The 46,004-nt window shown below is 67.5% G+C and carries 42 protein-coding genes and 1 pseudogene; 23 read left to right on the top strand and 20 right to left on the bottom strand.

Annotation, left to right across the window (positions count from 1 at the left end):
- Nucleotides 1-166: 166 nt before the first annotated feature.
- From proC to ACFRAH_RS22185, 5 genes are all read right to left on the bottom strand, one after another.
- Complete coding sequence (gene proC, locus ACFRAH_RS22165; protein WP_377993061.1) at nucleotides 167-1,000, bottom strand: pyrroline-5-carboxylate reductase; 834 nt, start codon at nucleotides 998-1,000, stop codon at nucleotides 167-169.
- 453 nt (nucleotides 1,001-1,453) lie between these two features.
- Nucleotides 1,454-2,449, bottom strand: coding sequence for a Ppx/GppA phosphatase family protein (locus tag ACFRAH_RS22170; RefSeq protein WP_377993062.1), 996 nt, complete (start codon nucleotides 2,447-2,449; stop codon nucleotides 1,454-1,456).
- A gap of 118 nt (nucleotides 2,450-2,567) precedes the next feature.
- Nucleotides 2,568-3,017: an SseB family protein gene (locus ACFRAH_RS22175; protein ID WP_377993063.1), complete on the bottom strand. Its 450-nt coding sequence runs from the start codon at nucleotides 3,015-3,017 to the stop codon at nucleotides 2,568-2,570.
- 56 nt (nucleotides 3,018-3,073) lie between these two features.
- Entirely contained in the window at nucleotides 3,074-5,797 is a 2,724-nt protein-coding gene (gene topA / locus ACFRAH_RS22180) for a type I DNA topoisomerase (protein ID WP_377993064.1), read from the bottom strand.
- A 105-nt stretch (nucleotides 5,798-5,902) separates the two neighbouring features.
- Entirely contained in the window at nucleotides 5,903-6,619 is a 717-nt protein-coding gene (locus ACFRAH_RS22185) for an ArsR/SmtB family transcription factor (protein ID WP_377993065.1), read from the bottom strand.
- 185 nt (nucleotides 6,620-6,804) lie between these two features.
- On the opposite strand from ACFRAH_RS22185, the gene ACFRAH_RS22190 reads away from it, so the two are divergent.
- Complete coding sequence (locus ACFRAH_RS22190; RefSeq protein ID WP_377993066.1) at nucleotides 6,805-7,116, top strand: hypothetical protein; 312 nt, start codon at nucleotides 6,805-6,807, stop codon at nucleotides 7,114-7,116.
- A 138-nt stretch (nucleotides 7,117-7,254) separates the two neighbouring features.
- On the opposite strand, the gene ACFRAH_RS22195 is transcribed toward ACFRAH_RS22190, so the two are convergent.
- Complete coding sequence (locus ACFRAH_RS22195) at nucleotides 7,255-8,874, bottom strand: methyltransferase (protein ID WP_377993067.1); 1,620 nt, start codon at nucleotides 8,872-8,874, stop codon at nucleotides 7,255-7,257.
- Between the two features lie 86 nt (nucleotides 8,875-8,960).
- On the opposite strand from ACFRAH_RS22195, the gene ACFRAH_RS22200 reads away from it, so the two are divergent.
- The 3 genes from ACFRAH_RS22200 to ACFRAH_RS22210 are packed head-to-tail and all read left to right on the top strand — an operon-like array spanning nucleotide 8,961 to nucleotide 10,634.
- Nucleotides 8,961-9,548 carry a hypothetical protein gene (locus ACFRAH_RS22200; RefSeq protein WP_377993068.1) on the top strand — a complete coding sequence of 196 codons (588 nt, stop codon included), beginning with the start codon at nucleotides 8,961-8,963 and terminating at the stop codon, nucleotides 9,546-9,548.
- Between the two features lie 10 nt (nucleotides 9,549-9,558).
- The gene (locus ACFRAH_RS22205) at nucleotides 9,559-10,017 is read left to right on the top strand and encodes a hypothetical protein (protein ID WP_377993069.1); all 459 of its coding nucleotides are present in this window, start codon (nucleotides 9,559-9,561) and stop codon (nucleotides 10,015-10,017) included.
- 53 nt (nucleotides 10,018-10,070) lie between these two features.
- A complete protein-coding gene (locus tag ACFRAH_RS22210; protein ID WP_377993070.1) occupies nucleotides 10,071-10,634 on the top strand; it encodes a hypothetical protein in 564 nt (187 codons plus the stop codon).
- A 65-nt stretch (nucleotides 10,635-10,699) separates the two neighbouring features.
- On the opposite strand, the gene ACFRAH_RS22215 is transcribed toward ACFRAH_RS22210, so the two are convergent.
- Entirely contained in the window at nucleotides 10,700-11,593 is an 894-nt protein-coding gene (locus ACFRAH_RS22215) for a rhodanese-related sulfurtransferase (RefSeq protein WP_377993071.1), read from the bottom strand.
- A 125-nt stretch (nucleotides 11,594-11,718) separates the two neighbouring features.
- Here ACFRAH_RS22215 and ACFRAH_RS22220 point away from each other — a divergent pair, with 125 nt between their 5' ends.
- A complete protein-coding gene (locus tag ACFRAH_RS22220; protein WP_377993072.1) occupies nucleotides 11,719-12,411 on the top strand; it encodes a GNAT family N-acetyltransferase in 693 nt (230 codons plus the stop codon).
- A gap of 172 nt (nucleotides 12,412-12,583) precedes the next feature.
- Nucleotides 12,584-14,977, top strand: a complete 2,394-nt coding sequence (locus ACFRAH_RS22225; protein ID WP_377993073.1) for a DEAD/DEAH box helicase — start codon at nucleotides 12,584-12,586, stop codon at nucleotides 14,975-14,977.
- Between the two features lie 43 nt (nucleotides 14,978-15,020).
- Here the strand turns inward: ACFRAH_RS22225 and ACFRAH_RS22230 are convergent, their stop codons facing one another.
- From ACFRAH_RS22230 to ssd, 7 genes are all read right to left on the bottom strand, one after another.
- Nucleotides 15,021-15,416, bottom strand: a complete 396-nt coding sequence (locus ACFRAH_RS22230) for an Rv3654c family TadE-like protein (RefSeq protein WP_377993074.1) — start codon at nucleotides 15,414-15,416, stop codon at nucleotides 15,021-15,023.
- Complete coding sequence (locus tag ACFRAH_RS22235) at nucleotides 15,413-15,955, bottom strand: TadE family type IV pilus minor pilin (RefSeq protein ID WP_377993075.1); 543 nt, start codon at nucleotides 15,953-15,955, stop codon at nucleotides 15,413-15,415. Before ACFRAH_RS22235 ends, ACFRAH_RS22230 begins: the two co-directional genes overlap by 4 nt.
- Nucleotides 15,952-16,239: a DUF4244 domain-containing protein gene (locus tag ACFRAH_RS22240; protein WP_377993076.1), complete on the bottom strand. Its 288-nt coding sequence runs from the start codon at nucleotides 16,237-16,239 to the stop codon at nucleotides 15,952-15,954. Before ACFRAH_RS22240 ends, ACFRAH_RS22235 begins: the two co-directional genes overlap by 4 nt.
- 378 nt (nucleotides 16,240-16,617) lie before the next feature.
- Nucleotides 16,618-17,247 (bottom strand): type II secretion system F family protein, encoded by a 630-nt coding sequence (locus ACFRAH_RS22245; RefSeq protein ID WP_377993077.1) that lies wholly within the window; start codon nucleotides 17,245-17,247, stop codon nucleotides 16,618-16,620.
- Nucleotides 17,248-17,308: 61 nt separating this feature from the next.
- A complete protein-coding gene (locus ACFRAH_RS22250; RefSeq protein ID WP_377993078.1) occupies nucleotides 17,309-18,112 on the bottom strand; it encodes a hypothetical protein in 804 nt (267 codons plus the stop codon).
- Nucleotides 18,109-19,284 carry a TadA family conjugal transfer-associated ATPase gene (locus ACFRAH_RS22255; protein WP_377993097.1) on the bottom strand — a complete coding sequence of 392 codons (1,176 nt, stop codon included), beginning with the start codon at nucleotides 19,282-19,284 and terminating at the stop codon, nucleotides 18,109-18,111. The genes ACFRAH_RS22250 and ACFRAH_RS22255 overlap by 4 nt, the downstream gene beginning before the upstream one ends.
- A gap of 173 nt (nucleotides 19,285-19,457) precedes the next feature.
- Nucleotides 19,458-20,654, bottom strand: coding sequence for a septum site-determining protein Ssd (gene ssd / locus ACFRAH_RS22260; protein ID WP_377993079.1), 1,197 nt, complete (start codon nucleotides 20,652-20,654; stop codon nucleotides 19,458-19,460).
- A 159-nt stretch (nucleotides 20,655-20,813) separates the two neighbouring features.
- On the opposite strand from ssd, the gene ACFRAH_RS22265 reads away from it, so the two are divergent.
- The gene (locus ACFRAH_RS22265; RefSeq protein ID WP_377993080.1) at nucleotides 20,814-22,565 is read left to right on the top strand and encodes a bifunctional 3'-5' exonuclease/DNA polymerase; all 1,752 of its coding nucleotides are present in this window, start codon (nucleotides 20,814-20,816) and stop codon (nucleotides 22,563-22,565) included.
- A gap of 309 nt (nucleotides 22,566-22,874) precedes the next feature.
- A complete protein-coding gene (locus ACFRAH_RS22270; RefSeq protein ID WP_377993081.1) occupies nucleotides 22,875-23,066 on the top strand; it encodes a YegP family protein in 192 nt (63 codons plus the stop codon).
- A gap of 31 nt (nucleotides 23,067-23,097) precedes the next feature.
- On the opposite strand, the gene ACFRAH_RS22275 is transcribed toward ACFRAH_RS22270, so the two are convergent.
- The 3 genes from ACFRAH_RS22275 to ACFRAH_RS22285 all read right to left on the bottom strand — a co-directional run bounded on the left by ACFRAH_RS22275 (nucleotide 23,098) and on the right by ACFRAH_RS22285 (nucleotide 26,284).
- Nucleotides 23,098-23,775: an NUDIX hydrolase gene (locus ACFRAH_RS22275; protein WP_377993082.1), complete on the bottom strand. Its 678-nt coding sequence runs from the start codon at nucleotides 23,773-23,775 to the stop codon at nucleotides 23,098-23,100.
- A complete protein-coding gene (gene nth, locus ACFRAH_RS22280; protein ID WP_377993098.1) occupies nucleotides 23,772-24,539 on the bottom strand; it encodes an endonuclease III in 768 nt (255 codons plus the stop codon). The genes ACFRAH_RS22275 and nth overlap by 4 nt, the downstream gene beginning before the upstream one ends.
- 161 nt (nucleotides 24,540-24,700) lie before the next feature.
- Nucleotides 24,701-26,284 carry a hypothetical protein gene (locus tag ACFRAH_RS22285; RefSeq protein WP_377993083.1) on the bottom strand — a complete coding sequence of 528 codons (1,584 nt, stop codon included), beginning with the start codon at nucleotides 26,282-26,284 and terminating at the stop codon, nucleotides 24,701-24,703.
- Between the two features lie 416 nt (nucleotides 26,285-26,700).
- Between ACFRAH_RS22285 and acs the strand changes: the two genes are divergently transcribed.
- The 5 genes from acs (at nucleotide 26,701) to ACFRAH_RS22310 (ending at nucleotide 32,927) form a co-directional block, all read left to right on the top strand.
- A complete protein-coding gene (gene acs / locus ACFRAH_RS22290; RefSeq protein ID WP_377993099.1) occupies nucleotides 26,701-28,698 on the top strand; it encodes an acetate--CoA ligase in 1,998 nt (665 codons plus the stop codon).
- A 196-nt stretch (nucleotides 28,699-28,894) separates the two neighbouring features.
- Entirely contained in the window at nucleotides 28,895-30,205 is a 1,311-nt protein-coding gene (locus ACFRAH_RS22295) for an ABC transporter substrate-binding protein (RefSeq protein ID WP_377993084.1), read from the top strand.
- Between the two features lie 15 nt (nucleotides 30,206-30,220).
- Entirely contained in the window at nucleotides 30,221-31,192 is a 972-nt protein-coding gene (locus ACFRAH_RS22300) for a carbohydrate ABC transporter permease (RefSeq protein ID WP_377993085.1), read from the top strand.
- Nucleotides 31,189-32,100: a carbohydrate ABC transporter permease gene (locus tag ACFRAH_RS22305; RefSeq protein WP_377993086.1), complete on the top strand. Its 912-nt coding sequence runs from the start codon at nucleotides 31,189-31,191 to the stop codon at nucleotides 32,098-32,100. Before ACFRAH_RS22300 ends, ACFRAH_RS22305 begins: the two co-directional genes overlap by 4 nt.
- A gap of 44 nt (nucleotides 32,101-32,144) precedes the next feature.
- Nucleotides 32,145-32,927 carry a DeoR/GlpR family DNA-binding transcription regulator gene (locus ACFRAH_RS22310; RefSeq protein ID WP_377993087.1) on the top strand — a complete coding sequence of 261 codons (783 nt, stop codon included), beginning with the start codon at nucleotides 32,145-32,147 and terminating at the stop codon, nucleotides 32,925-32,927.
- Nucleotides 32,928-32,934: 7 nt separating this feature from the next.
- Here ACFRAH_RS22310 and ACFRAH_RS22315 read toward each other — a convergent pair whose 3' ends face one another.
- Together ACFRAH_RS22315 and ACFRAH_RS22320 are read right to left on the bottom strand one after the other, a co-directional pair.
- Entirely contained in the window at nucleotides 32,935-33,954 is a 1,020-nt protein-coding gene (locus tag ACFRAH_RS22315) for a LacI family DNA-binding transcriptional regulator (RefSeq protein WP_377993088.1), read from the bottom strand.
- A gap of 26 nt (nucleotides 33,955-33,980) precedes the next feature.
- Entirely contained in the window at nucleotides 33,981-35,183 is a 1,203-nt protein-coding gene (locus tag ACFRAH_RS22320) for a Gfo/Idh/MocA family protein (RefSeq protein WP_377993089.1), read from the bottom strand.
- A 214-nt stretch (nucleotides 35,184-35,397) separates the two neighbouring features.
- On the opposite strand from ACFRAH_RS22320, the gene ACFRAH_RS22325 reads away from it, so the two are divergent.
- From ACFRAH_RS22325 to ACFRAH_RS22365, 9 genes and pseudogenes are all read left to right on the top strand, one after another.
- Nucleotides 35,398-36,345, top strand: a complete 948-nt coding sequence (locus ACFRAH_RS22325) for a carbohydrate ABC transporter permease (RefSeq protein ID WP_377993100.1) — start codon at nucleotides 35,398-35,400, stop codon at nucleotides 36,343-36,345.
- Nucleotides 36,346-36,357: 12 nt separating this feature from the next.
- A complete protein-coding gene (locus ACFRAH_RS22330) occupies nucleotides 36,358-37,287 on the top strand; it encodes a carbohydrate ABC transporter permease (RefSeq protein WP_377993090.1) in 930 nt (309 codons plus the stop codon).
- A gap of 46 nt (nucleotides 37,288-37,333) precedes the next feature.
- The gene (locus tag ACFRAH_RS22335) at nucleotides 37,334-38,674 is read left to right on the top strand and encodes an ABC transporter substrate-binding protein (protein WP_377993091.1); all 1,341 of its coding nucleotides are present in this window, start codon (nucleotides 37,334-37,336) and stop codon (nucleotides 38,672-38,674) included.
- Nucleotides 38,675-38,809: 135 nt separating this feature from the next.
- On the top strand, nucleotides 38,810-40,999 hold the full coding sequence (locus ACFRAH_RS22340; protein WP_377993092.1) for an alpha-galactosidase: 2,190 nt from the start codon (nucleotides 38,810-38,812) through the stop codon (nucleotides 40,997-40,999).
- Between the two features lie 26 nt (nucleotides 41,000-41,025).
- Nucleotides 41,026-42,039, top strand: a complete 1,014-nt coding sequence (gene galE / locus ACFRAH_RS22345; protein WP_377993093.1) for a UDP-glucose 4-epimerase GalE — start codon at nucleotides 41,026-41,028, stop codon at nucleotides 42,037-42,039.
- Between the two features lie 15 nt (nucleotides 42,040-42,054).
- A pseudogene (locus ACFRAH_RS22350) lies at nucleotides 42,055-42,243 on the top strand (LacI family DNA-binding transcriptional regulator); the annotation flags it as partial.
- 132 nt (nucleotides 42,244-42,375) lie between these two features.
- Nucleotides 42,376-42,852, top strand: coding sequence for a type II 3-dehydroquinate dehydratase (gene aroQ / locus ACFRAH_RS22355; RefSeq protein WP_377993101.1), 477 nt, complete (start codon nucleotides 42,376-42,378; stop codon nucleotides 42,850-42,852).
- Between the two features lie 190 nt (nucleotides 42,853-43,042).
- Nucleotides 43,043-43,357, top strand: a complete 315-nt coding sequence (locus ACFRAH_RS22360) for a DUF2332 family protein (protein WP_377993094.1) — start codon at nucleotides 43,043-43,045, stop codon at nucleotides 43,355-43,357.
- Nucleotides 43,276-43,638 (top strand): DUF2332 family protein, encoded by a 363-nt coding sequence (locus ACFRAH_RS22365; protein WP_377993095.1) that lies wholly within the window; start codon nucleotides 43,276-43,278, stop codon nucleotides 43,636-43,638. The genes ACFRAH_RS22360 and ACFRAH_RS22365 overlap by 82 nt, the downstream gene beginning before the upstream one ends.
- A gap of 55 nt (nucleotides 43,639-43,693) precedes the next feature.
- Here the strand turns inward: ACFRAH_RS22365 and ACFRAH_RS22370 are convergent, their stop codons facing one another.
- Nucleotides 43,694-44,878, bottom strand: a complete 1,185-nt coding sequence (locus ACFRAH_RS22370; RefSeq protein WP_377993096.1) for a MarP family serine protease — start codon at nucleotides 44,876-44,878, stop codon at nucleotides 43,694-43,696.
- A 193-nt stretch (nucleotides 44,879-45,071) separates the two neighbouring features.
- On the opposite strand from ACFRAH_RS22370, the gene ACFRAH_RS22375 reads away from it, so the two are divergent.
- Nucleotides 45,072-45,749 (top strand): Crp/Fnr family transcriptional regulator, encoded by a 678-nt coding sequence (locus ACFRAH_RS22375; RefSeq protein WP_003797871.1) that lies wholly within the window; start codon nucleotides 45,072-45,074, stop codon nucleotides 45,747-45,749.
- The last annotated feature ends 255 nt before the right edge of the window (nucleotides 45,750-46,004 follow it).

Raw genomic sequence — 46,004 nt, forward strand, 5'->3', positions numbered from 1 at the left:
GGCCAACCCTCAACCTAGACACCCCAGCCAACCGACTCACCCAGCTGCTACAAGCGGCATAAACCCACGCGTTGCACGCACCCATTGAATTTGCCCCCTTGGAAGTCGCGATATCTGTACAAAAACTCCAGTCCGGCGCGGGTGGTGGGCCGGGCGCGGGTGGGGATTAGCCGAGCTGCTTGGTGATCTCGGCGGCGCGGTCGGCCGCTGCGCGTGCGCCCGCGGCAATGATGGCCGGCATGCCGCGGTCATCGAACGTTGCGATGGCCCGCTCGGTGGTGCCGTTCGGGCTTGTCACGGCTTTGCGCAGGGCGGCCGGTTCGGCGCCGGGTTCGGCCAGCATGAAGCCCGCACCGGCCACGGTTTCGCGTGCCAACAGGAGCGCCAGCTCCTCGTCAAGGCCGAGCTCGACGCCGGCGGCGGCCATGGCCTCGGCCAGGTAGAACGCGTAGGCGGGGCCGGAACCGCTGATGGCGCCCAGCGCGTCCACCTGCTCCTCGGGAATTTCGACGACGGTTCCCACCGCACCGAGGATGTCTTTCGCCCGCTGGAGCTGCTCGGGCGAGCAGCTGGTGCCGGCAGACACGGAGACCACGCCGCGGCCCAGCTTCGCCGGGGTGTTGGGCATCGTCCGGATCACCGGCTGGCCTGCGGGCAGGGCGGCCTCGAGCTGGGCGATGGAGACCGCGGCGGCCACGCTGATGACAATCGCATCCGGGGAAAGGGAGCCGCTGATTTCCCGGGCCAGCTCGGCGATGCCAACCGGCTTCACGCCGAGAATCACGACTCCGGCAGCCTTGGCCGCCTGCTTGTTGTTGTCAGGCTCCTCGCTGCCGGCGATGGCCGTGATGCCGGCGTGGCGTTCGGCCAGCTCAGCCGCCCGCTCCGCACGCCGGACGGTGGCCACGATCTCCGTGGGGTCCGTGCCGCTCTCAAGGAGTCCGCCCAGAATGGCCTCGTTCATTGATCCACAGCCAAGGAATGCGATTCGGTTGCTCATTGGTCCATCATTGCAGTTCGTCGCTCCGGATGCAGACCGCGTCCATTCACAGGAAGCTCACATGTTGGCCGAAGCCTCCACACACCTTCGGCCCCTAACTTAGGTAGTACCTCATTGAGGGTGCGAGTGATGAAGCAAGCATGGGGATGCTTGTCAGGCACCGACGGTCTGCAGTGGTTTTGCCCATTTTTCTGCAGCAGGCCGTCGGTGTCTCTTGCTTTAAGCCCCGTTTCCGGCGGTTGACGGATTCCCAGCCGGTTTTCAGGTAAATCCCGCAGAACGCCCATACTCCCTCGCTAGAGTCGTAGACACCTCACAGGTGCGAGTGATGGAACCGGTCCTTCGGGACCGGAGCGGCGCCGGTCGGTTGCAGAAGTGATCCCCCCAGCTTCTTCTGCGTAACCGGCCGGCGCTTACTCGTTTAACGCGGGTGTGGCCGAACGGCAGCCAGGCCTAGCGGGCAGGCAGCGCCGAGGCCTGCTGGACGACGCCCACGTGCGGCGCGGGTTCCAGTGGGCCGTCGAACACCAGCTGGTCGAGCCGCCGGAGGATGAGGCCCTCGCGCAGGGCCCATGGGCAGATCTTGATTTTCTTGTACTCAAAAAGTTCCAGGGCAGCCTCGGCCACCAGCGCACCGGCGAGGAGCTGGTGGGCCCGGGCCTCGGAGACGCCCGGCAGGTGCAGCCGGTCCTCGGACTTCATCGCGGAAATCCGCTGCGCCCAGATGCCCAGGTCGGCGCGGTTCAGGTCGCGCTTAACGTACGGTCCTGCGGCGCTGGGGGCTGCCCCGGCGATCCTTGCGAGGGACCGGAAGGTCTTGGAGGTGCCGGCCAAGACGTTCGCCCTGCCCACCTCGTTGAAATTGCGGACCACCGGCTTGAGGGTGGCCCGGATGTAGCGGCGCAGTTCCTTGACGCTCTTCGCGGACGGCGGATCCTCATGCAGCCAGTCCCGGGTCAGCCGGCTCGCACCAAGCGGCACGGAGGTGGCCAGTTCGGGCAGTTCGTCCTGCCCCAGGGCCATTTCAAACGAGCCGCCGCCGATGTCGAAGTTCAGGACGGTACCGGCGCCCCAGCCATACCAGCGGCGGACGGCGAAGAACGTCATGGACGCTTCCTCGCTGCCCGTGAGCTCCTGCAGCGTCACAGTGGTTTCGTGCTTCACCCGCGCCAGCACCGCGGGGCCGTTGGTGGCCTCGCGGATGGCCGACGTACAGAAGGCCAGCAGGTCGTCTGCCTTGTGCCGTGCCGCAAATTCCCAGGCCTCCAGCACGAACTCCGTGAGCTCATGCTGGCCTTCGTCCGTAATATTGCCGTCCGCATCGAGGTACTGCACCAGCGACAGAGGCCGCTTGTGTGAGGCAAAGGGCACAGGCCGAGCGCCGGGGTGGGCATCCACCAGCAGGAGGTGGACGGTGTTGGAACCGATGTCGAGGACGCCTAGCCGCATCCTGCCATTATTCCTCCCGCCGGCGCGGCGGACGCAACCCGCCGCTTACATTGCGGGCGGTGCGGGGCTCGGCGCGCGGTCCCGCGCTGACCGCCAGACTGCGGACAGCCGCGCGAAGTTACTCGCCCTCGAGCCCGGCGGGGTTCGGGTCCACCTCGTCAGCGCGCTTGAAGTCGCGCTTGATGTTGGCGATGCCCTCGGGGTTGATCTCGAAGCCATACGCCGCACCGGGGTTGATGACCATGCCCAGCTCATCGCCGATGTTGGCGATGATCGCCGCGCCCTGCGTGCCCAGCACGTTCGGGGCGGCCTCAAGGTACTGTTCGTCCACGCGGCTGGGGTGCGAGAACACAGCGAGGACGGGCTGGCCGTCCGCATTGCCCAGCACGAGCGGCTCAACCTGGGAGTCCTCACCCTCGAGCGCGTCGGAGCTGATGATGTAGACCTCGTTGTTGAGGAACGACAGGATGACGTCCACCGGATCTGCGTCGGGCTGGCCGCCCCGGGCCAGCTTCTCCTCAAGGTCGTTCAGCGGCGTGGTGTCTGCAGGTTCCGGCTGTTCAGTCATGCATCTACTCGACCACGTTGCCGGGCGCGAAGCAATTCCGGCCCGGCCGTACCCGCTTACTTCTTCGCGGCAGCCTTCTTTGCCGGGGCCTTGCGCGTGGTGGTGCGCTTGACCGGACCCTTGGCCCGTTTTTCGGCAAGAAGTTCGACGGCGCGTTCCCGGGTCAGTTCCTCCAGCGAGGTGCTGCGGGGCACGGTGATGTTGGTGATCCCGTCGGTGATGTAGGGACCGAAGCGGCCCTCCTTCACCACGATGTTCTTCTCCGACACGGGGTCCGGACCGAATTCGGCCAGCGGGGGCACGGCCGCGCGGGCGCCGCGCTGCTTGGGCTGGGAGTAGATCTCCAGCGCCTGCTCCAGCGTGATGGTGAAGATTTCCTCTTCCGAGCCGATGGACCGCGAGTCCGTGCCCTTCTTCAGGTACGGGCCGAAGCGGCCGTTCTGCACCGTGATCGGGTTGCCCTCCGCGTCCTCGCCGAGCACCCGGGGAAGGCTCATGAGCTGCAGTGCCTCATCCAGGGAGACGGATTCCACGGTCATGGACTTGAACAGCGAGCCCGTGCGCGGCTTGGCCTTGACGGGCTTCTTCGGCGGCTTGGGCTTGCCGTTCTTGTAGTACTCCACGGGCAGGTTGGCCAACTGCTCCTCGGTCATCTCCGGGATGATCTCGGTGACGTAGGCGCCATACCGGCCGTTCTTGGCAACCACGGTGTGTCCGGTGTGCGGATCGGCACCCAGCACCCGTTCCTCGGGAGCCGCGGTTTCCATAAGCTCCACGGCTTTCGCGGCGGTGAGCTCGTCCGGGGCAAGGTCCTCCGGGACGTTGGCGCGGGCGGACTCCACCACTTCGCCGGTCTTGGGGTCCACCGTGGGCAGGGAACTCTCCAGGTACGGCCCGAACTTGCCGACGCGCAGCGTGATGCCGTCGGCGATGGGCACGGAGTTGATCTCGCGGGCGTCGATCTCACCCAGGTTGTTCACAATGCTCAGCAGGCCCGGATCGGAGTCCTCGCCGTAGTAGAAGTGCTTGAGCCAGGCGGCGCCCGCGGCCTGGCCGTTGGCGATCTTGTCCAGGTCGCCTTCCATGTCGGCCGTGAACTCGTAGTCCACATAGTCCGTGAAGTGCTGTTCGAGGAGCCGCACCACCGAGAAGGCGATCCAGCTCGGCACCAGGGCCGAGCCCTGCTTCCGCACGTAGCCGCGGTCCTGGATGGTGGAGATCGTGGAGGCGTAGGTGGACGGGCGTCCGATGCCCTTCTTTTCCAGTTCGGCCGTCAGGGACGCTTCCGTGTAGCGCGGCGGCGGCGAGGTCTCGTGGCCGACGGCGATGATGTCAGAGGCGGTCAGGCCGTCACCCTTCGCGACGTTCGGCAGGCGGCGGCCTTCGTCGGAGTCGTCGTCGCCGCGGCTTTCGTCCTTGCCTTCCTCGTAGGCGGCCAGGAAGCCGGGGAACGTGATGACCGTGCCGGAGGCGGAGAATTCGGCGTCGCGGCCGTCGGAGGCCACCGCGCCCAGGCGGATGGTGGCCGTGGAGCCCTTGGCGTCGCCCATCTGGGAGGCGACGGTGCGCTTCCAGATCAGTTCGTACAGGCGGAACTCGTCGCCGCTGAGCTGCTTGGCAACCTGCGCCGGGGTGCGGAAGGAGTCACCGGCGGGGCGGATGGCCTCGTGGGCCTCCTGCGCGTTGGCGGCCTTGCTGGTGTAGACGCGCGGCGACTGCGGCACGTATTCGGGGCCGTACAGCTCGGAGGCCTGGCGGCGGGCGGCCGTGACGGCCTCGTCGCTCAGCGCCGAGGAGTCCGTACGCATATAGGTGATGTAGCCGTTCTCGTACAGCCGCTGGGCGATCTGCATGGTGCTCTTGGACGAGAACCGCAGCTTGCGGCCGGCCTCCTGCTGCAGCGTGGAGGTGGTGAACGGCGCGGCGGGCCGGCGGGTGTACGGCTTGGTGTCCACCGAGCGGACGCGGAAATCGGCGTCCTGCAGGGCGGCGGCCAGGGAGGTGGCGAGTTCCTCGTTCAGGTGCGCCACATTGCGCGAGGTGAGTTCGCCGTCGTCGTTAAAATCCCGGCCGGTGGCGACCTTGTTGCCGTCAACGGCGGCAAGCTTGGCCTTGAAGGAGCCGGCGTCGGCGCCGAACTGCCCGGTCAGGTCCCAGTAGGAAGCGGACTTGAAGGCCATGCGCTCCCGTTCGCGGTCCACCACCATGCGGGTGACCACGGACTGCACGCGGCCGGCGGACAGTCCGCGCGCCACCTTGCGCCACAGCACCGGGGAGATTTCGTAGCCGTACAGGCGGTCCAGGATCCGGCGGGTTTCCTGGGCGTCCACCAGGGCGGCGTCGACGTCGCGCAGGTTGTCCATGGCCCGGTGGATGGCTTCCTTGGTGATTTCGCCGAACGTCATCCGGTACACGGGGACTTTCGGCTTCAGGACCTCCAGGAGGTGCCACGCGATGGCTTCGCCCTCGCGGTCCCCATCGGTTGCGAGATAGAGAGCGTCGGCGTCTTTGAGCTGGGCCTTGAGCTCGGCCACCTTTTTCTTCTTGTCCGGGGAGACGACGTAGTAGGGCTTGAAGTCATTTTCGACGTCGACGGCGAACTTGCCCAGGGAGGTTTTCTTCAGGTCCGCGGGGAGCTCGGACGGCTGCGGCAGGTCGCGGATGTGACCGATGGAGGCCTCAACGATGAAGCCCTCGCCCAGGTACTTGGCGATGGTCTTGCTCTTGGCCGGAGACTCCACAATCACGAGTTTCTTGCCGGTTTTGGCCTTGCTTGGCACAGTGCTCCTACAGAAAAAGGTTGCTCGGGCAGATCAGCCCATATTGGCCTAGTTCACCATATTTTGCAGAATTCTGCGCTGTCATGTGGAAAACGGTGGCCCCCGTCACGGCTCCGGCAGCGGGCGGTCGTCCGGAATCATGGACCACATGGTGGCGATCCGTTCGGCACCCGGCGGAATGCTGCCGGGATCCTCCAGTTCGTAGGTCCGGAGCAGCTCAAAGACCCTTTCCGTCAGCTCGCCGCGCTGCTCGGCCGTGAGGTAGAGGAGGTTGCTGGCGAGCAGCACAGCAGGCAGCGGCTCCGCGGACTCACCGCGTTGGCGTTGTTCGTCCCGGGCCCGGGCGTACGCGCTGGCGCGGCGGCGGAACGCATCCAGTTCTATGTCGATCACGGCAAAGTCCGGGCCGGCCACCGCACCGCCGGAGTTGATCGCAAAGTCCGTGCCGGCCGCCTTCCACCGGCGTTCCCGGGCATCGGCAGAGGCCTCGGCCGGGACCACGATGCCCCACTTCTGCAGCGCCCGCAGGTGATAGCTCATGGCGCTGGGGGTGAGCCCGGTCTGCTGCGCGAGTTCGGTCGCCGTCCGGCTGGACTGCGTGGAGTACAGCTCGGAGATGACCTCCAGGCGGGCGGCATGGGCCAGGGCACGGATCGCCTTGGGGTCGGTGATTTCCACCTTCTTTTCCGGCCGGGTCCGGCGCCGTGGCACGGGCCCGGCTTCGGGCCCCGGCGCGGCCGCCGATTCCGCCCCCGGCGCAGCCGTCCCAGCGCCGGCCGCAGGGGTTCCCGGCGGCTCCTGCGACGGCGTGTCAGTAGTCATTTCCTCAGTGTACGCAGCACGCGGAGGCTCTGAAAGAAATGCTTGATATCCACTTCTCCGGGCCGGCTGGCTTGCCCCGGAAATACTAAGCATGCTTTGCTTGCTTCCGTAAACAGACCTCCCGCAAGCAGTTCGCGGCGGGGCCGCCGGTGTTGGCGGTCCCGTGAAAAGCCCAAAGGACGACCATGATTACCCTCGACGAAGACGCTTTGATCCCGGCAGCGCAGCCCGCCGGCCTGCCGACGGACACGAGCCCGGAAACGGGCGCAGCCGACGCCTCGCTGCTGGCGACAACCGGCGCTCCACGGCACTGCCGCCGGCCCATGAAGCGGCTGGACCAGGAGTTCTCCCTGGAAATGGCCATCAGGGTGGACGGCCAGCGCCTGATCCGCTCCGTGAAGGCCGTCGGTGCCGCCGACGCCGTGACCTTCCGCTGCATGTGCGGCTTCACCATCGACGTTCCTGCTCCCGGGATGAACCGCGCCCTGGTTAACTAACTCCCTGACTGGCAGCGCTTCCTTCTTAACTGACAGCATCCCCGCGTTCCCAGCGCGAACGTACAGTTGTGGCCCCGGATCCGCAGGGATTTGGGGCCACAACTGTACGTTCGCGCTCCGCGTTCGGGTCGGTCCCGATCAGTCCGGAGAAACCGGCAGCAGGAATCCGTCCCGGACCAGGTTGGCCACTTCGGCGAGCAGTCCGCTGCGGAAGGCGTCGCCGTCGAACCCGTCCGCCCCGCCCAGCAGTGCCTCAAGGGCGCCGATGATCTGCCCGGCGGTCAGGTCGCCGTCGCACGCGGAGACAAAGCCGGCAAGTTCGGTGCTCAGCAGGTTGGTGCGGCGCAGACCGGCGCCCTGGCGCAGCAAAATGACGCCGGGGTGTTCCGCGCCCGGGCGCTGGTGGCGCTCCTCGGTGACGTCCTCGGCCACGAGCAGGTGCGCGGCGGAGACGTCGTGGTCCGCCAGCCAGTCGGTCCGTTCAACGGCTGCCCCCAGGTGCGGGCCCACAGGCTGCTCGATCGGGTACGTGATCTCCTCGAACCGGTGGATCCGCCGCTCACCCACGGGCCGCCGCAGGAAAACCATGCCGAAGCCGATCCCGCCGACATTCCGCGACGCGAAGTCGGCCAGGTACGCGGCGTAGGCCTCCTGGTAGTGGCGGCGGTCCCGGGTTTCGGAGGCATCCTGCAGCCAGGTCTCGGCGTACTGTTCCGGCCCCACCTGTTCGCGCTGGATAAACCACGCGTCGGTGTCCGGACCGGTCCAGCTTTGCGGCCGCCCGTCCCAGGCCGAGCCCTCCGGGATCTCCCAGTTGCCCAGAAGCTGGGCTGTTCCGCCCGGGGCGAGCGCACCAGGCAGCGCACGGATGAGCGACGCGACGATTTCGTCCCCCGGCAGGCCGCCGTCGCGGTAGGTGAACTGGTCGGCTGCGGCCTCACCGGCGGTGCGCGGCGTAATGACGAAGGGCGGATTGGACACCACAAGGTCGAACGCCTCACCGGCAACAGGCTCCAGGAGCGATCCCAGCCGCAGGCTCACCCGCTCGTCAGGTTGCGCCGGATCAATGTCCAGCGCCGCGGCATTGAGCAGGAGGTTGAAGCGCGTGAAGGCGAGGGCCCGCTCCGAGATGTCCGTGGCGGTGACGTGGCTTGCGTGCTGCAGAAGGTGGAAGGTCTGGATGCCGCAGCCGGTGCCCAAGTCCAGCGCTTTTCCGGCAGGCCGGCGGATGGTGCACTGGACGAGCGTGGTGGACGCCTGCCCGATCCCGAGCACATGGTCGTGCCGGAGCACGCCGGGCCGCTGGTGCGCGGCGAGGTCGCTGGCCACCCAGATTTCAACGCCGCCGTCCCCGCTGGAGTCCCAGCCGTAGGGCCGCAGGTCCGCTTCGGCGGCCACCTGGGTGCCCGCAATTTTCGCCAGTCCAAGAGCCACCAGGCCTTCCGCACGGGTCTGCGGCAGGGCGGCGTCGAGCACGTCCGCTTCCTGCGGAACGGCCAAAAGCCAGAAACGCACGACGGCGGCCAGCGCCGCGGTGCGCGGCTCACCGGCGGCTGCCGCTTCAGTCACGATCAGAGCAGGGATGAGCTGGTCCCGGCTCAGCGCAGCGTACGCCGAGTCCCCCAGCAGTTCCGCCACGCCCTCCAGGGTGTAGCCCACCTCGCGGAGGTCCGCGCCCAGCGCCCGCAGGAGCTCGGGCTGGTCGCTGCGCGGTGCGTCGGGAGTGTTGCCGGTGGTGAAGTGCGTTGGTTCGGTCACCGGCCAAGTCTATTTCCCAGCCGAGCCGCTGTGCCGCAGTAGTGTGGCGCCTCCTTACTGTCAGCGCCTGCAGCTACAGTTGGGCCATGCTCGGAACCCAGGCTGTGGCGGCCGATCCGGATTGGCTGCGGTACGCGGCGGCGTTCGCCCCGCTGCTGGCGGCCGTCATTGCCGGGTGGATCGCCTGGCGCACGCTCGCCCAGCGGCGTCAGGCGGACCGGCGGGACCAGTGGTGGAAGCGGACGCAGTGGGCCATCGACCTTGCCATGGACCGCGACTTCAGCAGGGCAGTTGTGGGGCTGGTCGCGCTGAAGCACCTGGCGGCCAGCGATCTGTGCACGGACGAGGACTACGAGTTGCTGGACAAGATCGGCGGCGCCAAAATCGATGCCCTGACCCTGTCCGGGGAGAGCGCCCGGCGCGCCGCTCCGGAACCGCAGCTCCAGGACCACAAGACCGTCGGACCGGGCGCCCCACAGACAGCCGTGCCGCCTGGCGCGGCGGCACGGGCCACGGCCATTCCCGTCACTCTGGAGTCACGCGGCGAGCGCGTGCTGGCGGCCTCCGCAGGCATGGCCAGGGTACTGACCGAGGCAGACAGACTTGCCTCTTTCGTGGTGTGGCAGCGGAGCAGGAGGAGGGGAATGGAATCCGGCAGCACCCCAAACGGGTAAGTTTGAAGTCATGGCTGAACGTTGTCCCTTGATCTCCCGTGCCCCGGTGGTTTCCCGTGCCCTGGGAGCGGCGGCGTCCGCCGCCATGATTGTGGCAGTCACTGCCTGCTCCCCCGTGGTTTCGGTCGAAAATGCCGATGTCCCCCACTGGCGGTCCACCGCGCTGCCCTCCGACAACCAGGCGGTGCTGCAGGACGCCGGCAAGATCCTCAACCGGAACAGGATCGTCCAGGCGGCGGCCAGCGTCCCGGCTGGCGCCTACACACTCACCATCACCTGCGACGGCGGGGGCAAGGCGTTCTTCGCGGTGACGCTCGCCGGCAAGGAACTGACGGAGGCCGGGGCGGCCTGCAACGGCAGCCGCGAAACCGCGAGGATCACCGTACCGAAGGCTGGACGGATGGAGATCAGCGCCTCCAGCGTGGACGCCCCGCTCCTCTACGCCTACCACCTGGTTCCCGAGCGCTAAATCGGCCGGGTTGCCATCTGTACCGGCGCCCCCGGCAGGCTTAAAGTCGGGGTATGCCCACGGTGCGGATGGCCTCCGTTCATCGTTACTTGGGGCGGGCGCGACGCACGCTTTGGCTGCGGGCGCCGGCAGCCGCCGTCGTACTTTTCCTTGTGCTGGTTGCCGCCGTCCTGGGCGGCTGTGAATACAGCTACGACGACGGAAGGGGCGAACTTCCTGACGCCGCCCCGGTGGTAACGGATCCCGTGCTGCCGCGCGACCCGCTGGAGAACGTGCCGGTGTCAGGCGAGGAGCTGACCGAATGGGCGAAGGAAGTCCTGCCCGACGCTGAGGGACAGGTCTTCCACACAAGCTACGGAACCGTGTCCAGGGGCCGCACCAAGACCGAATCCACGAAGCAGCTGCCGGGCGGCACGTACTCCCTCACCCTCGCCTGCCGGAGTGAGCGCCGGGTGGCATTCACCATCCGCGACGCCGAGTTCGCCCTGGTGGACCTGAGTCTCCGGTGCGGCACGTCCCGCGTCAACGTGGTGCACGTGTCCAAGGACTCCGTGCTGCGGGTGACGGTCGAGGCGCGCGCAGACGCCAATTTCGCCTACCGGATCAGCCGGATCTGACGTGGGGTGCTGACGCGTCCGGGACCAGCCGCCCCTTATTCAGGCGGCGCGGCCGTCCGTCGCGCTCATGCGGCGCAGCCGTCCGGGCAGCGCAGGGTCTCGGGGCGGGACGCGCACTCTGCGCAGTACAGGGTGAGCGTGCGGCAGCTGGGGTTCGAGCAGTTCTCGAACTTGCTCGTAGGCGCCTGGCACCGGACGCATTCGCCGATGGTTTTGGCGTCCTCGCTGAATTCGAGGTGCATGCGCTTGTCGAAGACGTACAGGGATCCTTCCCAGAGGCCCCGGTCCTTGAACTTTTCCCCGTAGCGGACGATGCCGCCGTCCAGCTGGTACACCTCTTTGAAGCCGCGGTTCACCATGAGGCTGGACAGCACTTCGCAGCGGATGCCGCCTGTGCAGTAGGTGACCACCGGCTGGTCCTTGAGGTGGTCGTACTTGCCGGAGTCGAGTTCCGTGATGAAGTCGTGGGTAGTGGCGACGTCAGGGACAACCGCGTCCTTGAACTTGCCGATCTGTGCTTCGAACGCGTTGCGGCCGTCGAAGAACACGACGTCCTGGCCGCTGGCCTTCCTGGCGTCGACGAGTTCGTGCAGTTCCTCGGGCAGCAGGTGCGTTCCGCCCCCCACGACGCCGTTCTGGTCCACCTTCAGCTCGCCGGGAGCGCCGAACGAAACAATCTCATCGCGGACCTTGACGCTCAGGCGTGGGAAGTCCTCCGCCCCGCCGTCGGACCATTTGACGTCGATGCCGTGGAAGCCCTTGTATTCACGGGTGGTTTTCACGTACTGCTTGACGGCCCCGATCTCGCCGCCGACGGTCGCGTTGATGCCGTCCTTGGAGATGAGGATGCGCCCGGTCAGGCCCAGCTTTTCGCACAGGGCGCGCTGCCAGAGCCGGACAGCGTCCGGGTCTGCGATGGGAGTAAAGCCGTAAAAGAGCACGATTCGGTTCAAAGCCACGTATTTAAGGGTACTGGCTGGCCGCCGCGGAAGGGGTCGGGGCCGGGGAAGAGCCCCCTATCACGATTGCATAAGCAAGACCCAAAGCTCTGTTGCTTATGACAGCGCTGGAATACCCTCATCACATGACGCCAGAAGCCATGGTTGGAGACATCACTCATCTGCTTGAAGTCTGGGTGGCCGGTTGGGCTGGTTGCCGCGGCTATGAGACGCGAACCGAGGGACGGTTCCCGGCCGCCCTGCGCGCGGACACGACCGGGGACTGGGAATACTTTGCGTCCGATCCCACGGACGCCGAGTTCGCTGCCCTGGCGGCAAAGACTGCCGAGGCGCCCAAACGGGTCCTGACCATACTGACCAATGATGTGGGACGCTACAAGCTCTTGGCCGAGCAGCACAACCTGAACACCACCTCAGCGTCCCAGACGATGATGGTCGTGGACATGGAGACCCAGGACTCTGAGGACCCGTGGCTATCCGATGACGACCTGTCCCTGAAAACGTGGGAGTCCGATGGAGTCCATTTCGCCGAGGTGCGCTCGGGCGACACCCTGGCAGTGAGCGGCCGCGTGATCGTCATTAATGGCACCGCGGTGTTCGACAAGATCGTGACCGAGCCCTCCTTCCAGCGCCGGGGCCTGGGCAGCTTCATCATGAAGGCGCTGGCGGCGCAGGCGTTTTCGCATGATGTGGAAGACGGCCTCCTGCTGGCCTCCCTGGACGGACAGAAGCTGTATTCACACCTGGGCTGGTCCTCGGTGTGCCACGTGCTGATGCTCTCCGCCTCCGATGAGGGCGCGGACCTGTCCGTGGTCTGACCCGTCCGCGCCTTCCTTTCGGGTCCGGGCCCCCGGCCGGCTGTTCTGGACTGTTCGTCATTCTGTGCTGTTCCCTGTCGCTGTCCTGCACTGTTCGCTGTCCTGTCCCTGTCGCTGTCCGGGCGATTTTGCGCTGTGCCGGCGATTTTTGCCCGGATGAAAGAATGTTGGGGTGAACCCCCATGACTCGCTGATTCCGTTGCTGGGCCGTGGCCCGGACCCGGAGCAGCTCCGGCATGTGCGGACCATCCCGGCGCGCCAAGCAGTGCACGAGCCGTGGCCGTCCTGGGCCCACCCGGACCTGGTCTCGGCCTACGGCAAGCTCGGCATCCATCAGCCCTACCGGCACCAGATCCGGGCAGCCGACATCGCCCACGGCGGCGGGCACGTGGTGATCGCCACCGGCACGGCGTCTGGTAAGTCCCTTGCCTACCAGCTGCCGGCGCTGGACGCGATTCACAGGTCCGAACTGCGTGTCCTGTCCGAGCCCGGAAAAATTCACGACGACGGCGCGGTAACGCTGTATCTCTCCCCCACCAAGGCGCTGGCGGCGGACCAGCTCGCGGCGATCCGGTCCTTGAACCTGCCGACCGTCCGTGCTGAAACGTACGACGGCGACACCGACCAGGCCTCCCGCCGCTGGATCCGCGACCACGCGAACTTCATCCTGGCCAACCCCGACATGCTGCACTTCGGCATCCTGCCGAACCATGCCTGGTGGGCGGGCTTCTTCCGGCGCTTGCGCTACGTGATCGTGGACGAGGCGCACAGCTACCGCGGCGTCTTCGGCTCCCACGTGGCCAACCTGATGCGCCGGCTGCGGCGCATCTGCGCCTACTACGCGGCCGATGGCAGCTCCGCCGGTCCGGTGTTCATCGCAGCGTCCGCCACGGCGTCCGAGCCGGAGAAGTCCTTTGGCCGGCTTATTGGCGCGCCGGTCCAGGGAGTCGCGGAAGATTCCTCTCCGCACGGGTCCACGACAGTAGCGTTCTGGGAACCTGCGCTCACCGAGGTGCGCGGCGAGAACGGGGCCAAGGAACGCAGGACGGCGGTGGCCGAGACAGCCGATCTTCTCGCGAACCTTGTTTCATCACGGATCCGGACCATCGCGTTCATCAAATCCAGGCGCGGCGCCGAAACCATCTCCTCGATCACCAAGCGGCTCCTGGACGAAGTCGACCCCAGCCTGCCGCAACGCGTGGCCGCATACCGCTCCGGATACCTCCCGGAGGAACGCCGTGCCTTGGAAAGGGCGCTGCGGACCGGCCAGCTGCTGGGCATTTCCAGCACTTCGGCCCTCGAACTGGGCATCGACGTCTCCGGGCTGGACGCGGTGCTGGTGGCCGGCTGGCCCGGCACCAGGGCGTCCCTCTTCCAGCAGATCGGCCGTGCGGGCCGCGCCGGCCAGGACGCCATTGCCGCCTTCGTGGCCAGCGACGATCCCCTGGACACCTACCTGGTCAACCATCCTGAAGCCATCTTCGACGTGTCCGTCGAGGCGACGGTGTTTGATCCGTCCAACCCCTACGTCCTGGGCCCGCACCTCTGTGCCGCGGCCGCCGAGCTGCCGCTCGGTGTGGCCGAACTGCCGCTGTTCGGTGCCACTGCGGAGAAACTCCTCGGGCAGCTGGTGGCACAGGGCTACCTGCGGCGGCGCCCTGCCGGCTGGTTCTGGACCCATGCCCAGAGTGCCGCGGCCATGGTGAACCTGCGGGCCGACGGCGGCGGACCAGTGAGCATTGTGGACGCCGACACCGGTTCGCTGCTGGGGACGATGGATTCGCCGCAGACCCACTACCAGGCCCACACCGGAGCCATATACGTCCATCAAGGTGACAGCTATGTGGTGGAGGACCTGAACGAGGACGATCACTGTGTGGTGGTGCGGAGAGCCAACCCCGACTACTACACGACGGCGCGCGACATCACGCAGATCGAGGTCCTCGAGACCCAGCGGACGGCGCAGTGGGGTGATGTTGCCGTGCACTTCGGCGACGTCAAGGTCACAACTCAAGTGGTCTCCTTTCAGCGGAAGGCCCTGATTTCGAATGAAGTCCTGGGCGAGGAGCCCCTGGACCTGGGAGCCAGGGACCTGTTTACGAAGGCCGTGTGGTTTGTGGTGGAGAACCGGTCGCTCACGGGCGCCGGACTCATCGAGGCGCAGTTCCCAGGCGCCCTCCACGCGGCCGAGCACGCCGCCATCGGCCTGCTGCCGCTCGTTGCCTCGAGCGACCGCTGGGACATCGGCGGGGTTTCAACCGCCATCCACGCCGACACCGGCGTGCCGACGATTTTCGTGTACGACGGGCATCCCGGCGGCGCCGGATTTGCCGAACGCGGCTTCGAGAAGGCGAAGGCGTGGCTCACGGCTACGAGAGACGCGATCGAAGCCTGCGAGTGCGAATCCGGTTGCCCCTCCTGCGTCCAGTCGCCGAAGTGCGGCAATAAGAACAACCCGCTGGACAAGGATGCCGCCGTCACGCTGATTGATGTCCTGCTGAAGGACGCGCAGGAACTAGCACCCGAGGAGTCCAGGACGGCCGCACCGGCGCCGAACGCGGTCTGAGTGCCGAGGGCCGGCTCCTTGACGAGCGCCGTCGTTGTGGCGTTCAAGGCGGGGGTCCGGCCCTGGACCGGCCGGTGGCGACGCCAAGGAGCGGCCCGGCCGGCAACTCCGTGCTGACTTCGACGGACAGATCGCCTCCCTCCGTGCAGCTGACGAGCGTTGCCTTGTGGCGGGCAGCCACCGCGGCAGCCACCAGGCAGGGCTCGCCCGGCGAAACACCGCGGAGCGCATCGGCTGCGGCCAGGGCGGCGAGGTCGGCCGCGGCGGCGGCCTTGGACGCCGCTGCCGACGCCTGCGCGAGCAGGACGAGCAGCGCCATGACCATGACAACCACCATGCCGAGCCCCGCGGCCAGCACGGTGCCCGATCCGCGTTCGGACTGGACTCCGGACCCGGGGTTCCTGCACTGGCCGAAGGGCTGTCTCCGCCGCCGGCTCACAGGAGCCGCCCGCTGGTATTGCCGTGCCCATTCCCGCCGGATCCCGTCTGCGCCGTTCCCGGAGACTGCACCGAGGATGCCGTTTCGCTGCGTGCCTCGGCCCTGGCGGTCAGCGTCCACGGCACCATGCGTCCCAGCGGCCCCGCAGCCCGGTCCGACACCGTGACGCTCATCCATTCGCCGCCGGGCACCACGGCCGACGAGGCCGAGGGGCCAGCCAGCTTGCGGACGATACCGTCGACGGCGGCAGGGTCCTCACCCCTGGCGAGTGCCCTGGCCCCAGCCCGGGCCGCATCCTCCAGCCGCAGTTGGGTGATCCCCGCCGCAGACCCCGCCAGCAGCATCGCCAGAAGCAGCAGGACGGCGGGAAGAGCGACCGCAAATTCTGCGGTCACCGCGCCGCGGCTGTTGGCGTGGCGGCTCCCCTCGCCGCAGGCCTTCCCCTGACCGCGGCTGGCTGCTGCTTCTCCGGAACGGCTCCTGAGCTGCCGGGTGGACTCACGTCCGGCCGCCGCCAGGGTCTGCGGAGCGGGTTTCACGGCAGGGCCAGCGCCGTACGGATCAGGTTGAGCAGGAAGCCACGGACCTCGTCGCTTCGCAGGATGAACACCAGGAGCCCGGCGAAGCCTACCGCTGCCAGCGTGGCGATGGCGTATTCGGCGGTCGCCATTCCGGCTTCCGAGCCCATGAGTCGCCTGCGTGGCCGTGGCTTCACCCGCGGCGCCGTGCTGGCACCAGGGTAGATCTCCAGGACATCGGCCTCTGTGGGTTCATGCTGCAAGGGCCGGGCGGCCTCGCCCGGGGAGTGGTGGTTGAGGGACATGAATTTTCCTTTCTGGAGTTCCGGCGAATTGCCGGTGCCTTCGACTCTCCCGTCCGCCGCCCGGACCCGTAAGGCCTGAGCTTCCCTAAGTGGAAAAGCGGCCGGAGCGGCCGCCTGTGGAGGGAAAGTGCCCCGGATGCACACGGCTGACCGCGCGGGTGGTGGAAACACCAGCCTGCAGCCGACAGCAACAGGTCCTACCAACAGACGTGGGCGCCGCAGCCGACACGCCCGGCAGCAGATGGCGGCACGAGGGTTGTGGCTCTGCAGACTGCGCCGCAGCAGATTGCCGCACTGAAGGTAACGGGCAGCAGATGGCGGGGCGGGACATTGCCGCGCGCCCTCCCGCACCAAGCGGGCGCAGGCGGGCAGGGGAAGTCAGCCGCCCGAAGGAACCAGGGCAAGCAGCACGGGAACGACGCCCAGGCATATGAAGGCCGGCAGTGAACAGAGCCCCAGCGGAACCACCAGCTTGACCCCGAGGGAAGCCGCCCGCTTCTCCGCGGCCCGGAAGCGTTCCCGCCTCATTCTGGCGGCCTGGGCATAAAGGATGCTCGACGACGGCGCACCCGTCAGCGCCGCGAAGCCAAGGGCGTCCCGGAGTGCCAGTATTTCCGGCGAGCGCACGTCTGAACTGCGCCAGGCCGTCTCCCAGTCGGCGCCAATGGCCATGGCTCCCACGACAGGCCGCAGGGCGCGACCGTGCTCGGGTGAAGCCGCAGCGGCCACCAGTTCGAGGGCCCGACCGATGCCCGCACCGGCGTGGAGCATGGCGGCAATCAGCTCAAGCATCATGGCGCTGTCCCGCAGCGCCGGGAAGTTCTCGGCGCTGAAATGCCCGCCCCGGTTCCGAGAACCGTGCTCACCGTCTGCGATGCCATGGCCCGCAGCGAGGCCGCTCCGACGGAGGAATCCTGACCTCCCGTGAACGGTTCCGCCAAAGACGAGACATGCGGCCACCGCCAGCGCCAGCGCGATGACAGCAGGAGCCAGAACAGATCCGCTCATTGGCCTGTTCCTGCCAACCGTGGACAGCCCGCTGCGCAGGGGCAGCCTGGCCAACGGGCCTTCATGGCGCTGCCGCTCCGGCCGCTGCGCGCACGAGCCTTGCGGACCAGATGCGGCCGGCGACGGTCAGCCCAATGCCCGCGACCAGCGCGGCCATCCCGAACGGGGTGCCCAGCAGCATCGCCAGCGGGTCCACGCCGAGGCAGACGCCCAGCCCCAGTCCGAGCAGGGGGAGCCACGTCAGCAGCGCAACCGTCGCCTTCGGTCCGGCGAGCGCCGTCTGGCGGGCTGCTTCGGCGTCGTCCTCAACCTCCAACTGTGCCGCGAAGCGGGTCAGGACGTCAGCGAGCGGACAGCCGCTGGCGGCCGCTATCTCGAAACAGGCCGCCAGCTCAGCCCAGATCCGCGGCTCACGACCACCAGTGCCATGACGCGCTGGCGAACATGCCGACCGTATCGCCTCGGCCACCGGGGCTCCCCGCAGGGCAGCTCCCCGGGCAGCTGAAACCACAGCCCCCGATCCGGGGCTGAGCCGGGGCCGGCGGGGGTCGTCATCTGCGGAGCCCTGTTCCACGTACAGCTGCCACAGTTCGTCCCACAGGCGCGAAGGGGAGCGGCCGCCCTTGAGCAGGGCCGCCAACTGCTGAACCACAACCGTCAGGGACACGAAGGCCTCCTTACGGCGGCCCCGAGGGGAGCCAAACGCGCCTGGCTCCGTGTCGGCAGGCCGGCCGATGCGGCGAATCCGGCCGCCTGGCGTGCCAGCCGGGCCGAAGGCACGGCGTGCGCGCCGAAGTGGCCCCCGCGCTGGGCTCAGAAGCAGCCAGGCGGCAAGCGCCAGTGCACCCACCAGGGCCGCGGTCATGCCGCTGCCCTGCGGGCTCCGCGGTTCTTATTGCCGGCCTCGGAGACCGCGCCTGGGTCCAGGACAAGACCCGGATCGAGGGCAAGACGCCGGGCAAGGATCTCCCACGCCGGCCCCGGAACAGCCGTGCCGGCTGAGACGTCCAAGGCCACTTCGACGTCGAGGCAACCGGACCGCTCAGTCAGGATGCCGATGCATGCGACATAGCGTCCCTGCCTGGACCTGGCCACGTGCACCACCACATCAAGCGCGCTGGCCACCTGCAGGCGGACCGCATCCTGCCCCAGCCCGGCCAGGGCTCCCAGAGCGGTAAGCCGGGCCGGAACCGCACCCGCCGCGTTTGCGTGGATGGTGCCGCCGCCGCCGGTGTGGCCGGTGTTCATGGCTGTCAGGAGCTCGCGCACCTCGGCACCCCGGCATTCCCCCACAATCAGCCGGTCCGGCCGCATCCTCAGGGCCTGGCGCACAAGTTCGCCGAGGTCCACGGCGCCCCCTCCCTCGAGGTTCCCGTGCCGTGACTCCAGCGAGACCACGTGCGGGTGCACCGGGTTCAGTTCCGAGGCGTCTTCGATGAGGACCAGCCGCTCCCCCGGATGGCAGAGCCCCAGCAGGGTGGACAGGAGGGTCGTCTTTCCCGAGCCCGTCGCGCCGCTGACCAGGAAACTCAGCCGCTGGTCCACCATGCGCTCCAGTACGCACTGAAGAAGCGGCCCAAACATGCCGCCGTCCCGGAGCTCGTCCATCGTGAAGACCTGCTCCCGCCGGATCCTGATGCTGAGCAGCGTCCCGGCCGCCGAGATGGGAGGCAGGACGGCGTGGACCCGGTAGCCTCCCTCGAGCCGCACGTCCACGCAGGGCGATCCGTCGTCCAGCCGCCTGCCGCCCGATGCAACCAGCCTGGCGGCAAGTGCCCTGAGCTGGGTCTCCCCCGCGAAGGACACGGATGTCCGTTCGATGCCCCGGCCCCTGTCCAGCCAAACGGAGTCGGGGGCGTTCACGAAGATGTCTGTGACCGAGGGATCCCGGACAAGGTGCTGCAGTGGCCCGAGTCCGTTGAGCTCAGCGCTGATCCGTTCCGCGGCGGCGAGGGAACCGGCTGTGCCCAGCAGCTTTCCGGTGGCCTGCACCGCGGCCGCCACCCGCGACGGGGTCACCGGCCCGGCTTCCGCCATGACCGACTCGCGGACCGTCTCAAGGAGCCCCGCGTCCAGGACCCGGGCCGCACGACGCCGCCCCGCCGTCTCCGCGAGCGCGGCGCGGGATGCGGGTGCACCGGGGGTTCCCGACGCGGTGCGGACCCCGGCATCGACACCGGCCCCGGCCCCGGGCAATCCCAGATGAGCGCTCACCGGAGGTCCCCGGCCTGGAGATCGCCGGCGAGGAGGCCAAGCACCGAGGATGCGAAGCGCCGGACCGACTTCCGCCTGCCCTGATCGAGCAGGCGGCCCAGCTCGGTGGCCGAGGCCGTGCCCCGCACTTCAGGCATCACACCATGGAGGGGGAGCCCCACGGATTCGGCGACCAGCGCCGCGTCCAGCGCAACCCCGGCCCTTCCCCTGATGACCAGCGCCGATTCGACGGGCGGAAGCTCCTGCAGCAGCCGCGCGGCGGCAACGGCAGCCTTCAGTTGGGCGGGGACAACGACAAGCAGGCGGTCGCAGTCCCAGGCGAACGTTCGCAGCGGCTCGGAGTTGCGGCCGATATCGACAATCACCACCTCGTACCCCCGCCGTGCGGCGTCGAGGACGCCTCCCACGGTGACCGGATCCACGAGGGGCGGCCGTTCCCTGCTCCCGGGCCACGACAGAAACGAGAACCCGCCGGCGACGGGCAGGGCGTCCGCCAGCTGCTGCGGGTCGATGCTGCCACTGGCATCGGCCAAATCCGGCCAGCGGAGACCCGGGGATTCCTCCGCCGCCAGGGCCAGTTCGAGGCCGCCGCCCCAGGGATCCGCGTCCACGAGAAGCACACGTGCACCGAGTTCAGCCGCCGCCTGCGCCAGCCACGCCGCCGCGGTGGTGGCACCCGCCCCTCCGCAGCCGCCGGTAACGCCGAGCACCAGGCCGCCGGCCTCCGGTGAACGGGACCGGCTGAGATACTCCGCCAGCCAGGCGGCGGCGTCCGGAAGAACGGCGACGCGCTGTGCCCCCAAGGCAGCGCCAAGGTGCCAGAGTGTGTCCCCTTCCCCGCTCAGGCCGACGAGGACGGCCGGTGCGCGGCGCCGGGGCGGCAGTTCACGGACGTCACTGCCGACCAGGACGTCGGCGGCGGAATCCCAGAATGGCGCGGCCTCAGCCACATCGTCCACCACCCGGAGCCGTCCGCCGGCCGCCGCGACAATCCGCTCCACCTCGCCCCGCAGGAATTCAAAACCCGTAACGAGAAGGACGTCGCCGCCGTCAGCGGGGAGCCAGGCGCCCGGTTCAGAAGCAATCAGTGGCCCCGCCGGAGTTGTCAGTGCATCATCCGGCGCGGCAACATCCGGCCGCGCATTATCCGGGCCTGATGGGAGTCGCCGGTTCCGGGCGTGGTGCCTGCTCATGCAGCAACTCTGCCCAACGGGACAGTCTGTCCGTCAGTGGCGAATGAGTGTATGTGGATAACGGACCGCCGGCCTGAGCGAAGGAAAGCCCGGTCCGCTGTGGAGGACAAGAGCTGGGCGCGGCTCCGAACATCACGGCGACAGGGCAGAATTGGACACATGTATCTGCTGCTCGCCGCCCACCCCGACGGCGCAGCCATACAGGAACTCACAGCAGCGGGTCTCCCCTCCCCCGCCAATCCGGAACCACGGACCGTCACCCTGCCCCGAACCGGAGCGGAAGCCGCACCCGGCAGCGGAACCGGGCTGGCCGCCGTCGTCCGCGAACTCGAAAAGCGGCGCCCGCGCTGGATCTGGCACCGCACCCAGGACTGGTACCCCGGTCTGCTGGCGGCGGGCGTCGACGTCGAACGCTGCTACGACCTCTCCCTGTGCGGTGCCATCCTGGCGCATTCCGAGTTCACGGCCCACACCCCGTACGCCAGGAACGCCGAGAAACTCACGCAGGACGACGAGCTGCAGCCACCGCGGCTGCTCCAGCCGCCCCCGCCGCCCGCCGACCAGGGCGCGCTCTTCGAAGATCTGGCCGCGGCAACCGAACCGCGGCAGACCCTTGCCGAGCTGCGCGCCGAATACGCGGCCCAGCAGGAAGCCCTGGCAGCCGCAGGAACGGCAGGTGCAGCTGACGGCAACCGGAGGCAGCGGCTCCAGCTCCTCCTCGCCGCCGAATCCGCCAGCGCCCTGGTGGCGGCCGAGATGCAGCATGCCGGAGTGCCCTGGCGCGAGGAACTGCACGAGCAAATCCTGGCGGAGCATCTGGGGCCCCGGCCGCCGCTTGGGCACCGCCCCGCCAAGCTCGAGGCCCTGAACACCGAGCTCCGGGGCCTCCTGAACGCGCCGGCCCTGAATCCGGACTCGCCCCAGGAGCTGATGCGGGCACTGCACCGTAACGGCATCGAAGTGAAGTCGACGCGGCAATGGGAGCTGAAGGAGTCCACCCACCCGGCCATCGAGCCCCTGCTGGTGTACAAGAAACTGTCGCGGCTGCACACTGCCAACGGCTGGGTGTGGCTGGACGCGTGGGTGCGGAACGGGAGGTTCCGGCCCGAATACGTGGTGGGCGGAGTGGTGTCCGGCCGCTGGGCGTCACGCGGCGGCGGCGCACTGCAGATACCCCGCCAGGTCCGTGGCGCCGTGCACGCCGACCCCGGGCACAAACTCATCGTTGCCGACGCGTCCCAGCTGGAGCCCCGTGTCCTCGCGGCCCTCGCGCAGGATTCAAGCATGGCCGAGGCCGCCCGGGACCAGGATCTCTATGCCGGGATCGCCGCCAAGGGATTCGGCGGCGACCGGAGCAAGGCAAAAATGGCCCTGCTGGGAGCCATGTATGGCGCCACCTCCGGCGAGGCAGGCCGCCTGATGCCCCAGCTTGCCAGGATCTACCCCCGCGCGGTGGGCTTCGTCGAGCGCGCCGCCCGCGAGGGCGAAGCCGGCAGGACCGTCACCTCACGCCTGGGACGCAGCAGCCCGCCGCCGTCGGAACGGTGGTTCCGCAGCCAGCGGTCCACGTCCGCGGAGGAGCAGCGCCGTGCGGACGCCATCGCCCGATCCCGGGGACGTTTCACGCGCAACTTCGTCGTCCAGGGTTCGGCTGCGGACTGGGCTGCCTGCTGGCTGGCTGAATTACGACGGCGGCTGCGCACCATGCGTGCCGACGGCTCAGCAACCGCGGAACTGGTGTTTTTCCTGCACGACGAGGTGATGGTCCATGCCCCCGATTCCGCCGTGGACGCCTGCATCCGCGCCATTGAAGAGGCGGCCAACGCCGCCAAGGAGCTGCTTTTCGGGCCCATCCCGGTCGAGTTCCCGGTGAGCGTCGCCGTCGTCGATTCCTACGACAACGCAAAGTAACCGGACCCCGGAACCCGGCCCGACCGAAACGGGGCACTTTGGCACCCGACACGCCGCCCGCCGTCGTAATGACGACGGCGGCACCCCCAAAGTTCCCCACGACAGCATCCGATTGGAGCCCATTACCCCCTGACCACGGGAAACAAAAGTCACATCCGCCACTTGCGCGATGCATGGTTGTAATCAGTAACTTACCGGCGGGTAGTTCGCTTCGTGTGGCGTGGACCACTAAGGTCATTGGTGGCCGGGCAGTGGCAATCAGTTGGCCCGGCATATGCGACGAAGCATCAGCAGGGGGTTTCCACGCCAATGGCGGGCAAGTTTGAGGTTCACCAGGACAGCGACCAGTCTTACAAATTCCGGCTCATGGATAGGGACGGAAACATCGTGGCAGAGTCGCCACGGTTCAAGAGCGTTTCCGGAGTAGTGGCCGGCATCAACGCATTGCGCGAAAACGCCGCAACCGGCCTGGTGGTGGATCTGCGGAAGTCGCAGCACTGACACCCCGTCGGCCGCGCCAGGAAGAAGCAGGCTAGAGGTCCAGCGGATGGAGCCTGGTCCGGTCCCACGGGACGGCCCAGGCCAGCTGGTCGAACAGTTCGTTCAGGATCATGCCGGTAAAACCCCAGACCACGAGGCTGTTCACCGTGAACGCCGGGCTCTGGAACGTCTGGTTCAGGCGCGTCACGGCCGCCATGGTGCGGTTCTCAGGATCCAGCAGGTCGCGGACCGGCACCCGGAAAACCTGGGCTGACTCGCCGTAGTCCACCACACGGACGGGCGACGGCGAAGCCCACCAGGCCAGGACAGGGGTCACCAGGAAGTTTCCGCGCGGCAGGGCCAGCTCCGGCAGGGCACCGAGCACTTCGACGCCGGAAGGGTCCAGCCCGGTCTCCTCCTCCGCCTCACGGAGCGCAGCTTCAACGGGGGTTTCACCCGCGTCGATGCCGCCGCCAGGGAAGGCCACCTGGCCGGGATGGTCGTCGAGGGTATGGGCGCGCTCCAGGAGCAGGACGTCCAGGTCTGCAGCCACCAGCGGTTTGCCGGACGCCGCGGGCACATCGTCCAGGGCGCCGAAGAGGATCAGGACGGCCGCTTTACGTGCCACTGAATCGTCCACCGTCAGCTTCCGCCAGTACGGGTTCCGGGCAGGACCGGTTCCGGCCCGGATTGAGTCGACGAGGTCCACCAGGTCCTGGCGCGCCCTCATAGCGTCCTCCGTTGCGATTCCATCCGGATCTCGGCCGCGCGGTGCGTCTCGGCCATGAGCTTCGCCAGGAGCCCCTCGTTGCCGGGCGCCAGTTCGTACTTCAGCAGCTTCGCGGCTTTCGCGGGATTGGTCTCGCCCGAGCCGAAGCTGGGGCACCAGTTGGCCACGGCGCAGGCCCCGCAGGCCGGTTTGCGGGAATGGCACACCCGGCGGCCGTGAAACACCACCCGGTGGGACAGCATGGTCCAGTCCCTGGGCTCAAACAGCTCCGCCACGTCGGACTCGATCCGGACGGGGTCATCCGACTCCGTCCAGCCGAATCGCCTCGCCAGGCGCCCGAAGTGCGTGTCCACCGTGATGCCGGGAACGCCGAACGCGTTGCCCAGCACCACGTTCGCGGTTTTCCGTCCGACGCCGGGAAGCGTCACCAGATCTTCCAGCCGGCCGGGGACCACGCCGTCGAACTCGTCCACCACCCTGTTTGCCAGCGCGAGGAGGTTCCGGGACTTGGCCCGGAAAAACCCTGTCGGCTTGATGATGGCTTCCAGCTCCGCGGTGTCCGCCTCCGCCATGGCCCGGGCGTCGGGGTAGCGGGAGAACAGCAGCGGCGTGATCAGGTTGACCGTCACGTCCGTGGTCTGCGCGGACAGCACCGTGGCCACGAGGAGCTCGAAGGGGTTCCGGAAGTCGAGCTCGGCGTGGGCGTACGGGTACTGCTCGGCGAGTGCCCGGTTGATCCGGCGCGCCCGGCGCTTCAGTGCCAGCGGCGACTCGCCGGAGCGGGCCGGCCGGGTCGCCGCCGGCCCGCTTTCGGAGCCACTGGCAGCCGCGGGAACTTCCTCGGGGATCTCCGTCTCAGCGGAAACCTCGGGGTTGGCGCCCGGCGTGCCGCGCCGGCGCGAAGCGGACTCGGCCACGGTGGCCGCTAGCCGCGCTCGATGTTGCTGAGGTCGCGCAGGACGCCCACCCGGCCGTCCGTGTGCTGGACCAGGAACTCGTCGCCGCGGTCCTCGAGGGCCAGGACCCAGCCGCCGGGCTCGATGCCGAAGAGCGGTGCGCCCGTGCGCTCGTCCACTGCGGTGCGGTGCTGTGCGACGGCGAACCAGAAGGCCTCGTGGACCTGCTCGTGCTCGGACTCCTCAGGCCGGCTCGTGGGGTCGACCGTCGCGCCGATCGGTTCCTGCGACCTGGCCTGTTCCGGCAGGTCCACCCTGGGGTGAACTGCGGTGGCGGGCGTGGCGGAGGCTGCCCGTGCTGCTTCTGCTTCCCGCGCTTTTGCGCCGGCATCGGCACCGGTACCGGCCGGTTCAGCGGCGGGTGCTTCAGCCGCCGGCGCTTCAGCGGCGGGTGCTTCAGCCGCCGGTGCTTCAGCGGCGGGTGCTTCTGCCGCCGGCGCTGTTGCTCCGGATGGGGAAACCGTGGCTCCGTTCAGCTGTGTCTGTTCGGACTCGGCTGCGGCTCGCTGCGCAGCTGCGGCATCAGCCGTTGCGGACGGCGCCGTGTCGGTCTGTGTTGTGCCGGGCTGTCCTGTTCCGGCCTGTGCCGTGCCCGTCGGTGCGCCGCTGTCCCTGGCCTGCGCGGACGGTACGACGGCGGCCGGTCCCGTTTCCGGGGCGGCCGCGGCGCTGCTGGCGGCGTTGGCCGCTGGCCACATACCGGTCACCGGTGCCGCGCCGGGAGCGCCGGCAATGTCAGCTGTAGCACCGGAAATTGCGGCGCCGGCGGGTCCGGCCTGGGCCGCACCCTGTGCCGGCTGGCCGACCGCCGTCGCACCGTGGGAAACAGGGCCGCGGGTAACAGGACCACGGGCGTCAGGACCCACGGGTGCCGCGCCCGCCGAAGCGCCCTGCGAAACGCCCGGTTTGGCAGCGGCAGGCTTGGGCTCTTTGGGCGCCCTGGGCTTGCGCACCGGAACGGCCGAGTCTCGGGCCATGATGTGGGCCGGCACCTCGGCGCGGTCCAGGAAGTCCCCGGCGAAGAACGGGATGTAACGGGCCAGCACCGTGGCGGCCAGCAGCACGAGGGAACCGATCAGCGCCACGAGCAGGCTGGGAGTATAGGCGCCCGCGACGGACAGGAAGAAGAAACCCACCGCGAAGGAGGCCACCACAGAACCGAACTGGTCCACCGACAGGGAGCCGATGCGCACCTTCGTCTCGGGGGCGAGCCGGCGGGCCACGAACAAAGCGGCAACAATGAGCGGCAGCACCACACCGAGCCCCAGGAAGAACAGGCTTCCGAGGTTCCACAGGTTATAGCGCACAGCGAACATCGGAATCAGCGATGCGACAAAGAGCACCAGGGTGGCCGCGAAGACGGCCAGGTCGCGGACGGTGAAAGGTCCGGCCACGGCCTCATTGCGCACGCCCTGCTGCTTCATGAAATTCGGCGCAGCGTTGTGCGTTTCCGGCCGGCCGGCCTGTCCGGCACCGAACGGTCCCTGGCCTTGGCCCGGCTGGGCTGAGTCCTGCCGGGCCGGGCCGGGCTGGCCCTGGCTATGCTGATTCATTCTGTTCTCCTTAGCGTGGCAGCGCGCCGGACTGGCGTCCGATGCGTGATTCCGCCCTACGGCCGGAGCCCGACCGCAAGCGGTCTGGCTGCCCCCGGCCACTGTCACGAGTCCATCTCAGCCTAGTCAAGTGGAGGGTGCTTCACTAGCTGGCTGGCCGCGGCGCGGCGCGCTCATAGAACCCGCACAGCTCTCCCAAAGGACCATTCACCGCTAAATGGACACCGCTCACGGCTCCCGGTGTGACGCGGCCCACGCGCCGATGCGGGAGGCGCTAGTCTGGTTTCGGAACAGCTCTTTGCGGTTTTGTCCGCGACGGGCCGTTGCCCTCCGCCGCGCGGCCAACACCCTGCGGCCGGGCAAAGGCCGGGACCGGCGCACCGCGCAGCAAAGATCGATGAATGATGAGGTTCACCATGTCCCAGGACACCCCCGGCTCGACAGCCACCGCTGCCACCCCCAGCCAGCAGGGCGATGCTCTTGAAAACCTGCTGCATGAGAACCGCAAGTTCGCCCCTTCCGAGGAGTTCGCCGCCAACGCCGTGGTGACGGCCGGCGAGTACCAGGATGCGGCGGCTGACCGGCCCGCGTTCTGGGCGAAGCAGGCCCGCGGGCTGCTGAGCTGGAGCAAGGACTTTGATCAGGCGCTGGACTGGTCCAACCCGCCGTTCGCGAAGTGGTTCGTCGGCGGGGAGGTCAACGCCGCGTACAACGCTTTGGACCGGCACGTGGAGAACGGCCTGGGCGACCGGGTGGCGATCCATTTCGAGGGCGAGCCTGGCGACTCCCGCTCCTACACGTACGCGGAACTGACCGAGGAAGTGAAGAGGGCCGCGAACGCGTTCGAGTCCCTCGGCGTGGCCAAGGGCGACCGGGTGGCCGTCTACCTGCCGATGATCCCCGAGGCCGTCATCACTTTGCTGGCCTGCGCCCGGATCGGGGCGGTGCATTCGGTGGTGTTCGGCGGGTTCTCCGCGGACGCGCTGCGGTCCCGGATCGAGGACGCCGAGGCCAAGCTCGTGGTCACCGCGGACGGCACCTACCGGCGCGGCAAGCCCAGCGCCCTGAAGCCGGCGGTCGACGAGGCCCTGAGCCAGGACGGCCACACCGTGCAGAACGTCGTTGTGGTCAAGCGCAACGGCCAGGACGTGGACTGGCACGAGGGCCGGGACCACTGGTGGGCGGACACCGTCGGAGCGGCATCGGCCGAGCACACCGCCGTCGGGCACGATTCCGAACACCCGCTGTTCATCCTCTACACCTCCGGCACCACCGGAAAGCCCAAGGGCATCCTGCACACCACCGGCGGCTACCTCACCCAGACCGCCTACACCCACAAAGCGGTCTTCGACCTGCACCCGGAAACGGACGTGTACTGGTGCACGGCCGACGTCGGATGGGTCACCGGCCACTCCTACGTCGCCTACGCGCCGCTCATCAACGGCGCCACCCAGGTCATGTACGAAGGCACCCCTGATTCCCCGCACCAGGGCCGCTGGTGGGAGATCGTGGAAAAGTACAAGGTCTCCATCCTCTACACCGCCCCCACCGCGATCCGCACCTTCATGAAGTGGGGCCGGGACATCCCGGACAAGTACGACCTCACCTCCATCCGGGTCCTGGGCTCCGTCGGCGAACCCATCAACCCCGAAGCCTGGATGTGGTACCGGGATGTCATCGGCGGCAACAAAGCGCCCATCGTGGATACCTGGTGGCAGACCGAGACCGGCGCCCAGATGATCGCCCCGCTGCCCGGCGTCACAGAGACCAAGCCCGGCTCCGCGCAGGTGCCCCTGCCCGGCATCGCCGTGGACGTCGTGGACGAAATGGGCGAATCGGTGCCGGACGGGCACGGCGGCTTCCTGGTGATCCGCGAACCCTGGCCGGCCATGCTCCGCGGCATCTGGGGCGACCCCGAACGGTTCAAGGACACCTACTGGTCCCGCTTCGAAACCATGTACTTCGCCGGCGACGGCGCCAAGAAGGACGAGGACGGCGACATCTGGCTCCTGGGCCGGGTGGACGACGTCATGAACGTCTCCGGACACCGCCTCTCCACCACCGAAATCGAGTCCGCCCTGGTCTCCCACCCTGCGGTGGCCGAGGCCGCCGTCGTCGGTGCCACGGACGAAACCACCGGCCAGGCCGTCGTCGCGTTCGTCATCCTCCGCGGCGATGCAGTGGACTCCGGCGACGAGATCGTCCAAGACCTGCGCAACCACGTCGGCAAGGAAATCGGCCCGATCGCCAAACCGAAGACCATCCTCGTGGTCCCCGAACTGCCCAAGACCCGCTCCGGCAAGATCATGCGCCGCCTCCTCAAGGACGTCGCCGAAGGCCGCGACGTCGGAGACGCCACCACCCTCGCCGACAACTCCGTCATGCAGCAGATCGCCGCCTCACTGAAGAAGTAGCCGAGCCAAAGCAGGGCCCGTCCGGACCACCGGACGGGCCCTTTTTTGTGCAACCGCCGGGTCCCGCCGTCGGACCCGGCAAGCGGACTTTGCCGGAAAACGCGGTGTTATTTTGCGATCTTTCCTGTTCTCTTTTGCGAGGTTATAGTCAGTGATATGTGACACATGTCACAAGCTCCGTTACCCGGGAGAGATCATGGCAACACATCCGGAAGCGTCCACCATCGCCGGGCCGGCCCGGCGGACATTCCTCAAGACAGTCGGTGTCAGTGCCGCCGGTTTGGCGGGCGTGCCGATGCTGGCAGCCTGCACCGGAGGCAGCGGACCGACCGCGGGAGGTTCGGAATCCTCCGGCCTGACGTTCGGCTCCGGCTCCTCCGACGAAGTTCCCAAGAAGGCGTACCAAGCGGTCACCGATGCCTTCACGAAGAAGACGGGCAAAACAGTCAGCACCAACGTGGTGCCGCACAACGACTTCCAGAACAAGATCAACTCTTACCTGCAGGGCTCTCCTGACGACGCCTTTACCTGGTTCGCCGGCTACAGGATGCAGTTCTATGCCGGCAAGGGACTCCTGGCACCGGTCGACGACGTCTGGGCCAAGATCGGCGGCAACTTCTCCGACGCCCTGAAAAAAGCTTCCACCGGCCCGGACGGGAAGATGTACTTCGTCCCCAACTACAACTATCCCTGGGGTTTCTTCTACCGGAAGAGCGTGTGGGCCGATAAAGGCTATGAGGTGCCCGAAACCTTCGATGCCCTCAAGACGCTGGCTGCCAAGATGAAGTCCGACGGCATCATTCCGATCGGTTTCGCCGACAAGGACGGCTGGCCCGCCATGGGCACGTTCGACTACCTCAACATGCGCCTCAACGGTTACCAGTTCCACGTGGACCTGTGCGCCCACAAGGAGTCCTGGGACCAGAAGAAGGTGACGGACGTCTTCGACACCTGGTCCGCGCTGCTGCCGTTCCAGGATCCCGCGGCACTCGGCCAGACCTGGCAGGACGCGGCGCGGGCGCTGGCCGCGAAGAAAACTGGCATGTACCTGCTCGGCTCGTTCGTCACCCAGCAGTTCACCGACCCGGCAGTGCTGAAGGACATCGACTTCTTCCCGTTCCCGGAGATCGCCGCCGAGGGCCGGGACGCCGTGGAGGCGCCCATCGACGGTCTGCTGCTGTCCACCAAGGGCGGCGGGAACGCGGCTGCGCACCAGTTCATGGAATTCATCGGCACGCCCGAGGGCCAGGACATCTACGCCTCGGTGGATGCCTCCAACATCGCCACGGCCAAGGGCGCGGACACCTCCAAGTTCACGCCGCTGAACAAGAAATGCGCTGACACCATCGCCCAGGCGAAGTCCATCAGCCAGTTCTTTGACCGTGACGCCCTGCCCGCCATGGCCAACAACGTCATGATCCCGGCCCTGCAGACCTTCCTCAAGAACGGCAAGATGGACGTCAAGAACCTTGAGGCGCAGGCCAAGTCACTGTACGCGGCCCAATAACCACCGGGATCTCCCATGAGCGCAACAGCACGGGACCTGGTCCCGCCGGAGTCGAGGGCTCCCTCCGGCGCGCCGGCGAAGCGGGTCCGCAGCGGAAAGGTCCGCCGGCTCTCCAAACGGGACAAGGCCGTCCTGTCCCTCATGGTGGGCGTACCCACCCTCATCCAGCTGGTCTTTGTCTGGCTGCCCACGGTGATGTCCGTCGGGCTGAGCTTCACGCGCTGGAACGGCCTGGCCCTGACCGACATCAGGCCGGCCGGCCCGGACAATTACCAGTACATCTCCCAGGATTACCCGCCGTTCTGGCCGGCCATCCAGCACAACCTGCTGTGGCTGGCCTTCCTGGCGCTGGTGGCCACCCCGCTGGGGCTGCTGCTGGCGGTGCTGTTGGACCAGCAGATTCGCGGCAGCCGGATCTACCAGAGCATCTTCTTCGCCCCGGTGATGCTCTCGCTGGCGCTGATCGGCATCATCTGGCAGCTGTTCTACCAGCGTGACAACGGCCTGCTGAACTTCCTGCTCGGAACCTCCGGAACGTCGCAGGCCGTTGACTGGTTCGGGGACTCCTCGGTGAACATCTGGGCAGCCATGATCGCCGCCACGTGGCGCCACGCCGGCTATGTCATGCTGCTGTACCTGGCGGGGCTCAAGGGCGTGGACCCCAGCCTGAAGGAGGCCGCGGCCATCGACGGGGCCAACGCGGCGCAGACCTTCTTCCGGGTCGTGTTCCCGGCCATGCGGCCCATCAACATCGTCATCGTCGTCATCACCATCATCGAGTCGCTGCGGGCGTTTGACGTCGTCTACGTCATCAACCGAGGCACCAACGGCCTGGAACTCCTCAGCGCCCTGGTGATCCAGAACCTGGTGGGCGAAGGCCAGGTGATCGGCGTCGGCTCCGCCCTTGCGGTGGTCCTGCTGGTCATTTCCCTCGTGCCCATCGTGTTTTACCTCAGCCGCACCTTCGGCAGGGAGAACAGGGCATGAGCGCCGCCGTCTCCCCCGGCGCCGCAGTGACCGGGAAGACCGCACGCTCCGGCAGCAGGCCGAAACGGCACTACGGCACGCACATCTTCCTGACGGCCATGGCGGTCATGTGGCTGATTCCCCTGCTGTGGGCCGTGTTCACCGCCCTGCGGCCGATCGCCTCAACCAACGAGCACGGCTACTTCAGCCTGGCCGGCGACTTCAACTTCGACAATTTCATCCAGGCCTGGTCCCAGGGCGGCTTCGCCAAGTACCTCTGGAACTCGGTCATCATCTGCGTGCCGGCGGTGCTGCTGGTGCTCCTGCTCGCCTCCATGATGGCGTTCGCCGTCAGCCGGGTGAGCTGGAAGTTCAACATCACGCTGCTCATCATGTTCACCGCGGGGAACCTGCTCCCGCCACAGGTGCTGGCGGCGCCGCTGTTCGAGATGGCCAAGCATTTCCAGGTGCCGTACTCCTTCAGCGATTCGGGCAACATGCTGAACACGTACATCATCGTCATTGCGGTGAACATGGCGTTCCAGATGGGGTTCTGCACCTTCGTGCTGTCCAACTACATGAAGGCGCTCTCCGCTGACCTGACGGAGGCGGCGCTCGTGGATGGTGCCGGCATCTGGCGCCAATACCGGGAAATCATCATGCCGCTGTGCCGGCCCGCCTTCGCGGCCCTGGCAACGCTGGAAGTCATCTTCATCTACAACGACTTCTTCTGGCCGCTGCTGTTCATCCAGAGCGGCGACCGGCTTCCCGTCACCACCGCGATCAACAACCTCCAGGGCGAGTTCCTGAACAACTACAACCTGCTGGCCGCCGGCGCCGTCATCACGGTCATCCCCACTCTGGTGGTCTATCTGCTCCTGCAGAGGCAGTTTGTTGCGGGCCTGACTCTTGGTTCCAGCAAGGGCTAGGCGATGATGGGCAGGATGAGGTTTCATCCACTGAAAGGATCCCGATGCTTCCCGCGGCCCGCCACCAGTCCATAGTGGACGCCGTCCGGCGCGAGAGGGTGGTCCGCGTGTCGGACCTCGCCCAGCAGCTGGGCGTGTCCCTGATGACGGTGCGCCGCGACATCGAGATGCTGGAGGAAAGCGGCCAGGTCGAGCGGATCCACGGCGGCGCCAAGCTGCCCGGGGACGCCAGCACGCACGAGCCCGGGTTTGAGCTGAAGTCCACCCAGCTGACCGCGCAGAAGCGGGCCATTGCACTGGAAGCAGCCTCCCTGGTCCACGAGGGCATGGCGGTGGCCCTGAGCGCCGGCACCACCACCTGGGCGCTGGCCAAGGAACTAGCCGGCGGCCCCCGCATCACCGCCGTGACCAACTCGGTGAAGATCGCCGACCTATTCCACCACGCTTCGGCGTCGGGCTCCGGCCGCCACGCCTCCACGGTGATCCTCATCGGCGGCGAGCGCACGCCGTCGGACGCCCTGGTGGGACCGATCGCGACGGCGGCGCTCCGCCAGCTGAACCTGGACCTGCTGTTCCTCGGCGTGCACGGCATGGACGCCGACGCCGGCTACACCACGCCGAACCTCCTGGAGGCCGAAACCAACCGCGCCTTCATCGCGGCCTCCCGCAAGGTGGTGGTCCTGGCGGACCACACGAAGTGGGGCACGCAGGGAATCAGCACCATCGCCAAACTCGAGGAAGCCGACGAGGTCATCTGCGATGCGGGCCTCTCCCCCGATGCCCAGCGGATCCTCCGGGACCGGGTGGGCCGGCTCAGGCTCGTCTAGCAGCCACCTACGGGCAGCCGCAGGACTGCCTGACCAGGAGCCTCGTCGGGAAGACGCGGTGCTGGGCCGGCTCGCCGCGGTCCGCTCCGACCAGCGCCCGCACGGCGGCCTCCGCCATGTCCCGCACGGGCTGCTCCACGGTGGTCAGAGTCGGCCAGGAGTATTCGGCGTCCTCCGATCCGTCGAACGAAACCAGTGCGATGTCCCCCGGGACGGACAGCCCGGCCTCGTGGAGCGCGCGGAGGATGCCAATGGCCTGCATGTCCGAGCTGGCGAAGATGGCGGTGGGACGGTGCCCCGATGCCAGGAAGCGCTGGCCGGCGGCGTAGCCGCCAACCCGCGTGAAGGCGCTGCGGGCGATGGGCCCCTCGGGCAGCCCGGCGTCCCTCAGCGCCTGCACCCAGCCCTCTTCGCGGGCGTCCGCTTCGTTGCCTGTGGTGGTGCCCATGGCCAGCCCAATGTTGGTATGGCCGTGCCCGATCAGATGCTCGACGGCGGTACGGGCACCCTTGGCCAGGTCCACGCCCACCGTGGTAACCCCGGCCGTGCTGCCGCTGTGGCTCAGCAGCACCGACGGGATCTCCGCGGCCTCCAGATCGGCGAGGTCCGGTTCGAACAGCACGCTGGCCAGCACCACGCCGTCCACCTGCCTGGCGGCCAGGTTCCGGATGTTCCGGCGCTCCTTGGCCAGGTTGCCGTCCGAGTTCGTCAGCACCAGGGCGTACCCGAGCGCACCCGCGGCATCCTCCACGGCGTGGGCCAGCATGGAGAAGAACGGGTTGCTGTTGTCCGGAATGACCAAACCGATCGTTTCGCTCGAGCCCAGTTTCAGGGCCCGCGCAGCGGCGTTGGGACGGTAGCCCAGCTGCCGGATGGCTTCCTGGACTTTCGCCTCGGTGGCGGGTGCCACCTTCTTCGGGCCGCCGTTCACCACATAGCTGACGACGGCGGTGCTCACCCCGGCGTACCGGGCAACGTCCTTGCGGGTCACCTGCGTCCGCGGGGTGGGCGCTGCCGGAATGGTCATAGTGTCCATGCTAGCTATAGCCCGCGCTAGAGCGCGGCCGGGGCATCGCCAAAGTCGCGGATGGGGAGGCGTTCGCCGTTCCGCCGGGCGGATTCGTGGGCCACGATGCCGGGCAGCGTGAAGCGCGCGGCCGTCCACGCATTGACTGGCGGCAGCGTCCCCGTGTTCACCGCCGTGACAAAGTCGTCCACGAGGAAGTGGTGGCTGCCCTCGTGCCCGTTCGGAGCGCCGCGGAACTCCTCGGGCAGCCTGTCGCTGTCATGCACGGGAGCCAGTCCGGACACGAAGGCGTCCCGGAGCTCAGGTGCCACGTTGGCGAGCGAGGGGTCATCCAGGGCCATGCTGGGCCGGGACTCCACCTGCTCGGAGATGTCGTGGACGTCCGCCTTGTCCTGCCACACGGTCACCTTGGCCAGCTGCTCGAAGCTGGCCTCGGTGCCGAAGAAGCGGAACCGGGATTCCCGGATATGCGAGGGGTAGCCCACCCGGCGCATCTCGTTGGTCCGCATGGCACCGCCGTCGTTCAGTTCAAAAAGGGCAGTGGCGTTGGAGAAGTCGTTGCCGAACATGCTGATGTCCTTGTCGAACACCCCGTCCTGGCGGTCGTCCTTCACGCCCACGCAGCTGACGCTCACGGCGTGCGCCGGCAGTGCACCGAGGACCCCGCCGATCGCGTGGGTCGGATACAGCATGGGCGGGTAGCTGGCAGTCTCCTTCCAGCGTTCGCCGCCGCTGTACTGGTAGGCGTCGTAGAAACCCAGGTCCATGTCGTGGACGTAGTCGCCCTCGGAGTAGAACACCCTGCCGAACCTGCCGGCCTCGTGCTGCTGGCGCGCATAGACCGTTGCCGGGTTGTAATAGCTGGTCTCGCCCATCATGTAGACCTTGCGGCTCTCCCGGACGGCGTCGATGATCCTCGCGATCTCATCCTCGGTGACGGCCATCGGCACGGCCGAGTAGACATGCTTTCCGGCGCGGAGCGCCCGCTCCACCAGCGGTCCGTGGGTCCAGCGCTGCGTGAAAATGGCGACGGCGTCGATGTCGGACGCCAGCAGCTCATCGAAGGTGGCCATGGAGCCGGCAAGCCCGTAGCGTCCGATCGCCTCGGCGGCACGTTCCGGCCGTTCGTCCACGACGTAGACCTCGCTGACCCCGGGGTGGAGATGAAAGAGATGCGCGAACTGGGCGCCGAACTGCCCGACACCGACTACTCCGATTGAAAACGCCATTGTTCCTGCCTTCCTGGGTTGAGCGGCACCGCTTTACGGACCGCGCAGATGTTTGCGCCACAGTCTTGCACCGAAATCTACTCGAGTCAACGATTGCAACGTTGCAGAGAAATTGGCCAGTGATTCCAAGGAAATTTTCCTTGCATCTCCATTTCTACTCGTGTAGATTCGTTGGCGATTGTTAGTTCCATCACACACCCAGGAAGGGTCGATGATGACCACCCTCACCAAGAATCCCCCAGCCAGGAGCAGCCAGCGTCCGGCACGGCCCGGCAAGGTCCGCCGGGGCATCAGCCGCATCGGCGACCTCCGGATCGCGCTGCTGTTTATCGCCCCGGCCATGGTCGGCTTCGTGGCCTTCTACCTGGTGCCCACGCTGCGCGGCATCTATCTGAGCTTCACGGAGTACAGCATCCTCGGCGAGCCGGAGTGGATCGGCGTCAAGAACTACACGGCGATCTTCGGCGACGAGCTGTTCTGGAACGCCATGGGCGTCACGGTCCAGTACGTGGCGCTGAACATCGGCTTCCAGACCGCCATCGCCCTGGGCCTGGCCCTCCTGATGCACCGGGTGGCAAAGTCCACGTTCATCCGCGGTGCGCTGCTGCTGCCGTTCCTCGTGGCCAACGTCATCGTGGCCCTGCTGTGGTTCTGGATGCTCGACTACCAACTCGGCATCGTCAACGAGGTCATCAGCTGGCTGGGCCTGCCCCGCATTGCCTTCTTCGGCAGCGAGCAGTGGGCCATCCCCACCATCGCGTTCGTCAACGTCTGGCGGCACATGGGCTACACCGCCCTGCTGATCTTCGCCGGGCTGCAGTCCATCCCTAACCACGTCTACGAGGTGGCCTCCCTGGACGGCGCGTCGCCCACCAGGACCTTCTGGTCCATCACCATGCCGCTGCTCCGCCCGGTGCTGGCACTGGTTCTGGTGGTCACCGTCATCGGGTCCTTCCAGGTGTTCGACACCGTTGCGGTCACCACCAACGGCGGCCCGGTCAACGCCTCCCGTGTCATCCAGATGTACATCTACCAAAAAGCCTTCGGCGAATCGGACTTCGGATACGCCTCGGCGCTGTCCGTCATCCTCTTCGTGATCCTCGCCCTGGTGGCCTTCATCCAGATGAAGTTCCTCAAGGGCAACGAATCGGACCTGGACTAAGGAACCCCCGCCATGACCACGCAGATTCTCAACCGCAATTCCCGGAACCGCAGCACCGCCGTCCGGAGGCCGGTGAACTGGCGCCGCGCGGGCGCCTGGGCACTTGTCGTCGTTGCCGTCCTCGTCACCGTCCTCCCGTTCCTGTGGATGCTGCGGACCGCGCTGTCCAGCAACCACTCACTGGCAGCCAACGCCTCGAACCTGCTTCCCGCCGACTTCAGCTGGGGCGCGTTCAAGCGGGTCTTCGGCATGCAGACCGCCGAGGAAGCCATCGCTGACGGCGGTTCAGGCGCCAACATCAACTTCTGGCTCTACCTGCGCAACTCCGTTGTCTTCTCCACCGTGACCACCGCGGGCCAGGTGTTCTTCAGCGCCATGGCCGCCTACGCCTTCGCCCGGCTCCGCTGGGCCGGCCGGGACAAGGTGTTCGCCCTGTTCCTGGCCACCATGATGGTTCCGCCGATCTTCACCGCTCTGCCCAACTTCCTGCTCATCAAGAACCTGGGCCTGCTCAACTCCTTCGCCGGGCTGGCCCTGCCCTTCCTGTTCATGACCCCCTTCGCCATCTTCTTCCTGCGGCAGTTCTTCCTGAACATGTCCCGCGAGGTGGAGGAGGCGGCCATGCTGGACGGCGCCAAGCACCTGCGCATCTTCTTCCAGATCGTGCTGCCCAACGCCGCCGCACCGCTGGCCACCCTGGCCCTGCTGACGTTCATCGGCCAGTGGAACGAATACTTCTGGCCGCTGCTCGTGGGCCAGGACGAGAACGTCCGCGTCCTCACCGTCGGCCTGAGCGTGTTCAAGTCCCAGTCCCCGCAGGGCGCCCCGGACTGGTCCGGCCTCATGGCGGCCACCATCGTCGCCGCCCTCCCGGTGCTCCTGCTCTTTTTCGCCTTCGGCAAGAAGGTGGTCAACTCCATCGGCTTCTCCGGCATCAAGTAACCCTTCCTCCTCCCGAAACACCGCCTGTCCCCAAGAAAGGTCCATCATGAAGAAAACCATCGGCGCCGTCGCTGCCGCCGCAGCCATCGCCATCTCCCTCTCCGCCTGCGGCGGTTCCTCCGCAGGCTCGTCCGAGGCCAAGGGCGAAATCAACTACTGGCTCTGGGACGCCAACCAGCTCCCCGCCTACCAGCAGTGCGCCGCGGACTTCACCAAGGCCAACCCGGACATCAAGGTCAAGATCACCCAGCGCGGCTGGGACGACTACTGGACCACGCTGACCAACGGCTTCGTGGCAGGCACCGCGCCGGACGTGTTCACCAACCACCTGTCCAAGTACCCCGAATACGCAGCCAAGAAGCAGCTGCTCCCGCTTGATGAGGCCGTCAAGAAGGACGGCGTGAAACTGGACGGCTACAACGAAGGCCTGGCGGACCTGTGGGTGGGCCAGGACGGCAAGCGCTACGGCCTGCCCAAGGACTGGGACACCGTGGCCATGTTCTACAACAAGAAGCTCGTCAAGGATGCCGGCTACACCGAAGAACAGCTCGGAAACCTGGACTGGAACCCGCAGGACGGCGGCAGCTACGAGAAGGCCATCGCGCACCTGACCGTGGACAAGAGCGGAAAGCGCGGCGACGAGCCCGGCTTCGACAAGAACAACGTTGCCGTCTACGGACTCGGCCTGGAGTCCTCCGGTTCGGGCCAGGGCCAGACCCAGTGGAGCTTCCTCACCGGCACCACCGGCTGGACCCACACGGACAAGAACCCGTGGGGCACCAAGTTCAACTACGACGACCCGAAGTTCCAGGACACCATCAAGTGGTGGGCGGGGCTGGCCGAGAAGGGCTACATGCCCAAGCTGGAAACCACCGTCGGCGCCAGCGTGTCAGACGCCTTCGGCGCAGGCAAGGCGGCCATCAACACCAACGGATCCTGGATGATCGGCCAGTACACCAGCTACAAGGGCGTGGAAACGGGCATTGCCCCCACCCCCAAGGGACCCAACGGCAAGCGCGCCAGCATGTTCAACGGCCTGGCCGACTCCATCTTTGCCGGCACCAAGTACCCGGCGGCCTCGGCGAAGTGGGTCGAGTACCTCGCGTCCCCCGCCTGCCAGGACGTCGTTGCTTCCAAGGCAGTGGTCTTCCCGGCCATCAAGACCTCCTCGGACAAGGCCGCAGCCGCGTTCAAGGCCAAGGGCATCGACGTCACGGCGTTCACGCAGCACGTCAAGGACGGGACCACCTTCCTGTTCCCCATCGCTGACAAGGCCGCGAAGGTGGACGGCATCATGAAGCCGGCCATGGACGCCGTCCTGTCCGGCAAGAAGGACGCCGGCACCCTCTCCGACGCCAACGGGCAGGTCAACTCCCTCTTCAAGTAGGGGCTCAACTGGACGAAAATCAAAGTCCAGGCATCCACCCAGCACCACACACCTGCGGGGCCGGAAACGCGCACACTGCGCCCGGCCCCGCAACACCTTTCATCCCTATCTGCGCATCACGAAAGAGACTTACCTATGGATCCCCTGCATCTCCGTTCCGCCGGCACCAGCCTGGTGATCAGCTTCAGCAGCGGGGAGGCCGAGGTCATCCACTGGGGCGCCGACCTTGGCAGCGAGCTCCCGGACCTGTCCATCCTCACACCGGCGGTCACCAACTCCGCCCTGGACGTCACCGTCCCGGCGGGGCTGCTCCCCCAGTCGTCCTCCGGCTGGCGCGGACGCCCGGCGCTGCGCGGCCACAGGATTGCCGACGGCGACTCCGGACTGGACTTCTCGGTCCGCCTGCGCGCCGTGCACACCACCGTCAATGGCAGCTCCGCCGTCGTCGTCCAGCAGGATGCCGACGCCGGCATCACCGTCGAATCCGCCCTTACCCTGCACGACGGCGGCCTGCTGGAGCTGCGGCACACCGTCACCAACACCGGAACGTCGCCGTTCCAGCTGGACGAGCTGGCCGCCGTCCTCCCGGTGTCTCCGGACGCCGTCGAACTCCTCGACCTGACCGGACGCTGGTGCCGGGAACGGCACCCGCAACGCCGCCCCGTCCAGCAGGGCACCTGGGTGCGTTCCGGCCGCCACGGCCGGACCGGGCACGATTCGTCGCTGCTGTTCGCGGCCGGCACGGCCGGCTTCGGCAACCGCCACGGCCGGGTCTGGGCCACCCACCTGGCCTGGAGCGGGAACCACGAACAGTTTGCGGACACGCTGGGCGACGGGCGCACGCTGATCGGCGGCTCCGAACTGCTGGGCCCCGCCGAGGTCATCCTCGAACCCGGCGCCGGCTACACCACGCCCAAGCTCTTCGCCGCCTACTCGGACCGCGGCCTGGACGGCATCAGCGAGGCGTTCTACAGCTGGTTCCGTGCACGCCCCCACCATGTGCTTCCGGCCGCGGGCGGCGGAAAACCGCGTCCCGTGGTGCTGAACACGTGGGAGGCCGTCTACTTCGACCACAACCTTGAAACCCTGACCGAGCTCGCGGACTCGGCCGCGGACCTCGGCGTGGAGCGTTTCGTCCTGGACGACGGCTGGTTCCGTGGCCGCCGCAACGACACCGCCGGCCTCGGCGACTGGTTCGTGGACGAGACGGTCTGGCCGGACGGGCTGACACCGCTCATCGACGCCGTCACCTCCCGGGGCATGGAGTTCGGCCTGTGGGTGGAGCCCGAGATGATCAACCTCAACTCGGACGTGGCACGGGCGCATCCGGACTGGATTGTGGGGCCGGCCGCCGTTTCCCACAAGGACGGGGGGCGGCTTCCCCTGACCTGGCGGAACCAGCACGTCATCGACCTGGTGAACCCCGAGGCGTGGCAGTACGTCTTTGACCGCATCGACGCCCTGCTCCGCGAGAACAGGATCAGCTATCTGAAGTGGGACCAGAACCGCGACCTGACGGAGCACGGCCACGCCGGACGCGCTTCCGTCCACGAGCAGACGCTCGCCGCGTACCGCCTCTTCGACGAGCTGCGGAAGTCCCACCCCGGCGTCGAGATTGAGAGCTGCTCCTCAGGCGGCGCGCGCGTGGACCTGGGCATCCTTGAGCGCACCGACCGGATCTGGGCTTCGGACTGCAACGACGCCCTGGAACGGCAGACCATCCAGCGCTGGACCGGCGTCGTGGTTCCGCCCGAACTGGTGGGCGGCCACATCGGCCCCACCACGTCGCACACCACCGCCCGGACCCACGACCTGTCCTTCCGTGCCATCACGGCGCTGTTCGGCCACTTCGGGATGGAGTGGGACGTCCGGGAGGTGCAGGGCGCCGAGCGCGAGGAGCTGAAGCGGTTCATCGCCCTCTACAAGGAGCACCGCGGGCTGATCCACAGCGGCCGGATGGTGCGGGCCGACGTCCCGGACGAGTCGCTCATGCTGCACGGTGTGGTGGCCGGTTCGGCTCAGGTTGCTGGTGCTTCGGGCACGACGGCGGCCCTGTTCGCCTTGGTCAGCACGCGCACCTCGTTCGCTGAGCAGCCGGGCCGGGTCGCCTTGCCCGGGCTGGAGGCGGCACGCCGCTACCGGGTGGAGGCCATCTTCCCCGTTTCCGGCGACGCGGACTACGGCCACACGTTCACGCAGATCCAGCCGCCGGCCTGGCTGGCTTCCGGAGCGGAGGCCAGCGGCCGCTTCCTGGCCGAGGTCGGACTGCCGATGCCCGGCCTCAACCCGGAGCACGCCCTGGTGCTGAAGGTCACGGCACTCTAGCCGTCAAGCGCAGGAGGGGAACGCATATGAAAATTCTGGTTACCGGCGGCACCGGGTACATCGGCTCCCACACCGTCCTGTCCCTGCAGGAAGCCGGCCATGACGTGGTTGTCATCGACAACCTCACCAACTCCAGCGAGGAATCACTCCGGCGGGTCGCCGAGCTCACGGGCAAGCAGGCCGCTTTCCACCACACCGACCTCTTGAACGAGCCCGCCGTCGACGCCGTCTTCGGACAGCACGCCATCGACGCCGTCATTCACTTTGCGGGACTCAAGGCCGTGGGCGAATCCGTCCTTGAACCGGTGAAGTACTACTACAACAACCTCGTGGGCACCCTGAATCTGATTCGATCAATGGATCGGCATGACGTCCGCTCGATCGTCTTCAGCTCCTCGGCCACGGTCTACGGCGAACACAACGCCATTCCGTACGTGGAGAAGATGGAAATTGGTGCGAACAACCCGTACGGGCGGACGAAGGAACAGATCGAGGACATTCTCTCCGACATGGGCGCCGCTGACAGCCGCTGGCGCATCGCGCTCCTGCGGTACTTCAACCCGGTGGGCGCCCACCCCTCGGGACGGATCGGCGAGGACCCGCAGGGCATACCCAACAACCTCGTGCCCTTTATCGCACAGGTGGCGGTAGGCCGCCGTGAAAAGCTCATGGTGTTCGGAGGTCACTATGACACCCCGGACGGAACGTGCCTGCGGGACTACATTCACGTCGTCGACCTCGCCGAAGGCCACCTGGCAGCCCTGAACCGCATCGCGAAAGGGGCAGGTGTGTTCCGCTGGAACCTCGGCTCTGGCACCGGATCCTCGGTGCTGGAAGTCCTGCGCTCCTTTGAAAAGGCGGTGGGCACCCCGGTCCCGTACACGATCACAGACCGGCGGCCGGGAGATCTTCCCGCCTTCTGGGCGGACGCCACCTCCGCCATGGCCGATCTCTCCTGGTCCACGACCAAATCGCTGGACCAGATGTGCGAAGACCACTGGCGCTGGCAGAAAAACAACCCGCAGGGCTACCTCGGCTAGGATCAGCATACTGCCATGACCGACGTGAGCGACTACGCTGCGGGGACGTTGGAACCGCACACGCGTCAGTTTCCACGGACGGCAGGCATCCGGGACGTCGCGGCGGCGGCCGGAGTGTCAACCGCGACCGTTTCCCGTGCCCTGCGCGGTCTCCCCCGAGTCTCAAACCCCACCCGGCAAAAAATTCTGGCGGCTGCCGCCAACCTTGGCTATGTTGCTTCCGCCGCCGCGTCAGAGCTGGCGCGGGGACGGGGCGGCACCGCTGCCCCCGGGCAGCTGGGACGGGGTGAGACGGGTGTTGGGAACATCGCAACCCGGCGCGATAGATTTGCAGTCATGACTGAAGCCCCCTCCGCCACCGACGCCGGCCGCGGCACCATCCTTGTCCTGAACGGCCCCAACTTGAACCTCCTCGGCACCCGCGAGCCGGAGAAGTACGGCACGGCCACGCTGGCCGACGTCGAACAGCTCGCGAAGGATGCCGCCGCCGCACACGGGCTGGATGTTGAGTGCTTCCAGTCCAACCATGAGGGCGCGTTGGTGGACGCCATCCACGCCGCCCGCGGCAAGGCAATCGGCATCGTGCTGAACGCCGGGGCGTACACCCACACCTCGGTGGCCATCCGGGACGCCATCTCCGCCGTGCAGATTCCCGCGGTGGAAGTCCACATCACCAACGTGCACGCCCGCGAGGAGTTCCGGCACCACTCCTACCTCTCGGACATCAGCAAGGCCGTGATCGCCGGTGCCGGGGTTCTGGGTTACCGGTTCGCCGTGGAGTACCTCGCCGACCTGAATGCCGGCAAGGCCTGACCATGCCGGCGGGGTCCGGTGCTGTTGTCCCCGGGTCCGGCACTGCAGAGTGGTACCGGCAGTTCGGCACCGTTGACGCCCCCGGTTCCTCGCCCTGCTACGCCGACTGGTCAGTGCACATCGCCGACGACCCCGAACTGGTCGCCCGGATGTCCCCTTACGGGGAGTTCCGGGCGTTTCTGGATGCGCAGTGGGACCAGATCTCCCGCACAGTCCTGTCCCGTGCCACCCAGACCAACGAGGCAGGCCGCTCGCCCTTCTCGAGGCGGGTGCCTCGGCCGGGCTCGCCCTGTTCCCGGACCGCTACGGCTACGAGTTCGACGACGGCCGAACGGTCACGCGGCTGGATCCCCTTGGGTCCGGCGAGAGGCCGGCCGTGCCGGGCGGCAGGACAAGAGGCCCGGTGAACCGCCGGCGCCTCCCGTGCTGCGCTGCAGGACAAGAGGCCCGGTTCCCCTGCCGGGCAGTTTGCCTCATGTGGCCTGGCGGGCCGGGATTGACCTGAACCCCCTCGATGTGCGGAGTCCCGACGACGTCGCCTGGCTTGAGGCGCTGGTCTGGCCGGAGCCGCGAGCGGCTGCGGCGGGCCATCGCCGTCGCCCGCGAAGCGCCCGGGTCTGCCACTGGCTGTCCAATGAGGGCGAAACGGTGATCATCCAGGAGGACGGCTCAAGCGTTCTCCCGGAGATGGACCCCGGCCGCCTCCGCGGGAACTTCCTGCTGCAGCACAACGGGCAGCCGGTGGCCATCACCGGCCCGCACGGCCAGAGCCTGGACTGGTTCTAGACGGGTCCGTTGCCGCTGGATGGCGCCGACTGGATGCCGCTGTTGCTGGATGCCCCTATTGCTGGATGCATTGCCCGGACGACACGGGGCTGGACAGGCCTGGCGCCTCGGCTGCCACCGGCCGGAGGTCGATCATCGGAATCGCGAAGCCCAGGGCGGCGTTGGATGTTGTCTTCGCGAAGATTACGCCCGCCACCTCCCCGTTGGTGGTGAGCAGCGGCCCGCCCGAGTTGCCGGGCTGGACGTCGCCAGCCAGCTTGTACACCTCGTCGGGGACCGGGTTGTTCCCGTAGATGTCAGGCACCAGCACCGTGGAAATGCCCTGCACCGTGGCCGGCTTGGACTGGTAGGGGCCGCCGTGCGGGTATCCGGCGAACGCGGCGGCGGTTCCCGCGGGCAGGTCTGAACTGAGCGGCAGCGCCACTGTGGGCAGGCCGTCCACGGCCAGGACCGCGAGGTCGCGCTTGCTGTCGAAGTACACGACCCTGCCGGGCATGGCGCCACCGCCCGGGACCTCCACCACGGGCTGCGACACACCTGCCACGACGTGCGCGTTGGTCACCACGCGTCCGGGCGAGACCACAAAGCCTGTTCCGGTCTGGTTCTGCCCGCACTGGAATGCGGTGCCGGCGATCTTCAGGACCGAACCGGCCGCCCTGTTCAGGGCCGGCGTGTCCGTGTTGGCGTTGGGAACCGGGACCTGCTGCTCCTGCCCGATGCCCTCGATGAGCGTGGGGATGCCGTCGCCAATAACCGCCGAGCGCAGCTGCGCCATGGTGGATTTGACCGGGTTGGGCGTCAATCCGTCTATGAAACGGATCACCTTGGACTCTGCCAGCTGCTGTGAGACGAAAGGCACACCGAGCGCGCTGATGCTGAAGGCGAGCATGGACATGACCAGCGCGGACACGACGAGGTTTACGGCTCCGCCGATGAGTCTGTCCACAGCCCGGAGCGGTCTCATGCGGACGGCGCCACGGATGCTGCGTCCGATCATCGTGCCAAGTGCGTTGCCGAGGACTACCAGCAGCACGGCGGTGCCAATGATGGCGGTCAGGCGCCACCCGCTGTCCTGCACGAAGTCGCTGACCAGCGGAACGGAAAGAAAAGCGGCCACCGCGCCAGCGGCGAAGCCGGCAAGGCCGCCGACGGTCACCAGGAAGCCGTTGCGCAGGCCGTAGATCAGATAGGACAAAAGCGTGAGAATCAACGCAAGGTCCAGAACGGTCAGGCCAAACACCGGGGTCTCCTCACAAGCAGCTAAGCCCCGATTCTACTGGCGAACCCTGACAATTTGCCGTGGGTGGCCGGAGCGCACGCTGGTCTCGCGGCGTCTTTTAGGGCGTTTCAGCTGCCAAGTACGTCACAGAACGTTGAAAATTCTGAAACAATGGCACAAGCGCCCCAGACGACACTTTTACTCAGGAGAATTCATGGACATCGAGGTATTGCGCCGCGCACCCCTTTTCGCCACGCTGGACGACGACGCGTTCCGCCTGCTGACGGACGAACTGACCGAGGTCGACCTGTCCCGCGGCGCGTCCGTGTTCCGCGAAGGCGACCAGGGTGACCAGCTGTACTTCATCGTCTCCGGCAAGGTAAAGCTCGGCCGCACCTCCCCCGACGGCCGCGAATCCCTGCTTGCCATCCTCGGCCCGGGTGAGCTCTTCGGCGAGATGGCCCTGTTCGACCCGAGCCCGCGCACCGCCACGGCCACCGCCGTCTCGGAGACCCGCCTCGCCGGCCTCAAGAACGAGAGCCTGAATTCCCTGCTGCGGACCCGCCCCGAGGTCTCGGCCCAGCTGCTGCAGGCACTGGCCCGCCGCCTCCGCCGCACCAACGACTCCCTCTCCGACCTGGTCTTCTCCGACGTGCCCGGCCGCGTGGCCAAGGCCCTCCTGGACCTCGCCGACCGCTTCGGCCGCCCGGCCACCGACGGTGTTCTCGTGGCACACGAGCTCACCCAGGAAGAGCTGGCCCAGCTGGTGGGCGCTTCCCGCGAGACCGTAAATAAGGCCCTGGCCGAGTTCGTCCAGCGCGGCTGGCTGCGCCTCGAGGCACGCGCCGTCGTCATCTTGGACATGCAGCGCCTCCGCCAGCGCTCGCGCTAATCCGCCCTGCAGGGGCCGCCTCGTTCATCACGGGGCGGCCTTTCGCTTTTTAAGTCACCCCCGGCGGAAGGCGGCCAAAACCCGACAGGACCTGAGGAAGCGTTGGGAGAAAGGCGACAGGATGAACTGGTCCCCGATAGTTGGACCAGGTTAGTAAGGCCTAGGGCGTGTCTCCTAAATCCTGGGTTCCTTAGCCGCGATGCTTGTTGGGTGTCTCGTACTTCTGTTTTGACTGACGGGCAGTGGGCCCGCATC

It is taken from the genome of Arthrobacter sp. NPDC056727 (genome assembly GCF_042790555.1).
In the GTDB taxonomy this organism is placed as follows: Bacteria; Actinomycetota; Actinomycetes; order Actinomycetales; family Micrococcaceae; genus Arthrobacter.

Bases quoted from the DNA above. Each gene is read 5' to 3' on its own strand.
- ACFRAH_RS22205 (WP_377993069.1), top strand. From the start codon at position 9,559: ATGGCTGAACGTTGTCCCTTGATCTCCCGTGCCCCGGTGGTTTCCCGT.
- ACFRAH_RS22320 (WP_377993089.1), bottom strand. From the start codon at position 35,183: ATGGCGTTTTCAATCGGAGTAGTCGGTGTCGGGCAGTTCGGCGCCCAG.
- ACFRAH_RS22255 (WP_377993097.1), bottom strand. From the start codon at position 19,284: ATGGCGGAAGCCGGGCCGGTGACCCCGTCGCGGGTGGCGGCCGCGGTG.
- ACFRAH_RS22300 (WP_377993085.1), top strand. From the start codon at position 30,221: ATGAGCGCAACAGCACGGGACCTGGTCCCGCCGGAGTCGAGGGCTCCC.
- ACFRAH_RS22245 (WP_377993077.1), bottom strand. From the start codon at position 17,247: ATGAGCGGATCTGTTCTGGCTCCTGCTGTCATCGCGCTGGCGCTGGCG.
- ACFRAH_RS22305 (WP_377993086.1), top strand. From the start codon at position 31,189: ATGAGCGCCGCCGTCTCCCCCGGCGCCGCAGTGACCGGGAAGACCGCA.
- ACFRAH_RS22310 (WP_377993087.1), top strand. From the start codon at position 32,145: ATGCTTCCCGCGGCCCGCCACCAGTCCATAGTGGACGCCGTCCGGCGC.
- ACFRAH_RS22335 (WP_377993091.1), top strand. From the start codon at position 37,334: ATGAAGAAAACCATCGGCGCCGTCGCTGCCGCCGCAGCCATCGCCATC.
- ACFRAH_RS22295 (WP_377993084.1), top strand. From the start codon at position 28,895: ATGGCAACACATCCGGAAGCGTCCACCATCGCCGGGCCGGCCCGGCGG.
- ssd (WP_377993079.1), bottom strand. From the start codon at position 20,654: ATGAGCAGGCACCACGCCCGGAACCGGCGACTCCCATCAGGCCCGGAT.
- galE (WP_377993093.1), top strand. From the start codon at position 41,026: ATGAAAATTCTGGTTACCGGCGGCACCGGGTACATCGGCTCCCACACC.
- ACFRAH_RS22275 (WP_377993082.1), bottom strand. From the start codon at position 23,775: ATGAGGGCGCGCCAGGACCTGGTGGACCTCGTCGACTCAATCCGGGCC.
- ACFRAH_RS22200 (WP_377993068.1), top strand. From the start codon at position 8,961: ATGCTCGGAACCCAGGCTGTGGCGGCCGATCCGGATTGGCTGCGGTAC.
- acs (WP_377993099.1), top strand. From the start codon at position 26,701: ATGTCCCAGGACACCCCCGGCTCGACAGCCACCGCTGCCACCCCCAGC.
- ACFRAH_RS22210 (WP_377993070.1), top strand. From the start codon at position 10,071: ATGCCCACGGTGCGGATGGCCTCCGTTCATCGTTACTTGGGGCGGGCG.
- ACFRAH_RS22265 (WP_377993080.1), top strand. From the start codon at position 20,814: ATGTATCTGCTGCTCGCCGCCCACCCCGACGGCGCAGCCATACAGGAA.
- aroQ (WP_377993101.1), top strand. From the start codon at position 42,376: ATGACTGAAGCCCCCTCCGCCACCGACGCCGGCCGCGGCACCATCCTT.
- ACFRAH_RS22285 (WP_377993083.1), bottom strand. From the start codon at position 26,284: ATGAATCAGCATAGCCAGGGCCAGCCCGGCCCGGCCCGGCAGGACTCA.
- ACFRAH_RS22240 (WP_377993076.1), bottom strand. From the start codon at position 16,239: ATGTCCCTCAACCACCACTCCCCGGGCGAGGCCGCCCGGCCCTTGCAG.
- ACFRAH_RS22190 (WP_377993066.1), top strand. From the start codon at position 6,805: ATGATTACCCTCGACGAAGACGCTTTGATCCCGGCAGCGCAGCCCGCC.
- ACFRAH_RS22185 (WP_377993065.1), bottom strand. From the start codon at position 6,619: ATGACTACTGACACGCCGTCGCAGGAGCCGCCGGGAACCCCTGCGGCC.
- ACFRAH_RS22340 (WP_377993092.1), top strand. From the start codon at position 38,810: ATGGATCCCCTGCATCTCCGTTCCGCCGGCACCAGCCTGGTGATCAGC.
- ACFRAH_RS22250 (WP_377993078.1), bottom strand. From the start codon at position 18,112: ATGACCGCGGCCCTGGTGGGTGCACTGGCGCTTGCCGCCTGGCTGCTT.
- proC (WP_377993061.1), bottom strand. From the start codon at position 1,000: ATGAGCAACCGAATCGCATTCCTTGGCTGTGGATCAATGAACGAGGCC.
- ACFRAH_RS22325 (WP_377993100.1), top strand. From the start codon at position 35,398: ATGACCACCCTCACCAAGAATCCCCCAGCCAGGAGCAGCCAGCGTCCG.
- ACFRAH_RS22175 (WP_377993063.1), bottom strand. From the start codon at position 3,017: ATGACTGAACAGCCGGAACCTGCAGACACCACGCCGCTGAACGACCTT.
- ACFRAH_RS22330 (WP_377993090.1), top strand. From the start codon at position 36,358: ATGACCACGCAGATTCTCAACCGCAATTCCCGGAACCGCAGCACCGCC.
- ACFRAH_RS22315 (WP_377993088.1), bottom strand. From the start codon at position 33,954: ATGACCATTCCGGCAGCGCCCACCCCGCGGACGCAGGTGACCCGCAAG.
- ACFRAH_RS22375 (WP_003797871.1), top strand. From the start codon at position 45,072: ATGGACATCGAGGTATTGCGCCGCGCACCCCTTTTCGCCACGCTGGAC.
- ACFRAH_RS22270 (WP_377993081.1), top strand. From the start codon at position 22,875: ATGGCGGGCAAGTTTGAGGTTCACCAGGACAGCGACCAGTCTTACAAA.
- ACFRAH_RS22220 (WP_377993072.1), top strand. From the start codon at position 11,719: ATGACGCCAGAAGCCATGGTTGGAGACATCACTCATCTGCTTGAAGTC.
- ACFRAH_RS22170 (WP_377993062.1), bottom strand. From the start codon at position 2,449: ATGCGGCTAGGCGTCCTCGACATCGGTTCCAACACCGTCCACCTCCTG.